Genomic DNA, 57,671 nt, shown 5'->3' with positions numbered 1-57,671 from the left:
CGCAGAATTGCAAAGCTGCCGACCATGGCGGCGCTACTTATCAAGGAGTCGGTGAATCAGACCGTCGATGCCATGGGCTTCACGACGGCACTCGACGGATGTTTCAAGATCCACCAGCTCAATCATGCGCACTGGGGGGAGGTCACCGGCGGCAAGCTGTCCTATGGAACGGTCGAGTACGGTCTTGACGACTGGCGTGCCACACCCGAGATTCCACCGGCCGTCAAGCAGCGGCCCTGACCAGGGTACAGAGTGGATGTCACCTACCCGCCCGATGCGGAAGCGTTCCGTGGCCGCATCCGTGCTTTCCTAGCAACACACCTACCGGCCGGTTGGTCCGGGCCTGGAGCCCTGACGCCTGACGAGCGGGAAACCTTCACCCGGAATTGGCGCCGGTCGCTGGTTGCCCACGGTTTGGTTGCCGTGTCCTGGCCGAAGCGATACGGCGGCGGTGGTCTGTCCGCGATCGAGCAAGTGGTACTCGCCGAGGAGTTTGCCCGCGCCGGGGCGCCCGAGCCCGCCGAAAACGACTTGCTCGGAATCGAACTGCTGGGCAACACCTTGATCAAGTTGGGATCCGCGGAGCAAAAAAGCCACTTTCTGCCGCGCATTTTGTCCGGCGAGGATCGCTGGTGCCAGGGATTCTCCGAGCCGGACGCCGGGTCGGATTTGGCCGCCGTCCGCACCAGGGCCGTGCTCGATGGCTCAGGCTCGAATGAATGGGTGATCAACGGGCAGAAGATCTGGACGTCAGCCGGGCAAACCGCAAACTGGATCTTCCTGCTTGCCAGAACAAACCCAAGCGCTCCGAAACATAGGGGCCTGTCGTTGCTGCTGGTGCCGATGGATCAGCCAGGGGTCACGGTACGACCGATCGTCAACGCGGCCGGACATTGTTCATTCAGTGAAGTGTTCTTCACCGATGCCCGTACCGCGTCGGTCAACGTTGTCGGCGGGGTCGGCAGCGGATGGTCGACCGCGATGACCCTGCTCGGCTTTGAACGCGGATCTCAAATCACCACAGCTGCTATCGGATTTGGTCGTGACCTGGAGCGCCTGTGCGAGTTGGCACGAGAACGCGGTTTGCACACCGACCCGCACATCCGGGCCGGGCTGGCGTGGTGCTATTCGCGCGTCCAGATCATGCGGTACCGCGGCTATCGAGGGCTCACCTTGTCGCTGAACGGGTCACAACCTGGGGCCGAAGCGGCGATCACCAAGGTCATCTGGAGCGAATATTTCCGACGTTGCACCGACCTGGCCGCCGACATTCTCGGGCTCGAGGCGCTTAGCCCGCACGGCCCGGGCAACGGCGGAGCGCGGGTGGTACCCGAGGCGGGCACGGCCAACTCCCCCGCGTGCTGGATGGACGAGCTGCTGTACTCCCGTGCCGCGACGATCTATGCCGGCAGCTCGCAAATCCAACGCAACGTGATCGGCGAGCGACTGCTCGGACTTCCCAAGGAACCACTCTCGACTACCGGGCAGGGCGGGCCTTGACATGGACTTCCGCTACAGCGCCGAACAGGAGGAATTCCGCGCATCGCTTCGGGGCTTTCTGCGTGATCGGGCCCCGTCGGCACGGGTCCGAGAAGTGGCCAGCGCCGACGGTCACGACCGCCGGCTTTGGCAGCGGCTATGTGCCGAACTCGAGTTGCCCGCTCTGCATACGCCGGCAGAGTACGGCGGTGTGGGTGCCACGCTCGTCGAGACCGCGATCGCATTCGGTGAACTCGGACGGGCGCTCACGCCAATTCCGTACGTGGCCACGACGTTTGCGATCGAAGCGATCCTTCGTATGGGCGATGAAGAGCAGCGCAAGAGCCTACTCACCGATCTGCTCTGTGGCGATCGGATCGGGGCACTCGCGGCCGGTCGCCCCGGCGACATCGACCCAACCACGGCAACCGTACGAGCGCAGTGTCATGGCGATGTCCCGATGCTCACCGGCGAGTGCGCCCCGGTGTTACACGGCCAGGTGGCGGACCTGTTCGTCGTCCCGGCCGCGGCCAATGGCGCCGTGGTCTGGCACGTGCTGGCCGCCGACGCACCAGGGGTCACCGTCGTGCGCCTGCCCTCGTTCGACATCACCCGCCCCGTCGCCAAGCTACAGCTCGATCAGGCCCCGGCCGAAGCCCTGACCGCCGGCCCCCCCGACGCCGGTCAACGCCTGCTGGACGTCGCCCGAGCACTGCTGGCCGCCGAGATGCTCGGCGGTGCCGAGGCCTGCCTGCAGCTGGCTGTCACATACGCCAAGAGCCGAAAGCAATTCGATCGGTCGATCGGCTCATTTCAGGCCATCAAGCACAGCTGCGCGGACATGATGATCGAAATCGATGCGACCCGGGCGGCGGTGATGTTCGCGGCGATGTGCGCGGCCAACGGACACGAGCTCGACGTCGCCGCGCCACTGGCGAAGGCGCAAGCCGCGGACACTTACGTGTTGTGCACCGGCGCGGCGATCCAGGTTCATGGCGGCATCGCCTTCACCTGGGAACACGATCTGCAGCTGTACTTTCGCCGGGCCAAGACCACCGAAGCCCTGTTCGGCAGCAGTGCCTATCACCGGGCGTTGCTTGCGCAGCGTGCCGGCCTGTAGGCGTTATGCCGCTCGCGCGGTCAGGCCTTTGCGGCGGCCAGCGCGGCGTCGTAGTCAGGCTCTTGGGCTATTTCCGGCACCAGTTCGGTGTAGGCGACGTTGCCGTCGGCGCCGACTACCACGATGGCGCGGGCCAATAAACCGGCCATTGGGCCGTCGGTGATGGTGACGCCATAGTCCTCGCCGAAGCTGTCCCGAAATGCTGAAGCCGTCGCGACGTTCTCGATCCCCTCCGCGCCACAGAATCGCTTGAGGGCAAACGGCAGGTCTTTCGAGACACACAGCACGCTGAGCCCGCTGGCGGCGGCTCGCTCGTTGAAAGTGCGCACACTGGCCGCACACACCGGCGTATCGACGGACGGAAAGATATTCAGCACGACGGTCTTGCCGCGGAACTGGTCGTTGCCGACCGGCCCGAGATCGTCACCCGTGAGGGCAAAGTTGGGGGCCGGAGATCCGACGGCGGGTAGCTCGCCGACGGTATTGATCGCATTTCCGCGCAAAGTTATCTGTGCCATGCGAACAGTCTGCCAAGACCGGCATGGGAGTCGAATTTCAGGGCCGCCCACACCGGGCGTGTCCAAATTTGTGGGTTACATGGCGTAGACGACATGCCGTTGCTCGACGACCATTGAATCCGTGGTTCGTACAGTGATCATCGTGGGCTTTCCCGGTGTTCAGCCGCTCGACGTGGTGGGCCCGTTCGAGGTCTTCGCCGGCGCATCGCTGCTAACCGGGGGCGGCTACGACGTGGCGCTGGCCTCCGTCGACGAGCAACCGGTGACCACCGGGACCGGTCTGGCCTTTCTGACGACCCGACTGCCCGACCCGAGCGCGGTGGACACGGTTGTTCTCCCCGGCGGCGGAGGCGTCGACGCCGCACGTGGCAACCACGAGTTGATGGACTGGATCAAAGCCGTTTCGGGCACGGCCCGCCGCATCGTCACCGTGTGTACCGGGGCGTTTCTCGCGGCCGAGGCGGGGTTGCTTGACGGTAGCCGAGTCACCACCCACTGGGCCTTCGCCGACCGGCTGGCGTGCGAGTTTCCCGCCGTCGACGTCGATGCCGACCCGATTTTCATCCGCAGTTCGGAGACGGTATGGACGGCCGCCGGGGTGACCGCGGGAATCGACCTCTCGCTGGCGCTGATCGAGGACGACCACGGCACCGAAATCGCCCAAACAGTCGCCCGCTGGCTGGTGCTGTATTTGCGGCGCCCGGGCGGGCAGACGCAGTTCGCAGCGCCGGTGTGGATGCCGCGAGCCAAGCGGGTGTCCATCCGCGATGTTCAGCAGGCCATCGAATCGCAACCGGGCGGCTCGCACAGCATTGACGACCTGGCCCGGCGGGTGGCGATGAGCCCACGTCATTTCACCCGGGTGTTCACCGACGAAGTGGGCGAGACCCCGGGCCAGTACGTGGACCGTATCCGCACCGAAGCCGCGCGCCGCCAATTGGAGGAGACCGACGACACCATCGTCGCAATCGCCGCCAGATGCGGGTTCGGCACCGCCGAAACGATGCGGCGCAACTTCATCCGCCGGATCGGGATCTCGCCGGACCAATACCGCAAGGCCTTCGCCTAACCAGTCTTTGAGCTAACCAGTAAGGAGAACACCGATGACGCAAATCGCATTCGTCGCCTATCCAGGATTTACGGCGCTGGACATGATCGGCCCGTACGAGGTGCTGCGCAACCTCCCGCACACCGAGGTGCGATTCGTCTGGCATGAATCCGGGCCCGTAACCGCCGACTCCGGCGTACTGGTGCTCGGCGCCACGCATTCGCTAGCCGAAACACCCTCGCCCGATGTGATTCTCGTGCCAGGAGGACCGTCGACGCCTGTGCATGCGCGTGACGAGGAGCTGCTCGGTTGGCTGCGTCGGGCTCACCAGACCGCCAGCTGGACGACATCGGTATGCTCGGGCTCGGTGATTCTGGCCGCCGCTGGCCTGCTGCAGGACCGGCGCGCTACATCGCATTGGTTGACTGTCCCCGCGCTCAAGGCCTTCGGTGCCATCCCCGTCGCCGACGAGCGAATCGTTTACCAGGACAACGTGGTTACCAGCGCCGGCGTATCAGCGGGCCTAGACCTCGCGCTGTGGCTGGCCGGGCAGCTGGGCGGGGAGAGCCGCGCCAAGGCGATCCAGCTCATGATCGAGTACGACCCGCAGCCGCCGTTCGATTCCGGTCATATCTCGAAGGCATCTGGCGCGACGAAGGCCGCGGCGACGGCGATGCTGTCCAAGGACAGCATCAAACCGGCCAACCTCAAGGCCACGACGATGCTCGCCTGGGAGCAGGCGCTGGGCGCGGCACGATCGCGGTGGCGTAAGCGCCAGCCGATCGACTCGTCGGTCTAGCCCCGGGCGAGCATCACGAGTACGAAACGGTCGCCTCGAATGCGTCCGCGACGTGAGCCGCGGTGACTTCGCGGGCGATGGTGTCGAAGTTGTCGTCCAAGAAGCCCGTCTTTTCAAGATGGGCTTCGATGCGGGGCAGCAGATATCTGTCGACCGGACAGTCTTTGAGGAGGTGGCTGTCGAAATGCCGCGCGATCGGGCTGGTGTCGCAGGCACCCAGGAAGGCGCACGAGGTACACACCGCTTCCTTCAGGCGTGCCTCCTCAGCGACGAGGCTGCGGTAGGTGGCGCCATCGACGATGTCCTCGATGGGTTTCTCGGTGAGGTTTCCGAGGTTCCCGTGCTCACGATAGGCGTCACAGGTCAGCGTGCCATCACGGTCGATGACGAGGACGTCGTTGCCCAACAGCGCGCGGTCTTGCCTCGGGCGCACCAAGCCCAGACGTTTCAGGATTATTGTGCGCACGTAATGGTCAAGAGGATCTACCCGCGGGGTCATGCCGGCCGAGATCCACAGGTCAAAAAACACCATCATCGCGTCGAGAATCGCCGACTTGTCGATTGTCACGCCATCCATCGGCCGCGCCGACGGGCCGCTGAACAGAGGCAGCAGCCGCGCCGGCTTCCCCAGCTGAGTGATCTCCTCGAACACCTGCCTGATCCGACTTACCGTATGTGCGGCCAGCACCGTAATGATGCTGAAGGGCAAGCCTCTTTCCTGTAGACGGCGCAGGTTCGCCCGCACCGCTACTTCGGTCGGACGGCCGCCCGCCGTCAATCGCACGCCCTGTGAGAAATCGACGGAGACACCGAGTTCAATTTCGTATTCTTCGAATACGTCCAGGTGCGCGTCCTTCACGGCGTAGAGATTCGTTTGCAGTACGTTTCTCACCCGGCGGCTTTCAATCCATTCGTTTGGAAAAATCTCCCGCTGAAGTGCGAAAACGCGCTCGAAATAGGGTCGCGGTAGCAGTGTCGGCTCGCCGCCGTGCCAAATGATATCGAGCGGAATGTCGTAGCCGCAGCGCTGACTCGTCAACTCGGCGTAGTCGCGGATGGTCACCAGAGCGTGTGTCCACACATCCTCCGACATCCTGGTCGGGTCGGACAGGTGGTCCCACTCGTAGCAATACTTGCATCGCAGATTGCAGAGCTTGGTGGTCTTGATTACCCATTGCATAACGGCACTCCGAGCGAAGCCTGAGGATTGACGACTCCGTACCCGACTACTGGGACCGCTCGCGATCTGCTGGCAGCAAGTAGAAGACGGCCCAGTCGGGGATTTGGCCGGAAGCGGCGGTGCCACCGACTAGACGGCCTTTCTCGATCTCCAGCGTCTTGCCGCACGTCAAAACGAAGGTGCCCGACGGTGCCGCATCGGCGGTTGCGTCCGCCGACACCAACTCCGCGGCCGACGAGGACGTGCCGGTGAGTGTGCTGACTCGAATTTCGCGGCCGTCCACGGTCTTGAGTGTGACGACGCTCGGGCGGAAGCCGCCGCTGGGAGTCGTGCCACGGTCTTCGACAAAAGCCGACAGGACAGACGCAGGGGTCGCCGACTCCAACGCCTCCGAGATCGCCCTGCTGACAACTGATTGCGCCGTCTCGATCAAAATAGTCAATTTCACTCCTGAGTTGATGGGCATCGATCCGGCCTATTGAGACCGTATTCGATATCGATGGGACCTCGAAGGGTAGCCATACATCGTCGAAAGGAGTGTACACCAATTCTCGGCAAAGCCACACCACGCATTTGGCGTCCGGCGAAATGCAACGAATTTTCGAAGGACATTCTATTTTCCCATTCTATTTTCACCTTCATGTCTTGGAAGCGTGGTCTCAAGAAAGTGTGTGAGTCAGGGCAAATACCGGTCGGGGGTCCGGTATCGGCGGAGTCCGGATTGAGCCGGGGGGCTAGGCCGATCGACTGCCCGCCCGGTTGTCGACGCCTCGGCAGGTTGCCCGACGAACTGTGCGGTTAGATCTCAGTTGCGGACGGGCACCGCAATCGACGCCAGCGGATTGGTGCGGCAAAAGGAGGTCGATGACGCCACGAGAGAGCCGAGAGGCCAAGCGACGCAGCTTGATGCGGAGCCTCACTACGCTGTGTGTCCGGTATGTCGAACGCTTCATGCCGGATCCGTACTTGTTTGCGGTCATCCTCACTCTCATCGTGATCGCCCTGGTTGCGCTGCTCGTCAAAGACGCAACGGTGGCCGGCATCCTCAACGCCTGGTACGACGGAGTCTGGGGATCGCAGAACATCTTCACGTTCGCGTTCCAAATGGTGCTGATCCTGGTCACTGGTTTCACGCTGGCCGAGGCTCCCCCATTGAAGCGGGCCATCATTTTTGTTGCAAGTAAGCCACAAAATCAGGTGCAGGGCGCTCTGCTCTGTTTCGGCATCAGCGCGGTGTTTTCCCTCGTGAATTGGGGCCTTGGTCTGGTATCGGGTGCTTTGGTCGCGCGTCAGGTGGCCAAACGATTTGCGGGCGTCCATTTCGGCTATCTCGTCGCTGCCGCATTTATGGGTTTTATTGTCTGGACCCAGGGGCTGTCGTCGTCGATCGCGCTTGCGAACACCGACACGAAGAGCCCAATCAACGTAATTCACAAGATGACTGGCATCGATGTGCCGTTGCAGTTCACAATCTTCCAGCCCTACAGTTGGGTGGCCGCAGGCGTCGTGCTTGCGCTGCTGGCCGCCGCAATCCGGCGCATGGAGCCTGTGCACCAACTCGAGCCCGATGCCGCGGTCTTCGAGGAACAGGACACCGTAGTCGATTCGCCCGCTGGCCCAAGGACGTTTGCTCACCGGTTGGAAAGGCTATGGATCCTCAATGTCCTTCTCTTCGTTGCGGGCATAACCTACTTCTGGCTCAGCGGGTTTGCGATCAACATCTCGTCAATGATCATGTTGTTCACCGTCACCAGCGCGTTGCTGCACCGCACACCGATTCGCTTCATTCGGGCGTTTTGCGGCGCGGCCAAGGTATCGGGTCCACTGCTGCTGCAATACCCGCTATACGGCGGCATCGTTGGTCTGCTGGGGTATCTACCGACGCAATCGCCGGGGGCGGCGGGCAAGCCGTTGCAGGCGGTGCTCGCCGAGGCGCTGGTGACTGGCGCGAACGAGTACACCCTCCCGTTTCTCACCTTCGTCGGCTCGATCGTCATTTCGCTGTTCGTGCCGTCCGGCGGTGGGCACTGGGCGGTGCAGGGGCCGGTCGCGGTCGACTCGGCACTCGCCATTGGTCAAGCTTCGCCGGCCTACCTGGGTCTGATATCCATGTCAGTTGCGGTCGGCGAGGCGGTCGCAAACATGATCCAGCCGTTTTGGCTGCTTCCATTGTTGGCGATCGCAAAGCTCAATGTCCGCCAGGTGATGGGCTTTACGGTGATCGCCTTCCTGATTGGTTCGGCGGTGGCCGGCGTCGCGGTCCTGATTGCTCCCCATGTGCTCTGATGTTGCGCACGCGGCTGCGCCTTTGGATATCAGCGCTGAGTTGGTGCGTCGCCTCATCGACTCGCAATTCCCCCAGTGGTCCTCGCTAGCCATCAAATCCGTTGCACCACAAGGCATAGATAACCGCACCTTCCGGCTCGGCACCCAGCTGTCGGTACGGTTGCCGGCGGGCGACCGGTATGCGGGTCAGGTTGCCAAGGAACAGCGCTGGCTTCCCCGACTGGCGCCACAACTGCCCCTGGCGATACCGCAACCAGTCGCCATGGGCACACCGGCCTATTGCTACCCCCATCATTGGTCGGTGTACCGCTGGCTCGAAGGCACCACCGCGGCCCAGACGATCACTGACTGGCGCCCAATCGCCCGGCGGCTTGCCGAGTTTCTGCGCGCACTGCGCGGCATCAATCCCAGCGGTGGTCCACGGCCCGGACCGCACAACTTCTTTCGTGGGGCATCGGTTTCGGTCTACTCGGACGAAGCTCAGGCCGCGATCGATGACCTCGGCGATGACATCGATGGCTCCGCTGTGCGGGCCGCATGGGCCGCCGCCGTCGACAGCAGGTGGACCGGCGAGCCGCGCTGGTTTCACGGTGACATTGCGGCGGACAACTTGCTGACCCACGATGGGTGCCTGACCGCAGTTATCGACTTCGGCCTTAGCGGCATCGGAGATCCCGCTTGCGACAGTGTCATCGCCTGGACCCACTTCGACGGCGCCAGCCGAAATGCATTTCGCCGAGCTCTTGGTGTCGATGCCGCTACCTGGCGCCGCGGCCGCGGATGGGCGCTGTGGAAGGCCCTGATCACCTTGCGTAGCAGTCTGGAAGCCGACCACCAACGCGCCGCTGCGGCTTGTCGGGCCATCATCGAGCGCATTCTCAGCGATCACGCGGCTGATCACTAGTCGTTGGCGAGGCCTCCGCACCGACGTCGCCGTCCCTCCTGACTGGTTAGGTCTCGGGTTGTGGGATCTCGTTGGTGGCTAGCTTGCCGCCGGCGTGCATCCAGGCAGCGATGACGCGGGGTGCATCACGGTTGGGGTTGTAGATGTCTTCCTCACTGGAAAACAGGCCGTCACCGGCGTAGACGAGTCGGGTCCAGTTGGGGAACCAGAACGGCTCACCGCTGGGATCGGTGGGGTGATCGAGCAGGTTCTTGATCATCAGCACGACGGCGTCGTTGTCTTCGTCGTAGGCAATCCACTCGTGGGGGAAGCGCATGTTCGGAAAAGGCGCCATGACCGCAACGATCCACTCGCGCACTGCCTCGCGCCCGTGAAATACCCCGTAGTGGTGTTCGGTATAGATGACGTCTTCGGTGAACAAATCTGCGAAGGGCCCCCAATTTCCAGAGGCAGAGCACTCCTCGGTGACTGCGGAGTAGTGCCTGACTGCTTGATCTATTTCGGATTTCGGGAAGTTGCCCATACCAGACACACTAGAACGTGTGTCGTTTGGCAGTAACCGTCCGAAGGGGATGACGAATGAGTGTGTTAGACCTGTTCGACTTGCGCGGCAAGCGGGCGCTCATCACCGGGGCCTCCACCGGCATCGGCAAGAAAGTGGCGCTGGCCTACAGCGAAGCCGGGGCCGAAGTCGCGATAGCCGCACGGCATTCCGACGCCCTTCAGACGTTGGCCGACGAGATCGCTGCGGCTGGCGGCAAAGCCATTCCTATCTGCTGTGATGTGACGCAGCAGGATCAGGTTGCCAGCATGGTGGACCAGACGATAGGTGAGCTGGGTGGCGTCGACATCGCCGTTTGCAATGCTGGAATAGTCGCTGTCACCCCGATGCTGGACATCACCCTGCAAGAGTTCCAGCGCATACAGAACACGAACGTGACCGGGGTCTTTCTCACTGCGCAGGCGGCTGCCAGGGCGATGGTCGCACACGGCCAGGGCGGAAGCATCATTACCACGGCGTCGATGTCTGGGCACATCATCAATGTCCCCCAACAGGTAAGCCACTACTGCACTTCCAAGGCAGCAGTCGTACACCTGACCAAGGCCATGGCCGTGGAGTTGGCTCCGCACAACATCCGGGTGAACAGCGTCAGTCCGGGATACATCCTCACCGAGCTCGTCGAGCCGCTGGCGGAATACCACGCGCTCTGGGAGCCAAAGATTCCGCTGGGCCGCATCGGCCGGCCGGAAGAACTTACGGGCCTATACCTGTACCTCGCCAGCGCGGCGTCCAGCTACATGACCGGCTCGGACATCGTCATCGACGGCGGTTACACCTGCCCGTGAAGCAACACCGGCACCTCAACGCCGCTTTCCCTGCGCGGTCTGCGGCCAAACCGCCGGGTGGGTCCGGCTGTTGAAATCGGCCGAACCGCTTGCCGATTCATTACTTAGCTGCCGTCGCACGTCCGCAACGCCAAGCCAGACTCATCGTGGAGACGTTCTTCGGTCTGGCCAACGGCCGGTGTCGGCCGACCGAATCGACTTGGTGGCCGAGGCGCTTGCCGAGCCGAACGCGTCGGCGCTGTATCGAATTGTGTACCCGAGGTGCCGTTCCACAGCCCGTGGCGGCGCTTCGAGGACGGACCGTTCAGCGGTATCGACGGCGATCGCCAACGGGAGCATTTCCATGTGCTGGCCTGCTGAAGCTCACTACACCATGCGCTCGACGATGCACGGGCGGCCGAAACGGGTTCGTACGCCGGGTGAAAACAGGGCACGCAAGAGCTCCCCCGCGGGCCGCGCGCCGCTCGCCGAGATCAGCTGCTCATCCAGCTCGACGATCTCCGCCGCATGCAACCGCCAGGGTCCGTGTTCGTTCGGCACCCACCACGTCCGTCCGGCCTTGCGAGTGTGTGCTCCCCAACGAGCGGTGAGCCAGATTTCCAAGGGAGTCGGTTCGACCTGCTCGCCTACGGTGATTGTCAGCCGGCTGCGTAGGCCACGCCGGGGCCAGCGTCGCACGCTGGCATAGGTGACGCGTGATCCAGCCCATCCCATCCGCATCCGCGCCCAAGTGTAAGGAACACCGAGGCCGATGCGGGTGACGGGCACAACGGCCAGGCGAGCCGTTTCCAGCGAACGGAACATGACGCCGTGGCGGCCGGCGTCGTCCACCGAGTAGAGGCGGACGTTTGTCTCGAGGAACCGGCCAAAATACGGGAGCGGCAGCGCCGTGCCGACCTTGGTGCTGGTCATGGAAAACGGAACCAGGCCGACGTACGTCAACCCATCAGCGAACACGTCGGGGCGTGTCCCCGGCGGATACATATCCGCGACGCTCGCCGGCAGCACGGGCCAATGGAGAAAGGTCAGGTCGCACCAGTGCTGTTCGAAGATAACCGGGCGGGCCAGGGGCGCCGGCGAGACAGGATAGCCAGCAAGGTACTGACTTGCCGCCGACTCTGAGTCCGACGGGTCGGGTAGGGCGCTCACCTCACCATCGTGACATGCGAGACGGCCACGGCGCCGGCTTTCGCCAAGGACCACTCGGCCACCGCACGGGTCACGGTGTCCGGCATTGGCTGGGCGACACCGATTAGATTGCCGCGCAATGGATTAAGATCCATCGCTACTGCACTGACGAGCTGTTCGATTCGTCCGCACGAAAAGCTAAGGAGCCAACGTCACCAGGCCCGGCCGTTTGCAGTCAGGTCTTCACCCTGGGCTTGGGAGTGATCCTCAGCGCGTAGGCCGGCCAGACGTCCAGTCTGTCGGGGAAGGTGACGTTGATGCGGTCGTCGGTGCAGTCGTGTTCGAGGGTGCCGCCGCCGAGTAGCCGCACCCTGGTATCCGCATTCCCCGTGAGCCCTAACAGTCCCACCCGGCGTTCGCCAGGAGCCTGTAGGAACGTCGCATACACTGCATCTTCGCCCTGTGTGAACCGCACTCCGGTGCCGTCGGTGGCGGTGGCCTCCGCGATAGTCCAAGGCCGGGTATCGAAGTAAGCTTCCCCCGTCACGTCGAGCCATGCGCCGAAGTTCGCGAGCAGTCTTTCTTGCGGCTCGGGAATCGTACCGTCCGGGTGCGGCCCGATACCCAGCAGCAGGTTGCCGTTCTTGCTTACCAGGTCGGCGAAGCCACGAGCCAGTTCGGTGAGGGACAGCATCTCGTCGGGACCCTCTTGGCGGTTGTTACCGAATGAGTTCCCCACGCCGCGAGTCGATTCCCATTTGAACGTCTTGATGTCGTCGTATTGGGCGTATTCCGGGGTGCGGAAATCATAGTGAAAGCCAGCGGGGAAGTCGAGGACCCGGAATCGGTTGGGCAGGAACCGCCATACCGCGTTGGCCAAACTGAGACCGCCCTTCACCAGTGGCTCCACACCGGGAACCCTGGGTACCGGAAATTGCGCCCAGCGGTCGTTGATGACTCCGTCCGGCACCTGGTTGTAGTAATGCGCAAATAGTTCGACGAGATTGGACTGGGGCGGATAGCCGATGTCGTTCCAGAGCACCGATGGCTGGTAGCGGTTGATGAGTTCTCGGATGTGGTTGTCCGCGTATTGGGCATACTCGGGGGTCTGCACGAGCGAACCAGCCATTCCCACAAGGTCTTTGATGACTAGCGGGTTGAACGTCCAGTCGTATCCGCCCGAGTAGTACAGCCCCATCTTCAGGCCGCGGTCGCGCACGGCGCTCGTCAGGTCTCCGACCACATCGCGGGTGGATTGCCAGGAGTCCTTGTAAGGGTTGGGATGCCGGCTGGGCCACAACGTGAAGCCGTCGTGGTGCTTGGTGGTGAGGACGATATAGCGAGCGTTTACCCGGGCGAAGAACTGGGCCCAGGAGTCGGGATCGAACTGCTTCAACGCCTTATTGAAGATCGGTTTGAAGTCGTCGTAAGTGAAGTCGGCGCCGTAAGTTTCAACGTGGTGCCGCCAGGACGGGCTGCCGGGGATACCGATAGTGTTTTGGTACCACTCGGCATACGGGTTGTGTTTGAGCCAATACGCCGGACCCTTGGTCGCGATGAGTTCCTGGGTGTCGGCCTCGAGCGGAGCCCATCCGGGCACTGAATACAGACCCCAGTGGATGAAGATGCCGAACTTCGCGTTTTCAAACCATTCGGGCATGGGATGTGCGGCAAGTGATTTCTTGGTCGGGAGGTATTCGGCCATCCCCGCACCTTACTAGGACTGATGCGCGATGGGTGGGCTTCGTCCGTATTGTCCTCGGTCGGTGGGCCATGTCGGTAATGGTCCACCCTCGGTCTCGCAAAGCCAAGGTGCACTGCGGATTTCGGGAAGCAAGGGCGTAGAGATGGAAACGATCCGTTCCGGGAGTGTACCTATTGGGGTATTGGGGGCAGGAGGCGGCGCACGCGAAGAATCATCACGATCACCACCGCGGACACCCCACTTCGGCGTGATCGAGTGCCGAGCATGCGCTGTTGCGGTACGGTTCAGGAGAACGAACCGAGGCACGCCAAGAGAATTGGCGCCGGTGCTGCCGAGTGCGTCGATGGTGTCATCACGGTATCCGCCGCAGCTCCCCGCCAGACATGCCGGGAGGTACCTGATGACGACCCCCATGGCCTAGGGTGTTTGGGAGATACTGACAACTAGCGCGCCACCAATCGACCCAAAGGGAGCGCATCTCGCTGAGGCGAGGGAGCCGTTGCCGTGGGCCGAGTTGTCGCTATGTCTGGCTCGCCGACACGCCGTGATGTCGCAGCGACGGAACCCGCACAACGGCAGTGGAATTCCTGCTGTCAGCCGGCACCAATCGCTAGACCTCGCCGTGGCGGCAAGGCATGATAAGTGTTCGCGCACACCTACCACCATCCGATCACCCGGCCACCTGCGCTGTGGCTCTGGGCTTGGGAGTTAGGAAGACATGCCAGTTATCGACGCGCGTCCGTTCCCCTATCAGTTCGACATCAACCACTCGGCGCTGGTCTGCATTGATATGCAGCGGGATTTCTGCATGCCCGGCGGATTCGCCGACTCCCTTGGCAACGATGTCAAGAATGTCGCACCCTGCATCCCGGTTATCCGAGAGCTGCAAGATGCCTTTCGTAGGATCGGTGTGCCGGTGATCCATACCAAAGAGTGCCACAAACCGGATCTGTCCGACCTGCCGACGGCCAAGCTCAATCGGGGCAATCCGAAATTGAAGATCGGCAGTGTCGGTCCGCTGGGACGAATCCTGATCGACGGCGAGGGAGGGTCGGATTTCATCGCCGAGAATGTTCCGCTGAAGGACGAGCTCGTTATTCCCAAACCCGGAAAAGATGCGTTCTATCGCACCGTCTTTCATGACTACCTCATGACCCGCAACATCAGCAACCTGGTGATCACTGGGATTACGACGGAGGTCTGCGTGCAGACCACGATGCGTTGTGCAAACGATCGTGGCTACGACTGCCTGCTGATCGAGGATGCGACCGACAGCTACTTTCCCGAATTCAAAGAAATGACGCTGCGGTCTCTGGTCGCGCAGGGCGGTATCGTCGGGTGGACCTGTACCTCGGACAAACTCTTGGATGCGTTGGCGTCGATATGAGACACGAACCCGATGACCAACGCCGTCGGATGGCGGAATTCGGTTGCGTGCACCGGTCCCTCGGCGCTTGCCGAGGGACACCTGGAGAAAGTCAGCAGGAGAGATAAGGATCCGCCCATGCCCAGCAACCGAGTTGTCTTTGCCAGCCTTCTTGAGCAGGCCAAGGAACTGCGCGGTGCGGATGACTGGCAGCCATTTCGGCCCGGCGTCGAAGCGCACTGGCTATACAAGGAAGGCGATGGTGGGCCGTCCGCGGTGCTGCTGCGCTATGAACGGGGAGCCCGCGTAGCCGAGCACGAACACGTGGGGTATGAGCACATATTCGTGTTGGAGGGTGAGCAATTCGACGAACATGGCACCTACCCCGCGGGCAGTTTTGTCGTGAATCCACCCGGTACCAGGCACTCACCCGGCAGCGTCGGAGGCTGCGTGGCACTACTGATCTACGAGAAGCCCGTCCGGTTCCTGTCCGAGTAGGTTTTTGTGTCCGAGGAGGTGGCGGCCGCACCGATCTCGGGTGTACCGGAAAGCGCGTGTGGCGAAGGACCAAACCTGTTTTCCGATTGATACGGTGCGCGCTGCGGCACGCACCGAGAGGGAGGGACTGATGCCAGGTAAAGCCATCTGTGCGCTGGCGGCCGCAGCGATGGCCAGCGGTCTCGTCGCATCGGCCTGCAGCAGTTCGCCGGGCTCGGGTACAGCGACGACGAGTGCGACTTCCCGCCCGAGCCAAGCTGGCAGCGCTGCGCAACTGCCGTCGCTTATACCTACTCCGGCGAACACTGAGCGGACCGACGGTCCGGATACTTTGGTGGACAACGGCACCCACCTGCATTTCTTAGTTAACGGAGCGCCAACGGAGGTCATGGATGCGTACAAAACGGCGCTCGAGGGCTACGGCTGGTCGGTGACCGCCGAGAGTTCAGGCGGCGGTGGCGGAGGCGGCGGCGCCACCTATACCGGTACCAACGGTGACGCCTACGGCGTGTTTACCGGTGGCGGTTTCGGCAGCTCAACCGACATCGATGCCTGCGCGTGGCGGTCGAAGCCGGCGGCTCCCAGTTGCGGTAACCGGGGCAGGCGTTAGCACTCGTTAGCCAAGATCGCCGGTGCGCAGCGTTGCGGTCAGTCGTTGGCGCGGCGGCGCAGCGTCGCGGCAGCCGTGCGGGCCTCCCTGGCGACGGCGGCGGTGTCGGCGGTGCGTAACTCTCCGTCGGCGACCACGGTTTTCCCGTTCACCAGGAGCAACCGCAGCGGCGCGGATGGACCGTAGACCAGTGCCCACACCGGGTCTACGACATCGGCGAGGCCGAGCCCATCGACCTGCCATAGCGCGATATCGGCCAGCTTGCCGGGCTCGAGAGACCCGAGTTCGCGTTCGCGGCCAAGGCATCTGGCGCCGCCGACGGTGGCCATCCGCAATGCCTGGCGGGCGCTGAGCGCCCCGGGCCCCAGCCGGAAGCGCGCGGCCAGCGTGGCTTCGCGCAGTTCGTTGGCCATTGCCCGGTGTTCGGTGCAGCCGCCGTCCACGCCCAGTCCGACGGCCACGTCCGCGGCCAGCAGCTCAGTGACAGGAGCGATGCCCGCCCCGAGCCGTCCATTGGAGGTTGGGCAGTGCGCAACGCCGGTTCCGGTGGCGGCGAACCTGTTGATGTCGCTGTCGGACAGGTGCACACAGTGCGCCAGCCACACGTCCTCACCTAGCCAACCCAGCGATTCGACGTAGTCCACCGGGCGCGCGCCGAATTGTGCGAGGCAGAACTCTTCCTCATCGCGCGTCTCGGCGAGGTGGGTGTGCAGGCGCACGCCCAGATCGCGTGCCAGCAGCGCCGACTGACGCATCAAATCCCCGGTAACCGAGAACGGTGAGCACGGCGCAAGCGCGATTTGTAGCATCGAGCCGAACCCGGGATCATGGTGCGTGTCAACGGCTTGCTGACACGCCGTCAGTATCGTGTCGATGTCTTCGACGGTGTGCTCGGGCGGCAGCCCGCCTGATGAGACGCCAAGATCCATCGACCCCCGGGTGGGGTGGAATCGGATCCCGATACGTTGCGCCGCAGCGATCCCGGCGCCCAGCAGGTCACCGCCGCTGCGGGGAAAGACGTAGTGGTGATCGGTCGTCGTGGTGCAGCCGGTGAGCGCCAGCCTGGCCAGCGCCGCGCTGGCCGCGGCGAATTGCAGCTCCGCATCCAACTGACCCCAGACCGGATACAAGACGGTCAGCCACTCAAACAGCGAGTTGTCTTGGGCGTAGCCCCTGGTGATCCACTGGTAGAGGTGATCGTGAGTGTTGACCAATCCGGGTGTCACCAGGCAGCCGCGGCCGTCGACGACGGTTGCCCCCGGCGCTTCTGGTGCCGGTCCATCTCCGACCGCAACGATCAGATCGTCTTCGACCACGACGTGCCCGGGTGAGAACTCAGCGGCCGCGGCATCGACGGTTGCGACCGCGGCGCCATCGATGACCAGAATGGGCATGAGCCATTCTGACATCACCGAGCTGAAGCGCTCAGCGGCCCGCCCGGTGTGCACAGCCTGGGGCCCAGGCCAACATATCGCCAGACTTTGGCCGCTTGCGTTCGCTGTCTTTTTCAGCCTTCCTGCGACCTGGCACGTTATTGTTGGTCCAACTTCGCGGTGCTGAACCGACATTGTGACGGGAACAAGCGATGACGGCTGACGAGTTCATGGTTATGGCGTGCAAACCAGCCACAGAACCGGTTCTCAGTGCTTGGCGGGGCGCTCCTCGAGTGCATATCGCCAGGCCACGCCCGGCGGAAACTCGTTGCGATGTGTCCAGTCATTGCCGGAATCGATACCTCTACTGATGGTGTGTGCGGCCGCCGCCGGCGGCGAGGACGAACGCGGGTCAGAGCGCCCGCCCGACATGCTCGGGCCTGGCGATGACGCGGTGAGTGTGATCATCGGCCAGGCTGTGCGGGCCGGGTTCGAGGACGACTACTTGACGTGGCAGAAAAGAGCGCATTCCGCTGCATCGCGCTACCCGGGCTACGTAGGCTGCGAGCTGCAAGCGCCCAGTGGCGGGCAGAAGGACTGGGTGGGTGTCTACCGTTTCGATTCGGTGGCGAACGCGCAGAACTGGATCAACAGTGAGACCCGTCAGGCGCTGCTCAACGAGGCGGCCGAGATGTTCGCCGGACCGGGCACACGGCAGGTGGTGGCGCGCAGTACCAAAGCCAACGACGCATTGGTCACGGTCGTTGTGACGCACCGCGTTCCTGAGGAGAAGGCGGAGGAGTTCCAGGCGTGGCAGCGGGAAATTACGGCGGCTGAAAGCAAATTCCCGGGCTTCCGCGGCGCCGAGGTGTTTCGCCCGGTTCGCGGGCTTCAGGACGAATGGACGATTTGCTATCGATTCGCCAACGCCGAAAGCCTGGACGCCTGGCTAACCTCCGATGCGCGCAAGCAGTTTCTTCGTCATCCCCATTTCCGCGACTTCAAGATGCGCAAGATCGATCATTCCTTCGGCAACTGGTTTGTGTTCGGCGAGCAGAGCGCGGCGCCGCCATCGGATTTCAAGACCGCGGTCGCGGTGTGGATGGGGCTCTATCCCACCGTGATGTTGCTGACCCTGCTCATCACGCCATTCCATATGCCACTTTGGGCGGCGATGCTGGTCGGAAACCTGTTGTCGAGCTTCGCGATGAGTTATGTGACCATGCCCTACTACGGCAACCCGATCTTGGGTTGGTGGCTCAAACCTAAGCCCGACGCGGCACAGCCGGGCACCAATGTCCGAGGCATCGCGTTGGTGTTGCTCGTGAACGCGGCGTGGGTAGGCGTGTTTTACCTGGTAACAATCCGGTTCTGGCACCTTCAGTGAAGGTCGATCGATGGGTTGATTATATTGCACGGCAATGTATTTGGTAATCAGCGATCGGTTCCAGGTCGGAGCGATTATGGCGGCTCACAAGGAGCGGAGACAGCGGAAAGGGCGGCGTGCTGGCTCAGCTGGCTCGTACTGATACTCGGACTACGGGGTGGACGGCGCGCGTCTCGACGGCACGGTGCGCACCGACTCGAGGTGTCTTGGGGACCGCTGGCCGCTCGCTGATCGTGGCCGCCGGCGGTGCTGGTCTACAGCATGCCGAGGCCGTGCAGGGCCTTGAAGCCGAACCAGATTCCGAACACCAGGCCCACGACGATCATGATTGGCCGGTTATTGTCCTGTAGCCAACCCAGGATTCGGTCCAACAGGGACCGCGACCGCTCGGGAAAGAGCGCAGCGAGACCGACGATGATCAGGTTCCCACTCGTGGCGAGTGCCACGAAGGCGACGTAAGCCAACATGTTGACCGCTCGCCCCGCACCGGCGTTGCCGATCACGCCGATGGCAGCCAGCGTGAAAACCCATGACTTCACCGACACCGTCATGAGACCCGCGCCGATGAGGAAGGCCTTGGTTGGTGTTGCCGACGTCAGGATTTCCATCCATTTCGGCGGTGGCGCCTCGGGGTCGTCGGCACTCAACAACTCTCGCGCCGCGGTGATCAGAAAGATCAGGGCCACCACCAGAAGTACGGTCGATACGATCCAATGCTGCGGGTGATTCGCAGTGGTGCGGCGGGCTCCCCAATGCAAGATGGTGCCGAAGATCAAGCCCTGCAGCAAACGGGTGACACCATGCCCAGCGATCCACGCGCTGGCCGCCCGAAGGTGCGACGGCGTGCCCAGCAGCATGATCGTTATCGCCATCTCAATCGGTTCCAGCGCGCTGCCAAAAATCAGTGGCAGCAGACCGCTCCACATCGTAAACATCGGCTGAGGATATCGACCCGGGCTACCGATGCCGCCGCGCTTGCCGTTGTGTTTTACTGCCGATGTTCACGCTGATCAAGCGACTTCCCTACTGGGAGCCCAGGGCCGCACGCAGCTCGGCATCGGCGATCGCGGCGGCCAAGTCGGTGGGCTGCGGGCGAACGGTGGCGTCGATCCGCTCGATCCGGCCGGTGAACCGGAAATCGTGCCCGTACGGTGCGACCGGCGAACCGGTATCGGTTCCGACATCCAAGGTTTCGCCACTTAGCGAGAATCGGAACGGGACCGTCCGCTCGAGGCGTCCACTGGCCACCTCGGCGTCGTCGACGAGCAGCGACACCGATGCGCCCTTACCGAGCCCCCCGCCGTCATAGTCGAACGAAAGGCCAAGGGCAACTGGCCCTTCCGGCAGCGGCTCGCGCGCCGACACAGTGGTGAGCTCATGGCCCAGGTAGCTATAGGCAAAGTGCGGGATGCCGGCACGCAGGTACAGGCTCCATCCGGCCATCGCACCGCCAAGGCTGATGACCACCCCCTGCGCCCCGGCCGGCGGGATCTGCAGGTGGGCCTTCAGCTCGAACGATGTACTGCTGTAGGACAGCGTCGAGGTTTCGGGAATGCGAACCTGACCGGGGTAATAGGTGACCGAGGTACGCTCGTCCAGCAGATCGGGTCGGTTGGCGGGTAGGGCGCGGGCCAGCGTCGCGTCGCTGATTGGGTAGACGTTGTATTTGCGTGCCTCGGCGTCGAAAACGGCTTGCAGCTCGGCGAGCTTGTCCGGGTGTTGCTGGGCCAGATCCACCCCTTGACTGAAGTCGTCGCCCAGATGGTAGAGCTCCCAACGCTCGGCCTCGCCGAACGGAGCGGTCTGCTGCGTCCGAATCCACGGCAGCCGACCATGGAAGCACGATGCGATCCAGCCCCGATGGTAGACGGCGCGATTACCGAATATCTCGAAGTATTGTGTGGTTCGGCGAGTTTCAGCATCGGCATCGTCGAACGAATAGCGCATACTGACACCTTCGATCGCCTTCTGCTCGACGCCATTGACGTGCATCGGCATCTCGATGCCGGTGACCTCCAGAATCGTGGGAACGACGTCGATCACGTGGTGAAACTGGCCGCGTTGCTCACCTGCCGCGGTGATCCCGCTGGGCCACGAAATCGCCATACCGTTGCGGGTTCCCCCGAAATGGGATGCCACCTGTTTCATCCACTGAAACGGTGAGTCGAGCGCCCAGGCCCAACCGACGTTGTAGTGGTTCTCGCAGCGTCCGGTACCGAAATCGGCTAGGTGTTCTAGCAGCCACTCGGGATCCTCGGGTAGCCCATTTTGAAACGCCGGACAGCTCCATGCCCCGTGTAGTGTCCCCTCCGCCGAGGCGCCGTTATCTCCGCACACGTAGATGAACAGCGTGTTGTCCCACTGCCCTAACTCGTCGATGGCATCGATGACCCGGTCGATCTGAGCGTCGGTATGGGCCAAAAACCCGGCGTAAACCTCCATCAGGCGTCGGGCCACCGGCCGGTAGCGGTCGTCGTAGTCGGCCCACCCCGGTATCTGCTCGGGTCGTGGGGTCAGTTGAGTGCCGGACGGAATGATGCCCATTTCGATTTGGCGGGCGTATATCCGCTCGCGCAACGCATCCCAGCCGTCGTCGAACCGGCCTGCGAAGCGGTCCGACCATTCCGGCCACACCTGATGAGGGCTGTGTGTTGCCCCGGGGGCGAAGTACAGAAAGAACGGCTTGTCCGGCGCGCAGGTCTGCTGTCGTCGGATCCAGTCGATCGCTTTGTCGGCCAGATCCTCGGTGAGATGGTAATCGTCGCGGCCGAGGTAGGGTTCGATGGGCGTGGTCTGGTCGTACAGCGCCGGTTCATACTGGGATGTATCGCCGCCCAGGAAACCGTAAAAGCGTTCGAATCCGAGCCCGGTGGGCCAGCGGTCGAACGGGCCGGCCGGACCGATCTCCCAGGTCGGAGTGAGGTGCGCCTTGCCGAATAGTGCGGTGTTGTAACCGTTCATCCGCAAGATCTGGGCGATGGTTGCCGTGCTTTGTGGTATCACGCTGTCGTAACCGGGAAATCCGTACGCGATTTCGCAGATGGTGCCCATGTGCGCGCTGTGGTGGTTGCGTCCGGTCAGCAGCGCGGCCCGTGTCGGTGAACACAGTGCCGTGGTGTGGAACTGGTTGTAGCGCAGGCCGGTACGGGCAACTCGGTCCAGCGCCGGCGTTGGGATCGGTCCCCCAAACGTCGACGGGGCACCGAATCCGACATCGTCAAGCAGTACGAGGACGACATTCGGGGCGCCCGCGGGCGGATAGGTGATGGACGGTTTGACCGGGATGGAATCGGCCACTGCCGGGTTGATGACCCCGGTGAATGGCTGGTCCTCGCGCGGCAAATCGACCATACGTGCCTCCTGCATGGCTGTGTGGTGAACTGTTGTCTGTCAGGGTCGTTCGACGGCCATCCGCCCGGGTTCGAGCCCTTCGGTCCTTCCTACCCCATGAACCGGGCGTTGGCGACGAGGTCCCAGCTTCCGAGCCAGTGGATATGAGAGTTGTTGAGGGGCGGTCTCACCGTGGCTTGCGAGGCTTCCGTGGCAGCATCAAAGGGCACCGGTTCCGATCGGCCCTTTGCCCGTGTCTGGCCGCGTTCGTCCTCGCCAACTTGTGGACCGCCCCCTGGGGCATATGCGTTCGCCATGCCAAAAATCGCGTCCGCCGCGCCCGACTTCGGGCATCGCACTCGCACCGGAACTGGCCCGAACCAAAGGGGTTAGATCACCGGGTCAATGCAGCGCTGCGCAAGAAATTTCTGGCCGCAACCGGGCCGTTTGCAGCTTAGAGTTATCGCGTAGGCAGATTCGAACGATTAGTGGAGGACCAATGAAGCTCACCACGATCATAAAGACAGCTGTAACAGTTGTGGCACTGGCGACGATCGCGACCATCAGTGCGTCGATCGCGTTTGGCGCCTATCCGGTCACCGGCAAATTTGGTAGCGAGTTGACTATGACCGACAGCGTTGGCCAAGTCGTTCTGGGCTGGAAGGTCAGCGATCTCAAATCCAGCACCGACGCTGTCCCCGGCTATCCGGTGGCCGGTCAGCTGTGGGAAGCCACCGCGACCGTCAATGCGATCCAGGGCACCGTCACACCGGCCGTCTCGCAATTCAACGCGCGCACCAGCGACGGCATCAACTACCGGGTGTTGTGGCAAGTGGCAGGTCCGAACACGATTAGCGGCGCCACCATCCCCCAGGGTGCGCAAGCCAGCGGCAAGATCTACTTCGATGTCACCGGTCCGGCGCCGACCATCGTTGCCATGAACAACGGCATGGAAGACCTCATGATCTGGGTACCCTAGATCGGGATAGCGCAGCGACGGATTGCGTGCCATCCGCCGCGGCCCGAACCGGCGTGCGGCGGAGCGGTTTGGTGGTGCCGCCGCACTGCCGCCTGAGCGTGGTGGGCGGTGGTCCACGATGAGGCGAACTCGGTTCGGGTGAGTTCGTTGCGGGCGGGGGGAAAGCCTCGCAGAGACGTGCCAATTCAGGCCGAAGCCCCGCGCCCAGACATCAGATAATCGCCTCAGTCAATCAGACAGGGCGGGCCGGCTAACACGCGGCCAGGATGTCGTCGAACATTTGTGAGTAAAAATGGATAGTCATCCGGCGACCTTGAATGATTGCGTCGAAGTCAGAATCGCGGACAAGGGTATTCACCGCGTTCTTCACGTCCTCGATGTGTTTGACATCGAATCCCGAGTGAGCCCTGAGGAAGGTGGTCTGTTCGGGCTTGTACCCGTATTGTTCGGCCAGCGCCTGCGCCACGGTTCCGGTGAGGGTCGCGCCCACAGCCTCAGTGACGCTGGCGACACCGAGTATCCCCGTGGGGTTGCCGTACGTGGCCAAATAGTAGCCCTGCGCGATGATCCCCCACGCCCCAGCCATCGGAGGCTCCGCTAGTACGCGCTCGGGATCCTCACCGTAGGCCCGCAAATCACTGATGCACATCAGATCGTGGTTGTTCTCTTCGTGCGATTCTTCAAAAAACCAGTCCCTGAGTTCCCGGTCTTCGTTTCCCAGCCGGGCGCCTGCAAGTGAATAAATTCGAGTCGTGTGGCAAACGACATGATATATTTCTCGAAGATAACGAATGTAATGTTCGCGTTTCATTCGACCCTCTAGCACTAGAGGCAATCCCGGATGATTGTTAATTCTGTCGTTGTACGCCTCAGTGGTTGCTTCAAGCAGTCGATCGAACCTGCCCATTGTCTGCTCCTCTCGGGAAGTTAGTCGAATCCCGGCATGGATCGTCCAAAATCCCGCCGATGAGTGGGGATTGCTTAGCGGACTTCCGTTACGGCGTCTGATTTAACCATGTCCTCTGATATAGAGACAAGGGGCTGTGTTGACCGACCAAGAATTCCCACGTAGCACGCTTGGTTGCCTGGCCGGAAAATACTCGGCACATCCGCGCATAGGTCAATTGTTGGCTCGGCGTGCCGACTGCCAGATTGCCTCAGGTAACGGCGAGGTCGACCAACGCCGGGCGCAGCCGCGGATGGGGGCCGTCGCCGCGAGTCCTGTCTCAGCCGCGTGGTCGCGGCGAGAGCGCGCTCGATTCGCGATCGCTCGATGCGTTGCCAGCATGTCGATGTAGTTGCCCGATAGTCGAGTTTAATGAGGTAATAGCGGCAACTCGGCGCAGGACGACATTTGCTGTTGTGTTCCGCTGTGGCCATTGCCGCCCGCGGCCAAGGGCAGTAGCGGCACAAGCAAGCTGGGACGGTTGGGGCAGCGCAGGCACGTCTAATCCGGTGGGTGCCGAGGGTGATGTTGCCTTCAAACGATCGCCATCGATCCCAGACAAGGGGAGCCATCAAAACCGGAAGGGCTCAGGAAGCTATCGCTGGCACTACCATTGACCCAGTCGAAATTCACCTAAATATGAATTTCGACTGGGCCAAGTCGGATGATGTGTCGGTGGGCCAATCTCGATTAATTTTGAAATTTTGAAGTAAAATGTTCCGCAGCTGCGGGCCAAAGGATATTGTGGTCATCGACGAACCTAGCGCCTCGGCGGCTGGCCGCGATAGTAGGTGCTGCCGATGGCCCGCGAATTGAGCGAGGAAGATTTGAGGGTGTCGCCGTACTTGGGTAGAGCCGACGGATATGTCGTGCGGCTCGTCGATGCGGTAGCTGACTGTTCGCATCCGGGACCTTCCGGGGTGCTGGCTACCATTCTTTTTCTGCACTCGCGACATGTCACGGTCGGCATGCAGCCCTCAATGCCGTACTTGATGCGAGCTCCCGTGTGCCCTGAATTCACGGTCGCGGCCAAGGCCAGTGCCGTCGCAAAGACGTTGGTCACCGCGGGCGTCTCACCAACCGACCGTGATGGCCCGATCGACGCTGCGGCCCGCGCGGGTTCGATCCCCGACGCCGGTTGGTTCGAGCGCTCAGTCGACCGGACCTGTGGCTCCTTTGTCCATTGCGCCCCCAACGCGCGGGCGAAAACTGAGGAGGGCGATGTCAATTGGAGTGGCTGGCCGACTACGAGATAATTAGGGATCAGTACCACGCGATCGGTGTACGGCATCGTGCCGCCCTAGCCGAACGTTGGGCACAGCGACAATTCCCGTACGACCTATGGTGCGATGTGGCCGACGCGGGTCTATTCGGTGCTGCGCTCGGCGGACAGATGAAGCGACAGGTGTTGACCTACGCCGCGGCAACACACGGCCTGACGAGCGGGTCCTGCCACCTCGGGTTCAATATTTCGACGGGGGTTCAGGCGATTCTGACCATTCCGATACTCGAGCAATACGCTGACCCCGAGGTGCGTGAAGCCTACTTGACGCCCGCGGTTTCGGGTAAGACCATCTTGGCGTTCGCGACAACCGAGCCGCACGGCGGCAGTGATGCCTTTCATCCCGAGACCCGGCTGCACCGAGGCCATGGCGGTATCCACCTCGACGGTGCCAAATGGCATATCACCAACGCGCCGATCGCCGACGTGATCCTCGTTTGGTGCGCTGACGACGCTATCGGCGGTATGTCGGCGGTGCTCGTGGAACCGTCATGGACCGGCGTCACCTGCTCGCCCCCGCTGGCGCCGGCCGGCATGCGCACCTCGCCGGTCGGCTCGATCACATTCGACAACGTGTGTATCCCCCAGACGCATGTGATCGGCGCCGGCCGTGGTCGCGAAATGCTCCGTGGCGTTATCGGCCCCGAACGGATGCTCAGCGGATTCGGCACGATCGGCATCTTGGACCAGGTACTCGACCAGATGCTCGCCTTCGCGATCAGTCGTCAGGTGCGTGGCAAGCCAATAGCCACCCACCAGCACATCCAGCGCCGGATTACCGATGTGGCGGTGAGCAGGCAGATGACAATCGCATTGGCTCATACGACGCTGGACCGCTACCTACGAGGCGAGGATATCGATCTCGAATCCTCCGCGCTCAAGCTGTATGCGATGCAGTCGGGCTTGGACGCATGTATTGAAGCGATGAAATTGTGTGGCAGCTACGGACTTCAGGAAGAAGCGCGCCTTTACCAGTGTGCCCTCGATTTTCTGTGCGGCTCGGTAGCCGGGGGTACCGACGAGGCGATGCGGCTCGTGATCGCACGTGAACTAGTCAAGCGATACCACGAGCAGCAATCGAAACCCACCGGAAGAACACCCCGGACGACCGCAGAACGGACGACAAATGAGTGAGATGGAGCGCTGGTGAGTACCAATCCGTTTGACGACGACGATGGGACGTTCCTGGTCTTGGTCAATGATGAGGAGCAGCACAGTTTGTGGCCAGTGTTCGCCGATGTGCCGGCCGGTTGGCGGGTGGTGCACGCCGAGAGCACGCGCGCCGAGTGTCTGGACTACATCGAGCGGAACTGGCCCGATATCCGACCGAAGAGTTTGCGCGACAGGCTAGCGTCGGATCAGTCCGAGTGATGGCTGGCGTGAGCAGGGATTCGAACGGTCCAACCGCCGCAACTGGAGCTGCATCCAGCTGCCCTGGCTGGCCGACGCCTTGCGCGGACATTCCAGCCCGGATGCCCATTCGGTAGACGCGGCCGCGAGATCACCGTGGATCATAGTTCAATTCAGAGCAATTCGGGACGCGCACTCGGGCCGGCAGAACGAGGGTTTGCGCTGACGCGGGGGCAGCTAGATATCTGGTTTTCACAGGAGATCGGCAGAGCACCGGATGAGTGGCACAATAGCGGGTTCGCGGTCATCGGCGGATCGGTGATCCCTGACCTGTTGAGTCGGGCAATTCGACAGGTGGTTGCTGAAGCTGAACCTCTAAGAGCCGCAATTATTGAGGTTGATGGGTACGTTGTGCAGCAGGCCGTGGACTACCCCGATCTCGAGGTTCCATTCCACGATCTGAGAAGATGCGCGGATCCGGTTCGGGAAGCCACTCGGCGGGGGTTGGTGCTGCATCGGGCGCCGATGCCGTGGGCCGGCCCGCTGTTCAAGTTTGCGCTTTTTCAAACGACTTCGGATGAGTTCTATCTGTTTGTGTGTATCCACCATGTGATCGTTGACGGGTTCGGGTACGCCCTCCTTGTCAATCGGATCGCCGCCGTGTATTCCGCATTGAGTACTGAAACTCCGGTTGCGCCCTCATTTTTCGGCTCGTTGGAGAGTCTTGTTGCCGGCGAATCGGCGTACGAACAATCCGATGACTATCGAGAAGACCTGACCTATTGGAACGAGAACCTCGACAGCGTAGTGGATTACAGCTTCGCCCGCGCACAAGGCTGCCATGCTTCCTCGGCGACTTCGGTTTCGGTCGAGCTGGATCGTTCGGTGGTGGACCGTGCCCAGCAGCTTGCCCAGATGGTCGGTGTTCGTCGCTCGTCAGTGATTACCGCGGCGTGTGCGCTGTTGGTGCATCAGAGACGTGGCGGTCCGCAGGTGATCCTCGATTTCCCGGTCAGCAGGCGGACAAACCCACAACTGATGACGATTCCTGGGATGCTGTCCGGCACTGTGCCGTTAGTGTTGACGGCGGTGCCAGACGCTGAGATTGGCGGTTTTTGTCAGCATGTGGAGTCACAGATAAGACAAGCCATACGGCATCAACGCTTCCCCATGCATGTGCTGAGAAATAGCAATTCCCGACAAGGTACCGATAACTCAGCCGGCACGGTCAGCGTCAACTTCATGCCGTCGGTCACCCTCGCGCCGTTCGGCGACGCTCCCAGCACAGTCACGATCCTAAGTTTTGCCCAGGGCGAGCACTTCGGCATGGTCTTCACCAAAGATGCTGGCCGGCTTTTCCTACATACCGTGGGAAGTGGTGGGCCGTTTGGTGATTCCGACGTCTCACATCTAGCCGCCCGGTTGCAGGCGTTGTTGAGGGTGATGGCTGCCGAGCCGGGGCGGCGGTTGGGATTAATCGATCTGCTTGATTCCAGAGAGCACGAGTGTCTTGATGTCTGGGGTAATCGGGGTGTGTTAGCGGAGCCGGTCTCGGTGGGGGGGTCGGTTCCGGTGTTGTTTGGTGCGCAGGTGGCGCGCACTCCGGAGGCGATCGCGGTAACTGATGGTGAGGTGTCGTTGACCTACGCGAAGTTGGACGCCGAAAGCAGTCAACTGGCGCGGGTTTTGGCCGGGGTGGGGGTGGGTCCGGGCGAGTTGGTGGCGCTGCTGTTGCCCCGGACGCATGGTGGGATCGTTGCGATCCTGGCGGTGTTGAAAACCGGTGCGGGCTATTTGCCGATTGATCCGATGCATCCCGATGCCCGGATCGCGTTTATGCTCAACGATTCTGCGCCAATTGCTGCGGTCACGACCGGTGCTCTGCGCGCTCGTCTGGACGACTACGACCTGACGGTCATCGATATCGACGAGCCTGGGATCGACACCGTGTCCGGTGTGGGCCTGCCCGGGCCGGCGGCTGGGGATCTTGCATACATCATCTACACCTCGGGTAGCACTGGCACGCCTAAAGGTGTAGGCATCACGCATCACAACGTCACCCAACTGCTGGGCGGTTTGGACGCTGAATCGGCAGCGATGCTGTTCTCCCCCGGCCGCGTGTGGACGCAATGGCATTCGTATTCCTTTGATGTCTCGGTGTGGGAGATCTGGGGTGCACTGCTGTCGGGTGGGCGGCTGGTCGTGGTACCCGAACACACCGCAAAATCCCCGGACGAGCTGTTGGGATTGCTGGTTGACGAGCGGGCCAACGTGCTCTGCCAGACGCCCTCGGCGTTCTACGCGCTACAGGCCGCGGCGGAGGCTGCTGATGAGTTGAGCCATCGGCTGCAACTTGATGCGGTGCTGTTCGCCGGTGAGGCACTGCAGGCGCACCGCTTGACGCCCTGGATGAGTCAGCATCCGCGGCATCCTCGTCTGTTCAATCTGTATGGCACCACCGAGACCACGGTGCACGCTTCGTGGCGCGAGATCATTGGGTCCGACACCGCCGCCGACGTCAGTCCGATTGGCACCCCACTGTCCAGTCTGGGGTTTTTTGTCCTTGATGGGTGGTTGCGGCCGGTGCCTGTTGGTGTGGTTGGGGAGTTGTATGTGGCGGGTGGGGGTGTTGGCCTTGGGTATTGGCGTCGGGCGGGTTTGACCGGGTCGCGGTTTGTGGCGTGTCCGTTCGGTGGGGCGTCGGGAACGCGGATGTATCGCACCGGGGATCTGGTGTGGTGGGGTGCGGATGGCCAGCTGCGGTATGTGGGTCGTGCGGATGGCCAGGTCAAGGTCCGTGGGTTCCGTATTGAGCCGGGTGAGGTGAGCGCGGCGTTGGGCCGGTTGGCGGGGGTGGACCAGGCCGTGGTGGTGGCCCGCCATGATCATCCGGGCGATCCGCGTCTGGTGGGTTATTTCACCGGTGGGGCCGACCCGGTCGAGTTGCGTGCGGCATTGGCCGCTCAGTTGCCCCCCTACATGGTGCCGGCGGCGTTGATCGCTATTGCGGAGTTGCCGTTGACGGTTAACGGCAAGCTGGATGTGCGGGCTTTGCCGGCCGTTCAGTACGGCGATGCCCAACGGTATCGGGCTCCGGTCAGTCCGGTCGAAGAAACCCTTGCCGGCATATTTGCCCAGGTGCTCGGCCTGGACCGGGTCGGGGTCGACGACTCGTTTTTCGATCTCGGTGGTGATTCGCTCTCGGCGATGCGAGTGGTCGCGGGCGCGCGTGCTGCGGGGTTGGCGTGCAGGACGCGGGACATTTTCCGCCACCAAGACGTAGCTGCGCTGGCCCGCGTTGTCGAGAATCTCGGTGCTGGTCTAGGCGGTCGCGATGACGACGGTGTGGGATCGGTCGTGCTCACACCGATCATGCGGTGGTTCGACAGCGTGGCTGGTTTGGTGGCGGGATTACATCAGACGGTGTTGGTGCAGGGGCCGGCCGGCGTCGACGAGGCTGATGTAGTCGTGTTGGTTCAGGCGTTGCTGGATCGGCACGCGATGTTGCGGCTGCAGGTGGGTAGAGACAGCGATGGAGGGTGGGCGCTGGAAGCCCGACCAGCCGGTTACGTGGACGCGCGTGAGTCGGTGCAGCAGGTGGCGGTCATGTCCGGGGACGTACTGGCTGGGGCGTTGTCTCGGTTGGATCCTGCGGCTGGCGTGATGGTCAGCGCGGTGTGGGCTTCATCGACGGCTCAGTTGGTGTTGGCCATCCATCATCTGGCGGTGGATGGGGTCTCGTGGCGGGTATTGATCGATGACCTCAACTCCGCGTGGGCCCAGCACCAGCGCCGCGGCGCGATTAGTCTGCCCGCCACCGGTAGCTCGTTTAGGCAGTGGGCGTCGATGTTGGTCGACTATGCCTATGACCCAGCGGTAACCGCCCAGTTAGCGGTTTGGCGTCAGATCGCGGCGGTCCCGGCTGTGGTCAGCGCACCCAATCAGCAGGTTGATCGCGCTGCCAGCGCCGGGCACCTGTCGGTGGTACTCGACGCCCCGACAACTCAGGCGTTGATAACCCGGGTGCCAGCCGCGTTCCACGTCGGCGTCCACGACATCTTGTTGATCGCTTTCGCGGTGGCGTGGCAGGAGTTATTGGCCGAGCCCAGTGCGGTGATCGGCGTGGACGTGGAGGGTCACGGGCGCCACGACGAGCTATCCCCTGGCCTGGATTTGTCGGCCGCGGTGGGCTGGTTCACCACGAAATACCCGGTGGCGTTGAAGGTAGGGCCGATAGCGTGGCCGCAGTGGTCGGCCGGCCACGACATCGTGGGGACGGTAGTCAAGAAACTCAAGGAGCAACTACGCGCGGTTCCTCCGGGCTTGACCTATGGTCTGCTGCGCTATCAAAACCATGAGGTTGACCTCGTCGCGGCCGACCCGCTGATCGCATTCAACTATCTTGGTCGCTTCGAGGGCTTCAGCCGATCTGCAAGAGCCGGGGGGTGGCATCTCACCGGTGCGGGTCTTACGTTGGCAGAGACCGCCCGGGTGCTGGCGGACATGCCGTTGACCCATACGGTGGCACTGAACGCAGTCACTATCGATACCGACGCCGGACCCCAACTGCATGCGGAATGGACCTGGGCGTCGTCGGTGTTCGACAGTAGTGCACTTGGCAGGTTGGCCGGATTGTGGTTTGAAGCCTTAACCGCAATCAGCGCTTATGTGGATGCTGGTGGGGGCGGATTGACGCCCTCGGACCTGCTGGGATTATCGCTGACGCAAAGCCAGATCGACCACCTTGAACGCAGCCACAAGGTCAAAGACCTGCTGCCGTTGACCCCATTGCAACAGGGACTGCTGTTTCACAGCGGTGCCTCCACTGCGGGTCAGGCCTATGTGGTCCAGGTTGAAATCGGGCTCGCCGGCCAGCTGGACCAACTGCGCCTACATGAAGCGGTGCAGACCGTCATCAAGCGCAGTCCCAATCTCGCGGTGCGAATCGCGTATGCGGGCTTCGAGGAGCCCGTCCAAATCATCATGGACGACCCGGTAGTGCCCTGGGATGTTATCGACCTTACCCACGGCGCCCAGCACGACATCGAGGAGATACGCGCTGCAGAACGCGAAGCCCTTCGCGATATCAGCAACAGCTCCCCGGTCCGGGCAGCTCTGGTCAAGACTGCACCCGACCAGTACCGGTTGATCTGGACGAATCATCATGTGGTCTGCGATGGCTGGTCGATGTCGATCATCTTGGGTGACGTCTTCAACGTGTACGGCAACGGGATACTTCCACCACCTGTTCCGTATCGCAATTACCTGGCCTGGCTCGCCGATCAAGACCGCGGCAAAGCCTTGATTGCCTGGCGTGAGATGTTTACTGATTTTCACAGCCCCACCCTGGTGGGCTCACTCGATCCAAACGTTTCCGCCGACCACGCAGTGCAATTTTGGACCTTGTCCAATGCGGCCACCAGCGCCCTCAATGACTTGGCCCGCTCTCATCACAGCACCCTCAACATCGTGGTGCAGGCCGCCTTTGCACAGCTGCTGGCCGGGCTGACCCGAAATCAGGACGTCGCATTTGGTGCCACCGTGTCGGGGCGGTCCGCCGAGCTAGCCGGGGCTCAGTCGATGGTGGGTCTGTTGATCAACACGGTGGCGGTGCGAGCACGGCTGACAGCCGCCGTCACCACCACAGAACTGATCGACCAACTCCAGCAGTTTCACACCGACACCCTGGAGTATCACTACCTGCCGCTCGGCGACATTCACCGCGCAAGCGGACACTCTCGGCTCTTTGACGCTCTGTTCGTCTACGAGAACTATCCCTTCAATGATCTGGCTGCCCTGTGCCCAGACCAGCTGGCCATTACCGACATCACTAGCTTCGAAACCACCCACTACCCCCTTACCGTGTTCGTCCTACCCGGGCCTCAACTCGGTTTTCGAGTCGAATACGACACCGCCGTATTCGACAAGACCGCCATTGACTCGTTGATCGCCCGGTTGCAGGCGTTGTTGAGGGTGATGGCTGCCGAGCCGGGGCGGCGGTTGGGATTAATCGATCTGCTTGATTCCAGAGAGCACGAGTGTCTTGATGTCTGGGGTAATCGGGGTGTGTTAGCGGAGCCGGTCTCGGTGGGGGGGTCGGTTCCGGTGTTGTTTGGTGCGCAGGTGGCGCGCACTCCGGAGGCGATCGCGGTAACTGATGGTGAGGTGTCGTTGACCTACGCGAAGTTGGACGCCGAAAGCAGTCAACTGGCGCGGGTTTTGGCCGGGGTGGGGGTGGGTCCGGGCGAGTTGGTGGCGCTGCTGTTGCCCCGGACGCATGGTGGGATCGTTGCGATCCTGGCGGTGTTGAAAACCGGTGCGGGCTATTTGCCGATTGATCCGATGCATCCCGATGCCCGGATCGCGTTTATGCTCAACGATTCTGCGCCAATTGCTGCGGTCACGACCGGTGCTCTGCGCGCTCGTCTGGACGACTACGACCTGACGGTCATCGATATCGACGAGCCTGGGATCGACACCGTGTCCGGTGTGGGCCTGCCCGGGCCGGCGGCTGGGGATCTTGCATACATCATCTACACCTCGGGTAGCACTGGCACGCCTAAAGGTGTAGGCATCACGCATCACAACGTCACCCAACTGCTGGGCGGTTTGGACGCTGAATCGGCAGCGATGCTGTTCTCCCCCGGCCGCGTGTGGACGCAATGGCATTCGTATTCCTTTGATGTCTCGGTGTGGGAGATCTGGGGTGCACTGCTGTCGGGTGGGCGGCTGGTCGTGGTACCCGAACACACCGCAAAATCCCCGGACGAGCTGCATGCCCTGCTGCTGGCCGAACATGTCGAGGTCTTTACCCTGACCCCGTCGGCGGCCGCAGCGGTGTCCCCGCAGGGCTTGGAGTCGGTCATGCTGGTGGTCGGTGGTGAGGTATGCCCGGAGGCGCTGGTGGACCAGTGGGCGCCCGGGCGGGTGATGATCAACGCCTACGGCCCCACCGAAGCCACGATCTATGCGGCGATGAGCCCACCGCTGACGCCGGGGTTGGGAATCACTCCGATCGGTTCGCCGGTGGCCGGCGCGGCACTGTTCGTCTTGGATGGGTGGTTGCGGCCGGTGCCTGTTGGTGTGGTTGGGGAGTTGTATGTGGCGGGTGGGGGTGTTGGCCTTGGGTATTGGCGTCGGGCGGGTTTGACCGGGTCGCGGTTTGTGGCGTGTCCGTTCGGTGGGGCGTCGGGAACGCGGATGTATCGCACCGGGGATCTGGTGTGGTGGGGTGCGGATGGCCAGCTGCGGTATGTGGGTCGTGCGGATGGCCAGGTCAAGGTCCGTGGGTTCCGTATTGAGCCGGGTGAGGTGAGCGCGGCGTTGGGCCGGTTGGCGGGGGTGGACCAGGCCGTGGTGGTGGCCCGCCATGATCATCCGGGCGATCCGCGTCTGGTGGGTTATTTCACCGGTGGGGCCGACCCGGTCGAGTTGCGTGCGGCATTGGCCGCTCAGTTGCCCCCCTACATGGTGCCGGCGGCGTTGATCGCTATTGCGGAGTTGCCGTTGACGGTTAACGGCAAGCTGGATGTGCGGGCTTTGCCGGCCGTTCAGTACGGCGATGCCCAACGGTATCGGGCTCCGGTCAGTCCGGTCGAAGAAACCCTTGCCGGCATATTTGCCCAGGTGCTCGGCCTGGACCGGGTCGGGGTCGACGACTCGTTTTTCGATCTCGGTGGCGATTCGCTCTCGGCGATGCGAGTGGTCGCGGCGATCAACGCTACACTGGATACCGACTTGGCCGCACGCGTCCTCTTCGAGGCACCCACCATCGATGGTTTAGCCGAAAAGCTAAACGCACCCGACCGATCCGTTGAGATCGTGCCCCTTGAGGTGCTCCAACCTGGTTCCGGGCTACCACTCTTCTGCCTGCCCCCCGGGGGCGGCATCAGTTGGGCCTACCGAAATCTCGGTCCTTACCTGGATTGCCCCGTCATCGGTCTTCAACAGATGCACAACGGCCAGGAAGCGCAGCCCGAGTCGGTTCGGGAACTTGCGAGAATCTACGCCAACGCCATTCAAACCTACGATCCCGAAGGTCCCTATCAGCTTCTCGGTTGGTCTTTTGGCGGGGTCACCGCCCACCAGCTTGCCGTTGAGCTGCAAGTTCGCGGCGCCACTGTGGCGCGCTTGATAGCTCTCGACCCGATCCTTATCCCGGATGCATCCACTACCGCTGTGGTGACCGAATCCGACGTCTTAGAGGCGATCCTGCAAGTCCTCGGCGTCGCCGCCGAACAATATTGCCGCCCACTGACCTACTCGCAAGCACAGACGCTAGTAGAGCAAGAATTAGACGCAGAATCCGCGCTGCCGTCACGCCAACTGGTGCAGGTGATGGTTACCAATGCCAACACTAACGTGCAACTGAACGCCCAACATCAACCCGATATCTTTGCAGGCCGCATGGTCGTCTTCTCGGCACGACCAGCCAGCAGCGACGCAGAACTTCAGCAATGCTGGCGAAAATATGTTGCCGGCGAAGTCAACGAATACCCGGTCAACTGCGCACACGAAGAAATGCTCAACCCCGCCGCCCTGAAGACATTCGGTGACCAAATCCGGGCAGCATTAGACTGACCGGCGAGGCTCCAGCCCCGCGCATGGTTCGGTGACGCCGAGTTGCGTGTTGGAATGGCGGCCCGCGGGCCAGCTCCCGCTACGGTCCCTGTCCGCCATGACGATGTTGGCTCCACTACTCACCAGTGCGGCGTCGAAAACTATGCGGGCCAGGATCATTCCCTGAAGCGACCGGCATTGCACCGCGATAGACCATGCTGTGCCGGCGGCGACTCGGCGGGACAAGTGCCGGTGACCCATCGCCGCGAGGGGTCGCGGCAACGGTAAACATGGTGCTATGAGATTGAACGGCACCGTGCCGCAATGGTCTGCGGCGATCCTGTTGACGGCGACCACCGCCGCATGCGGCCCTGGACCGGGTGTGCACACCGGCGAGCCCCCGGTACCAACTGGCGTGACCGCCACAACTTCATTGCTTCCCACCCCGACCAACAATTTGCACCTGGCCAATGCCGCTGACTACTTCGTGGAATCCGGCGCCCACGGCGGCTATTACTTCGCATCACCCAGCGGTCGATGGCGTTGCGCGATCGTGCCTCATACCCAAGCCGGTTGTCAGCCCACGCGTGGGTCAACCTTGAACATCCCGGGCGCGCCCGAGACCGTCCGCGGTGCAGATGGGACTGTGGCCGTGCCCAATACGATCGTTGTCGGCACTCTCGGTGAAGCGCACTTCGCGGTCCTGGAGAAAGGAGAATTTTCGCCGGGTTCGGGAGCGGCCAAGGCCCTACCGTTCGTTCAGGTTCTCGATGCTGCTGGCTTCAGGTGCAACTTTCAGAAGTCGGTCGGCGTGTCGTGTGTCAGCGAAACGACCGCCAAGGGCTTCACATTCTCCGTTGACGGATACACCCTGCATTACACCGACGTTCCGGAAGACCCCGAGCCCTGAAGCTGCAGAGCGGGCTAGTGCACTCCCAGGACGCCGCGGAGATACTGGTCCCGACAAGCCCGTCGAGCCAGCTTGCCACTGGTCGTGCGTGGAATCGCGCCGGCCGGTAGGAAACGTACGTCGGCGACCGGCAACCCATGGCGTTCTGCCACCGCGGCGCGGATGGCCTCGATTCCAGGCTGTGGGTCGGCGCGGCTGGTGCCCGCCGCACGTTCGGCGACGACGACCAGCTTCGGGCTGGTGCCCGCAGGATCTGCCTGGTCCGATCCCGACTGCGCGTTGGCCGGCGCCGCGAAAGCCGTTACATAGCCACGCCGGACCAGTGGCGATGACTCCGCGACGGTGGCCTCGATATCCTGCGGGTAGTGGTCTTTTCCGGCGATCCTGATCAGATCCGCTATCCGCCCGGTGACGTAGAGCTCGCCGTCGAGGTAGACGCCCAGATCTCCGGTCCGCAGCCAGGCACCCGCGGTATCGGAACCCTCGGCGCGGCTGCCCGCACTGCGTGGCGGCTGCAGCTTGGCGCCGAACGTCCGGCGGGTTTCTTCGGGCCGTCCCCAATAGCCGCGCCCGATATTGTTGCCCTGTAACCAGATTTCGCCCACTTCACCGTCCGGCAATTCGGTGCCGGTTTCCGGGTCGACGATCACGGCCCACAGGCTGCGGGCGACGTGTCCGCACGATACCTGCGCGACGGCGCCGGGTGCGTCCGCCGCGACGCGTACCGCGTGACCGGCACCCAATTGTTCCCGGTCGAAATAGGTAACCGTCGTCTCGGCGGTGTGGTCGATCGTCGCCACCAGCAGCGTCGCTTCGGCGATGCCGTAGGCGGGTTTGAAGGCAGTGCGCGGTAATCCGTAGGGCGCGAACGCCTTGTTGAACGTCGTGACCGCGTCGATGCTGACCGGTTCGGAACCGATGATCAGCACAACGTTGCTAAGGTCGATGTCGTCGCCTGACGCGGGCAGTCCACGCTGTGCGGTCCACTCGTAGGCGAAGTTTGGCGCTGCGGTGACGACGCGGCCGGTCCGTGAACCTGCCGCCAACGCATGAATCCAGCGCTGCGGGCGACGGACAAAGGCAGTCGGCGACATGAGGGTGGAGTGCCCGCCGTAGACCGCCGGAAACCCGATCATGGACAGACCCATGTCGTGGTAAAGCGGTAGCCAGCTAACTCCGTGGGTGTTCCGGTCCAGTAGGTCGATGGACAGAATCATCTGCACCAGGTTGGTACCGACCGCGCGGTGGGTGATCTCGATGCCAACCGGCGGTCGGGTGGAGCCTGAGGTGTACTGCAGGTGCGAAACCGCGTCGATATCCAGTTCGACCGGGGCGAACTCCTCCCCCGCTGTGTCGGGTATTTGGTCGATGACGAGGACCCGCGGCGTTGGCACGCTGGGCAGATGCGCCAGGAAGTCCTCGACAGCATCTTTCGCCGTGGCCGTGGTGAGCAGGAGCGTGGGCTCCGAATCGCGAAGCGCGGTATCGAGGCGTTCAGCGTGACCGGGCAATTCGGGGGCGAACAGGGGTACCGCCGTCGTGCCCGCTTTGATGGCTGCGTAGAACCCGGCGACGTAGTCGATGCCCTGTGGTGCCAGAATTGCGACGCGTTCACCTTCGGTTGCGAACCGCTGCACGTGGGCGCCGATCGCCTGCAACCGGACACCGAGCTGAGTCCAGGTCACCTCGACGGCCTGTCCTTCAGCCGAGCGGGTGTGGTCCAGGTAGCGATACGCCACCGCATCACCGACGTTTGCGATATTGCGCTCGATGAGAGAGATCAGCGTGGTGCCGGCCGGTAGCTCGATACTGCCGTCGGCCGCCAAGCAATCCTCGATCTTCAGCAGGCCTTTGGGAGCCGCGGAGGTCCGTGGGGAGCCGTCACTCATAACGGCAGTCTATGCACCGGCACCTCTCCGATCGGGCAGCCACCGTGTGGCATCGGCCACCGGTTTGGATGGGTCGTCGGATCCACAAATCGGCAACTGTCCACTAGAGTCCGAGCGGAATCCGCCTGGGTATCCCCCGGCGATCGGCGTGACTCAGGAGCATTCGTGGAATCAGCCGCCCACTCCGCCCCGGCCACAACTCGTGACGCTGCTCTTAGCAGAGTGCTCACGTACCGCGAGCGCGGCCGAGGCAGGCCCATGGCGGTGCGCGCATTTCTCGCCGTCACCGGCGCAGCGTTGTTGATCGCGTCCACCCCGCTGATCGTGCTGCTTCCCGAGTTGGGCATCCCGGCGCTGCTGGTTGCATTTCGCCTTCTCGCCGTGGAGGCCGATTGGGCCGCTCAAGCCTACGCGTGGACTGACTGGCGATTTTCGCAGTTGCGTGACTGGTTCCACCGGCGGTCGAGGCCGGCCCGGGCAGCGGTCCTGACCGGACTGCTGCTGGCAGCCGCTGTTCTGGTCTGGTTCATCATCTACGAGTTCTAGCATCAGACACGCGGTGTCAAGGTTGCTGCGCTGTGGGCGCCGCGCCAACCGGTTGTTCCCAAGCCCGCCATGTCAATCTCGATAACCGGGTACGTCGCTATGTGTGCTCGGCCCGGATCAGCGCCTGACCGTGGTGGCCCAACCCGTCGGGGTTGTTGCGGCGTGGGCTTCGGGTCGACCATTGATGGCTTCGGTGGGGGCCTGCGCCCCCCGCGAACACCACGAAGGTGAGCCATAATCAGATCTCCGCGAGCCAGACTTCATCTCGCCAAGGCAGGCACAATCGCCAGGGAACGCCGACGACGTGAAAAAGCTTGATCCGGCAACAACTCGTCGGACGCATAACGAACGCCACCCAGGAGTCACCAGCTTTTACCTGCCGTCGGGCACCGCCACCCTGATCGCCTGTGCCATCGCGTCATCAATCAGTCAGCAGCACGACGTGTTTCAGCTACCGGCCATCGCATTCGGCTGTCCCACGAGCACGCCGTCTATGCCCGCACCGTGAGCATCAGCGCAACCACGCTCGCCGTCGTCGTCGATATCATCGGATCAGTTGCCCGCCAAAACATCACCGCGTTGATCGTCGTCAACGGCCACGGCGGCAGCGCCGTACCGATCGACGTAATACAACAAGGCAACCACCCGCGGACCCCGACCAAAGTCGGCTATATCCCAGCAGCGAAGACTGGGCCGAGGTTCGCATCGCCGCAAGTGCCCACATCAGCGGCCACGATGACAACGCCGCCGCCCATCCGCCGCTCCGCGACACCGGGCCACCTAAGTCCGCCAGCGGCCACCTCTGACCTGGCGAACTTGCTGTACTGCCAGCAAGTCGATCTTCCGTCCGGACGGCCTACGGCTATGGGCTAGTCAGGTTATAGAGTTGCCACTTGTGGATCGCCCCACTTTCGCCGCCACCTAGCATTTGCCACATCCAGGTGCCGTAGAACGTGTAGAACATCGTAATAACGAAATATCGCGGGTCCCGGTTCAGCAAATTCATGTAGATTGCGCTCATCTCCTTACGGTGTTCTCGCCAAGCCGCAGAAAGCTGCTGCGCCCAGTCAACGGATGTTCGCGCGTAGTGTGAAGTCATATCCCACTCACGGATAAGGCCGAAGTTAGACTCTTGCGCGGCAAGCACATAATCGTCACCTGTCGGGTACCAGCCAGAATAGAATCTATTGAGTATACTCCAGTGAAATTCTTCGCTTTGCCATCCCAAATCTATGGGATGTTTCATTACTTGGCGTGCATCCTGACGGTTCCGGCAGTGAAGAGCAGTGATCATTAAGCGACCCTCTTCCTGTAATACGGCTGCGCAGGATGAAAACATTCTTCTCCATATATCGTGTTCGTAACCAAACAAGGCATCACGAGCCGTAGCGAAATGTTCAGTACTGCCATTCATGACAACCGCCCGAAACTCATTCGGCTGAAATATATTCATGATTTCGTCGAAACTTGCGAGCCGTACGTCCAAGCCACGCTTTTGACACTCAATAGCCTGGGAACGAGAGACGGTTACGCCACTAGCGTCAATGCCCAGCTCGCGACACCGCTCAATTAAGGAGCCACTACCGCATCCGACATCCAGCAGGCGGTCGCCCTTGCGAGCGCCCGTAGCTTGTATCAGCAAATTGATCTGGGCCGCTTGGGCGTTGTCATGTGTATCGGTGTCGCGAAGGTATACACCCTCTGTGTAATCCCGTATCTGTGCGACTTCCTTAAGGGGATCTATAATAAACTCGTACGATTTCCCGCCGGGTTTATAGGAAGACTCATCCAGTGGGCGTCTCAATAGGCGCGCATATGTTTCAGCCAGTGAAAAAAGCATACGTGCACGTCTGCGATTATGGCTCTGAAGAAACCTAAAGTCGAATGGCGGCATTTTTGGATGTATAGCCGCGGCATGGTCAATCGCATCGAGCTCTAGTGAATCTTGGTCTTTTACCCCTGTTTTGCTACCTGCGTCTGGATGTGGACTCATGCGGACGATGTTAGCAACGGTAGTTCTATGGCACCAGTACTCGTTTACTCACCCAAAGGTGAATTATCGCATTTATGAGGTCAGTACCAGCGTGAGGTGCGTGATCTGGTTGTTTGGCGTGGCAGCGAAGGTTGGCGGCGACGTTTTCCCCATCCGTAGATCCGTAGCATGCTGATCGCGCGGTCGCCGACAAATAGCCGCATTTGGTGACTCAAATGTGCGCAATGATCAGTTCGCTGATTAGCTCGACGAGCATGGTCCGATTGGTGATGCGCAATGGCTAGCACCAGCCCGGTGAGGCGCTGACCACCGCGGGCCCGGTCGAGGTCAAAGCGCTGCGGGTCAGCGCCCGCCGTATTGACCCCGATTCCATTGCATGCCAGCGGTTTTCCTAGATGATCCTGCCGGACTGGGCGAGCAAGGCGCCGCAGATGAGCACCCTCGGTGTGGTTCCCGGCCCGCCGGATCCCCGACAGATCGGAGCCACAATCGCAGGATTTCAGGTTGCCTTGGCGGCTGCCGCTGGCCGCTGACCAGGCGCGTAGTAGGGTGCGCCGAACTGCGGCACCTCGAGCGGGTCATCGTTGCGAGCGGCCAGGACAGCGTTGCTCAGCAGCGGGGCCAGCCCCGCGAATGAGCCGACGTCGAAGAGCAACAGCGTAAGCAGACGATTGTGGACGTAGCCGAACGCGCTGCCGGTTTCCGGATCGGCCCAGCCGATGGTTCCACCGAGGCCGATGTGGCCGTAACCGTCCAAAAGGCCCGGGACCGGCGAGGATTGATAGCCCCGGTGATAGGTCAACGGCAGGCCGAGGTTCAGATCGGGCCAAAGCTCCGAACTCCCGGTCAAACCGCTGACCGCCTCGGGCGACAGCAGCCGTGTCCCATCGATGACGCCGTCGTTGGCCAGCGCCGCATAGGTTCTGGCGAGGGCGCGTGCGGTTACGACGCCGTTGGCGGCCGGAATCTCCCCGTCCAGGAACGGCATATCGTCCTGCAACATCGACAGGATGCCGGGGAAATACACCGCGCCAAGCAGCCCAGAGAATGACAACCCCGCAAGTTTCGGTGCGATGAAGTCGAGCAGCGGCGTGGGCACCTTGGCCTGGGGTAGCAGCGTCTGCGCGGCCTTGGTTGGCGCATCGGCCGGGGGCCGGCCGAGGTGGAGTCCATCGGTATCGAGCGGGCGCGCCAGTTCTTCGCGGAACAGCGTCCGCATGCCTTTGCCGGTCACGGCCCGCGCGAGCCCGGACAGCAGCCACCCATAGGTCACCGCGTGATAGGCCATCTTTCCGTGTGTGCGGTCCAGCGGCGCTGCGGCCAGCTTCTCCTCCATCAGCAGGTGATCCAGAATGTCCTTCTTGCCGACGCCTTTGAGGTGCGACAGTCCGGATCGATGCCGCAACAGGTCGCTGACCGTGATCTCGGACTTGCCATTGGCCCCAAACTCCGGCCAGAAGTCGGCGACCGGGGCCTCGTAGGCCAGCAGCCCGCGGTCAACCAGCCGGTGAATCACCGTCGCCGCCAGTCCTTTGGTTGCCGAGAACACCATGGCGCCGGTGTCCGCCGTCCACGGCACTTCGCCGCGTCGATCAGACCACCCGGTCCATACGTCGACGACCTGTCGTCCGTCGATATAGACCGAAAGCGCCCCACCACCGAATTTTCGTCCGGGGTACAAACCGGCGAACGCCCGAATGACGGTCGAGAAGCGGGAGTCGCAGGCACCCTGAACGCCGGATGGTAGGCCGTCATCGGAAGTGAGAACAGATGGTTGCGCCATACCGTGAATGATGGCAGCTCGCGAAAACGCCGGTGCAGGGTATGACGTTTTGGTGGCGCCACGCCGGTCCCCACACAAGCGCGGATGCCGCTGTGAGGGCGGATCCGCTGGTTGCCACTACATCCACAGGCGCCCCAGTGCGTCAGCCATATTCTCCGGATCCTGCTTTTCGGTGTTGCAGCTGATGGCCACCGAGGTACGTCGGTCACTGCTGATGCGCAATTCGGTGACGAATCCGGCCCAGCTACCACTGTGGTCCAGCGTGCCGTCGGCACGCGAGAAGATCCCGGCGCCATAGCGGTCCCCTCCGCCGTGCTCGGTTGGCACCGCCCCGGCCAGTTGCTCGTCAAGCAGCCTTTGACCACCGACCTTGCCCGTTCGGTAGTTGTCGGCCCATCGCACGAGTTGGCTGGGTGTGGTCTGGATGGCACCGTCGCCGACCTGTTCCCACGGCGAGTCGATCACCCTAAACTGCACCGGGTTACCGCCGTCGCCGACGTCATAGGACACCGCCTTGTTGGGGATCACGGCGACCGGATCCATGACCATGGCCAAGCCCAGCGGCTGGAAGATCTCCGAGCTCAGAAACTCGGGTAGCGGTTTGCCGGACACTCGTCGGACGGTCTCGCCGAGCAGCAGGTAGTTGGAATTGGAATATTCGTATTGCGTGCCGGGTTTGAAGTCCAGTTCCGGCGTTGCTGCCAGCGCCGCCAGGGCTTGCGCCTCGGTGGTGCGGTCGCTCGGTTGGTACCCCTGAGTCGCAAGCAGGCCGATGTAGTCCGGGATGCCGCTGGTGTGGTGCATCATCTCCGCGAGTGTGACGGTGAGGGCCCAGTCCGGAAGGTCGGGAAGGTATTGGGCAAGCGGATCGTCGAGGGCCAGCCGTCCCGCGTTGTCCAGTAACAGGATCGCGGTGGCGGTGAACTGCTTGGACACCGAGCCGATATCGAACACGGTGTCCGCGGTGATCTTCGTGCCGGTCGCCAGGTCCGCGATACCGCGAACCCCCGTCCATGCCACTTCCCCCTCAATGCCCACCGCAGCAGAGCAACCGGGCTCATCGGCACCGATGACGCCGTCCAACACCTGCTGGCTACGCGCTTTGATTGCGGGGCTGCGCGTGGTGGTCGAGGGGGTGATCGCAGCGTGTTGGCTGGCACAGGCGCCGAGCAATACCGCGACGGCGAGCAGTGGCGCCCACTTCCCCCGCCTGGCTGCGGGCCACGGGGTGACCTTCGCCCAAGAATCGGCGGCACCAGTAGTCGTACGAGACATCGACATCTCAGGGCGAACTCTCGTCGTGCAAGACCACCATCGGCTTATCGCTCTCGCTATTCAACGGTTCACTCATGTGCGACGCATCCATTGCTGGCCCGAGTCCGGCGTCCGGGCCGGCTGGCACCCGTTGTCGCGAACACGTCGTTCGTCGACCAACCGGCCGAGCCGGGCTGGTGGCGGCGAACGGTGCGGGCAAGACTACGCCGTTCACGCTGCTGGCCGGGCATATTCGGCCCGCGCGAGACCGCGTGTCGATCCACCCAATCCTCGGTCAACAGCTCGAGGGCCGCCGTGCAGCTTAAAGCGTGCCTCGGCGGCTGGACATGCGGCCGGTCCGGTGCCCAAGCAGCAGCGCCACCGGCTGCGCTGCGTTTGAGCGCGGCGCCCATCGGATCGCTCAACGTGATTCGTCAGTCATCCGAACGCAAGAGGCGCCGGATCACCGAGCGATTCGGGTCGGCTTCGCGCTCGGCAAGCATCAATTCAATCCCTTGCTCTATCGCCGACGCGGTGCGCTCGCGCACCTTGCGAGCGGCGCTGTCGTCGGCTTCTTGTCCGCGGAATTCCGTGGTGTCGATGGGCTCACCGAACCAGTAATACTGCCGTTCTGGGCGCGGCACCGGAGTTAGGCCGACACCACGGACCAGCGGCGGCCCATCGGCGGTCCCCAGCAGTTTCTCGGTGAGGAACTGGGTCGGTGCCAGCAACGGCGAATCGGTGTCGAGCACGATATCGATGCCGTGCTCGGCGCCGACCGAAGCGAACGGCACGATCAAATACCCATGTTGAATTGCCATGCGCGCAAACCCAAGTCGGTTCTTCCATACCAGTTTGTAGCGTTCATTCTTGCGCTTGTTGACCTCCCGGCCGCCGCCCGGGAACACCATCACCAGTTCCCCACGCCGCATCAATTCCGAGGTGATCTCTCTGGTGCCTTCGACGACGCCGAATCGCATCAGTGCCTCGCGCCAGCCTGGAACCTTGAAGTGCGCATGGTCGCCAAGGGAGCGCACCATTTTGCCTCGCTCCCAAAGTTCGGCGGCGATCAACGGCGCGTCGACCATGCCGAGCGTGTTGTGGTTGCCGACCAGCAATGCGCGCTCGGCCGGCACGTTGTCGATGCCATAAACCTTGGGTTTGATCAGTTTTCGCAACGGCGCCATGATCCTCAGCGCCGTATCAACGTCGGCTTTGGAGGGGGCGGGAGGAACTGAAATGGTGTCGCCGGCCACATCGTGAGTATGCCCCGGCGGGGTGACCCGGGGGACTGATTTCGGCCGGCCGCCAGGAGCCCAGACCGATCGGCCTGCGACGTGGCGGTAGGGTACGCGGCAGCAGCGTTTCGGAGAATCGTGATAGTGGGAGTCGGCATGTCGGGTCGAAAGTATTTCTTCGAAGTCACCAAAACCAGTAGCGCGCCGGCCGCGACGTTGTTCCGGCTCGCGACAGACGGGGCCAACTGGGCGCACTGGGCCAAGCCGATCGTCATGCAGTCGAGTTGGGCGCGGCAAGGTGATCCGGCACCGGGCGGCGTCGGGGCGATCCGCAAGGTCGGAATGTGGCCCATGCTCGTTCAAGAAGAAACCGTCGAGTATGAGCAGGATCGCCGCCACGTCTACAAGCTGGTTGGCCCCTCCACTCCGGCAAAGGACTACGTCGGCGAGGTGGTTTTGACCCCGAACGCCACCGGTGGTACCGACATACGTTGGAGCGGCTCGTTTACCGAAGGCGTTCGAGGGACAGGTCCGGTGATGCGGGCGGCGTTGGGAGGGGCGGTCAAGTATTTCGCGGGTAGACTGGTCAAGGCGGCCGAACGCGAGTCCGGTGTTCCGCGCTAGTTTTCGACTCTGGTGCAGCGGCATTAGTGCGCTGTCACTATTTCGAGCCGAGCTCGTCCTGATACTTCTTGGTCATGTGCTCGATGGCCTGTAGCTGAGTTTGCGCCAGGCCGTCCCGGACTTCGCCGGCACGCGCGGCGGCATCGATGGTGGGTTGCGTGTGCCCTTGAAAATGTGGCATGACTTCGGCGGCGAATAGTTCGGCGGACCGTTTGGTGGCGGCGGGATTGGCCCACTCATGACCCATTTGCAGCATGCAGCCGAAGCCACCGGATTGATCCCACACTCGTTGCGCCTGGGCCCGGGCCCGCTCCGGGGTACCGATCACGCCAGTGCCGTTCTCGTTGATGATGTCGATCATCTCGTCGAGTTGTTCTCCCGGCATGGTCATCTGTGGGAAGGCGGCGACCTTCTGGAAATAACGGAACCAGTGCTCAATGCCGAACTTGACATCCGCCCGGGCCTGCTCGTCGGTCTCGGCGATGTGGAATGGCGCGACTAGGGTCCAGTCCTTGCGGTCGACCTGGACACCGAAAGCGGCGGCGCGCTCCTCGACGATGCCCCAGTGATAGGCAAGCGCATCGAAGCCTTCGATCGTCAGTGTCGCGCCGATGGATAGGAGGCCGATGCCGTGCTTGCCGGCTAGCCGCGCACCGGTTGGCGAGGCCACCGCGGCGACCGCCAACGGAATCCCCGCCTCCGAGTACGGGGCCAGTTGTAGCTTGGCGTCGAACAGCTGGTGGGTGGCGGTTTTGGCGGTCACGGTCTGACCGGCCAGCAGGCGCACGACAATGTCAAGGTTCGTTTCCAGAAGCTCGCGAGTGTCGGTGGGCGTAAGTCCGATCATCGAGGAGTCGGTCGGTAGCGACCCCGGTCCTACCCCACCGATCACTCGACCGCGGGTGAGGTGATCCAAGAGCATCAGCCGGTCAGCGACCCACAGCGGGTTGTGGTAAGCCAGCGAGATGACCCCGGTGCCAAGCCGGATCCGCTTGGTTCGTTCTGCGGCGGCGGCAATGAATATCTCTGGTGAGCTGATGATTTCGCTGCCGGCCGAGTGATGCTCGCCAATCCACGCTTCGTCGAAACCGAGCGCATCGAGATGTTCGACGAACTCTAGGTCGCGTTGGAGGGCAAGGGTCGGATTGGTACCGGCGCGGTGGAAGGGGGCGATGAAATATCCGAACCTGAGCTTGGCCATGCTGGGGCTCCCTTGCGATCGGCTTTGACCGAACCTTAACCCCGACCGGCCGTCCCGACCTACGCCGCTACGCCGCTACGAAGGAGTCGGATGTGGGGCCAGCGCATGGTCCCAGTCCCACATCAGCCGCAAAGCTCGGTGGGTGCGATCACGGGTAGCCGCCACAGACGTTGCCGATGCATCCGCCGCCGCCGCCGGGTCCCCCGCCGCCGCCGCCCACGCCGGGGATGGTGCCGCCGCCACCGCCTGGTCCACCACCGCCGGTGGGGCCACCGGGAATGCTGCCGCCTCCACCGCCCGGGCCGCCGCTGCCGGTGGGGCCGCCGGGGACGCCGCCGCCACCCGGGCCGCCGGTGCCGGAGGGATTACCCGGTGCGGGTGAGGTTTCCGACGGGGCCGTGCTGGAAGTCGTGGTGGTGGTCGTGGTGGAAGGCGTGGTGGTGCTGCTCGGACCCTTATTGCCGCCACCGCCGCAGCCGACGGCCAACACAAGCATGGCCGCACCGCCGAATAGTGCCGCCGCCGTCCTAGCTTCAGCTCTCATCGAATTCTCCCGGGTAGTCGTTGCATGCGTGGTAGTCGTTGCATGCGTGCGCCGGATACCCGCACGGTCGCGCGGGCAAACACTGGTGTGGTGGCCGGTTCGGACAGGACGTGCGGATTTGCTGGCCTTCGCTTGCCGCCGGTATCTCGACCAAGGCGCGACAGGTCCTTCGGCTACTACCAACACCAGGCGAAGATGGCTTTGTACTGTCGCGCTTGTGTGGGCACCCGCATGGAGCTCTCTCGACGGGACCACGACGTGGTGGTGTGTATTCGGTGCCCGCGGTCGTTATGCAGGCTGGGTGTTCGTGCGTGCGTGTCGCTGCCCTCTACCCGTCGCCGTGGAGGGGTATCGCATGTCCGGTTGATCGGCGAAAAGCCTGCGAGACAGTGGAATCTCCTCGCACGTCGTGTGACTCGTCCCCGACCAATCGATGCCGTGCCCGCTCACCGGGCGACGGGAACGGAATCTGCGTGCCGTAGTGGCACGTGTCGACCATCGCATCGCACGCCGGCGACGAACTTCGCGATCGCCGTCGACGCGTCGTATCGACAAGTTTCGGGCCGGGATCCGCCAAACTCGAATAACCGCCGGCCGGATCCCGGTTTGCGGAATGGCAGGTTCGGCGGCCGCTGCACTATTCGTTGTGGCCGCTGCGCGCGGAATTGCACCCTTAACTCAATAGCTTGCGCGGTTGGACGTCGGAGTTAGCCAGGCGCGAGGGGGCACATCTCTTTTCCTAGCCTGGCGAAATATTCCCCCAATACTACAGTTTCGCGGGCCCGCTACTGACACCAATTCCTTTGGCCTCGGGCAACTTCAGAGCTATCGACCGTCTCGATCGGGTTGACAGCGGGCGCTGAATATTTGTTTAGAGCGCCTCGTGTAAAGAAACTTGGCAATTGTGCCGACAAGTATCACGATCAGATAACAGTTAGATCTCGGTTCAATAAATCTGGCAAAGTGTTGCACAGATTGCCGCGTAGTTTGTCCGCTACGAGGTCAGCTATTGATAACTGACTGGCACTCAGGCCGATTGCCGTTGACCCTGGCGTGAAGCGCCAGCGAAAGGTTGAAACGATGAACTTTTCCATGTTTCCGCCGGAGGTCAACTCGGCGCTCATCCTCTCCGGCGCCGGCTCGGAGCCGATGCTGACGGCCGCCGCCGCCTGGGGCGGTTTGGCTGACGAATTATCTACCGCGGCTGCATCTTTCGGATCCATTACGTCCGGTTTGCTGGGCGCGGCATGGCAAGGGGCGGCATCTGCGGCGATGGCGTCGGCCGCAGCGCCCTATGCAGGGTGGCTCGCTGCGGCGGCCGGCCACGCAACGTTGGCGGCGACGCAGGCGACAGCCATGGCGGCCGAGTTCGAGGCGGTTCGGGCCGCAATCGTGCCGCCGGCTCTGGTGGCCGCCAACCGTTCTGACTTGATATCACTGGTGATATCCAACCTTTTCGGGCAAAACGCACCAGCGATCGCAGCCGTAGAGGCGGCGTATGAGGAGATCTGGGCTCTCGATGTATCCGTGATGTCCGCCTACCATGCCGGGGCGTCGGCGATCGCCGGGGCGCTGATTCCACTGCAAAGTCTCACCGATTTGCAGACCCGGTTGTCCGGCGCACTGGTCGGTGGCGCGCCAGGGGCCGCGGCCACTCCGATCGTTCCGGCCCGGGTCACAACGCTCAACGTTGGCCTGGCGAACATTGGCGGGGGCAACGTCGGCAACGCGAACAATGGGTTTGGCAACTTCGGCAACGGCAATCTTGGTAGTAATAATCTTGGGTCAGGGAACTTCGGTAGCTTTAATATTGGGTCCGCGAATTTGGGCAGCAGCAATATTGGATTGGGAAATCTTGGTTCCGGCAATACCGGAATTGGAAACACCGGTATCGGAAACCTTGGGTTCGGCAATAATGGTAATAACAATGTCGGCATTGGGCTCAGTGGAGATAATCAGTTCGGCATCGGGGGATTGAATTCTGGTGGCGGCAACGTCGGACTCTTCAATTCAGGAAATGGAAATATCGGCTTCTTCAACTCGGGCAACGGGACCTTCGGTGTCGGAAACTCTGGTAATTTCAGCACGGGCATATTTAACTCGGGTGTTGGTAGTACGGGGTTGTCCAACGCCGGTGCCTTCAATACTGGTGTTCTCAATGTCGGGGATGCAAATACTGGTGGCGTCAATATCGGCAACTACAACATGGGCAGCTTCAACCCGGGATCATCTAACACGGGTGCGTTCAACATGGGGGCCGTAAATACCGGCTGGTTTAATGCCGGTAACCTCAACACCGGAGCCTTTAACATAGGTGACATGAATAATGGCGTGTTCAACACTGGAGACTTGAACAATGGCGTCTTTTTCCGGGGGATCGGCCAGGGTAGCCTGCACTTCGTCATCGGGTCACCGGACTTGACCCTGCCGCCTCTTGAAGTTCCCGGAATCGCTGTGCCCGGCTTCAGCCTGCCCGCGATCACGCTACCTGCGCTGTCGCTACCGGCGATAACGACGCCGGCGAATATTACGGTGGGTGCGTTTGATCTGCCGGCGTTGACGTTGCCGTCGTTGACGATTCCGGCGGCGACGACGCCGGCGAATATTACGGTGGGTGCGTTTGATCTGCCGGCGTTGACGTTGCCGTCGTTGACGATTCCGGCGGCGACGACGCCGGCGAATATTACGGTGGGTGCGTTTGATCTGCCGGCGTTGACGTTGCCGTCGTTGACGATTCCGGCGGCGACGACGCCGGCGAATATTACGGTGGGTGCGTTTGATCTGCCGGCGTTGACGTTGCCGTCGTTGACGATTCCGGCGGCGACGACGCCGGCGAATATTACGGTGGGTGCGTTTGATCTGCCGGCGTTGACGTTGCCGTCGTTGACGATTCCGGCGGCGACGACGCCGGCGAATATTACGGTGGGTGCGTTTAATTTGCCGGCGTTGACGTTGCCGTCGTTGACGATTCCGGCGGCGACGACGCCGGCGAATATTACGGTGGGTGCGTTTAATTTGCCGGCGTTGAGCATTCCCTCGCTGACGATTCCGCCGATCACGATACCCGCCGGCACCACCGTTGGGGCATTTAGCCTTCCGGCGTTGAGCATTCCCTCGCTGACGATTCCGCCGATCACGATACCCGCCGGCACCACCGTTGGGGCTTTTGACCTACCCGGGATCACGACTCCGTCAATATTTGTGAACAACATAACCACCGGATCGTTTACCACACCAACGATAACTACGCCCAACATAACCGGGCCCACGTTGACCATACCCGGATTCCATCTAGACTTTAAAGCATTCCTGCCCAACAACATCATCGCGCTGCAAACCGGTGTTTCGGGCCAATATCCTGCGATCGGTGATTTTTACGGGATGCCGGGCGCCTATCTCGAGACCGCAACGCTGACGCTGGGACCCATCGGTCTTAGCGGGTTCACCATCAGTCCGATCTCGATCTCTGGGTTCAGCCTGCCCAACTTCACCATCCCGGGCCTCAATGTGGCTCCGATACATCTTGCTGGCTTTACCCTGCCCGGGCTCACCACACCCCAGTTCGCGACTCCGGCGTTGACCATCAACCCGATTGGTCTCACTGGCTTTAGCCTGCCTGGGATCACCACACCCCAGTTCGCGACTCCGGTATTGACGATCGATCCGATCGCGTTGGGTGGGTTCACGTTGCCGCAGATCAGTACTCCGCAGATCACGACGGCGCCGTTGACGATCGATCCGATCGCGTTGGGTGGGTTCACGTTGCCGCAGATCAGTACTCCGCAGATCACGACGGCGCCGTTGACGATCGATCCGATCGCGTTGGGTGGGTTCACGTTGCCGCAGATCAGTACTCCGCAGATCACGACGGCGCCGTTGACGATCGATCCGATCGCGTTGGGTGGGTTCACGTTGCCGCAGATCAGTACTCCGCAGATCACGACGGCGCCGTTGACGATCGATCCGATCGCGTTGGGTGGGTTCACGTTGCCGCAGATCAGTACTCCGCAGATCACGACGGCGCCGCTGACCATCGATCCGATCGCAGTTGGCGGATTCACCCTGCCGCAGATCAACATCCCGGCGACCACCAGCGCGGAGTTCACCATCCCGCCGATCGGCTTGGCGGGATTCACTACTCCCCCGCTCTCCATCCCGAGCATTCATCTGCCCAGCACCATCGTGGGGGAATTCAACCTCCCCGCGGGTTCGGGCTTCCTGAACTCGAGCACTGCGCCGTCGTCGGGCTTCTTCAATGCCGGCGGGGGCGGCAATTCCGGGTTCGGCAACAATGGATCAGGGCTGTCGGGTTGGTTCAACACGAACGTCTCGACGTTGGTCGGCGGCTCCGGATACCAAAACTACGGGGGCTTGTCTTCGGGCTTCTCGAACCTGGGCAGCGGCGTTTCGGGCTTCGCCAACACCGGTACCTTGCCGTTGTCGGTGACCAGCGTCGTCTCGGGCTTGGCCAACATCGGCAACAACCTGTCGGGCTTGTTCTTCCAGAGCGTGACGCCGTAGCCAGCAGCGCCGGCGCTGCCGACGACGATCCGCCCGGCCGGCAGTCGCCGATGCCACTGCCGGTGGCCAAGAGTCGCTTCGGGTGCGGTGATGCGGTCAATGCCGGCCGCGTCACCTGTGGGGGGCCCGGAGGCCGCCGCTACTCGCCCTTGGTGATCAATTTCCGCAGCGCCACCCGATCGGGCGTCAGCAACTCTTCGATCCGGGGACGGTTCACTTCGGCCACAATGATCTCGCCGACGTCCTGATTGACCTCGCAGAAGATCCCGTGGGATTTCATCTTTGAGGTCTGATATTGGTTGTCTTCGGTCGGCGTGACGTAGTACACGGCGTCGGCTTTGAACCGATGGACCAGCCAGAGGTGGATCAAGGTCATCAACCGCTTCTGGCGTAGCTTCTGAGCGAACGTGTTCTGATCACGCACGGTGAGAATGCTGCGGCCGTGGCGGTCCTTGATGGGATCGAACACGACGTTGGCCAGCTGCTCGTCATCGTTGCCGTAGATGCCCAGCTCCAGCACATCCGACCCGGCACGACGGGGGCGCAGTTGCACGCGGAGCTTCTCGCCGAGCTGGTAGTGGTCGGTCCACAGGGCCAGCCACTCCTCCAGTAGCTTTTTGGGCACCTCGGTCTGCACCAGATGCTGGTGCTGAGTGGAGCCCTTGCCCATCGCCTTGGTGGTCGCCGTCCGACCGGAGGAGGCCTGCAGCGCGGCGTCGCTGCGCGGTCCGCCGACCAAGGTCTGCGGCGTGCGGTAGGGGGACTCGACCAGGCGCATCTTGCGCTGTAAACGAGCCAGCGCCAGCATCCCATCCTGCCGCAGCGCGGTGGCAAACTCCTCGGCGGCGACACCATCGATCTGGTGCCCGCCGTAGGTGATGAAGTTGAAGACGAATCCCATCTTGCCCAGCTCTTCGGGGAAACGCTTCATTTCCTCGTCGGTCATACCGGTGGTGTCCCAGTTGAACGATGGCGACAGGTTATAGGCCAGCATCTGCTCCGGGAATTCGGCGTGGATCGCTTCGGCGAACTGCCGGGCATCGGCCAGATCCGCGGTCTTTGTTTCCATCCACAGGATGTCGGCAAAAGGAGCCGCCGCCAGTGACTTGGCGATCGCATACGGTATGCCGCCGCGGATCTGGTAGTAGCCTTCGGGCGTTTTCGCCAGTTCGCAGTCCCAACCGGGGTCGACACCCAGTTCCTTTGCCTTTCGCCGGGCGTCGTAGAGCGATGCTCGGGCGGCGAACGACCGCCACTCCTCGGGGCTCATGGCGACCGGGTCGCCTTCGCTTTGATCGAACGCAAGCACCTCGGCCACGGCTTCGCCGTAGGTCATCAGGCCGGCGTCGTCCTCCCAGGCGGCCACGAACTGCGATTCGACTTGGTCGAAAAGATCGTCTATCCCCTGCATCCCGTTCTCCCGCCAGGTATTAACGGCGTCGGAGATCAAGCCCATGATGCCGGCGCGCCCAAGCCAGGTGCTGGCGGCGTTGTGCTCGCCATCGCTGAGCGCGTACAGCAGGTGCCCATTGAGTTCCTTGACACCTAATTCATAGAAGCGCTGCAACATCGTCAGGAAGCAGGACTTGTAGGAAGGAATATCCAGTTTGGTGGCGCCGAGCAGGAAAGGCTGATCTCGTTCGTCGCCGCGGCTGTCGATGAGGTTGGCCGCCTCGGCATCGGTGCGGGCGACGATGATGCCGGGCACCCGCATGACATCGAGCTGGAAGCGGGCCGCGTTGAGTCGCTTGATCTGCTCGTCGGATGGCACCAAAACCTTGCCACCCTGGTGGCCGCACTTCTTGGTGCCAGGGCGCTGATCTTCGATGTGGTACCCGGGTACACCGACTTCAACGAAGCGCCGGATCAGGTTGCGCACGTGCGGATCACCGCCGTGACCGGTGTCGGCGTCGGCGATTATGAACGGGCGGAAGTCGTAACTCGGTGCGGCGGCCCGCTGCTGATCACTCATGTGCAGGCGTAGGTACTCCTGATTTCGGTCCGCGGTCAGCAGCGCGCGCACCAGCACCGCGGCATCGTCAGGCACCTGGCTCAGGGGGTAGCTGGCGAGGTCGGGCCCGGGGTCCTCGGTCGTTGAACCTTTGGCCGAGGTCGCCCATCCGCCCAGGTAGATCGCCTCGATACCCATCCGCTTCATACTCACGGCCTGGCCCGGCGAGTAGGGGCCGAAGGTGGTGATGCTCTTACGTTCGGCGAACAGTTCGCGCAGGCGCGGATAGAACGCCGCCGCTGCGTCACGAGCCACGGTGTATTCGTTGGGGATGGTGCCCCGCTGCTCTACGACCTGTCGAGCGGTGTAGAGCCGGGTGATCCCGGCAAAGCGAGAGCTGTCGAAGTATCGCTGGGTTTCGGCGACATCCTGCTCGAACGGTGTGCGGACCTCAGTGTCCGTTTCGGCGATAGCCATGGGCTTTGGCTCCTTTGTGCACCCGGTTCACCTAACGGACCGAGTGTAGCCCTGGTCCGGACAGGTGAATCACCGGCAGATGGAGCTGCCGGGGCCCAGGTCAACGGAGTAGCCCTCGTGTCCGGGTGAAAGCCGCCAACGAGGTGCCCGGCATATCGCGCTCCCGGGGGACGCCAAGCGGGTAGCGTGGGCGCGTGCGGACAGAATTGCGCTTCGACCGTTGGTTTTTGCCGCTGGCGGTGCCGATGGGCCTTGGCCCCAAGAATAGTGCTGTCCGGGTGGCCGCAGGTAGGCTGCACGTCAAGATGGGTTGGGCCGTTACCGTCGATATCCCACTGACATCGATCAAAAATGTTGAGTAGACCAATGCCAGGGTGTATGCGGCGGGCGTGCATTATTCGTTCGGCCGCTGGTTGGTCAATGGATCCCGTCAGGGCCTGGTGGCGTTGACGGTCGACCCGCCGGCCAAGGCGAAGGTGTGGTTCAAGTCGGTGAAAGTGAGCACCTTGTGGGTCAGTGTTACCGACCCGGATGCTCTGGTCGTCGCGTGCACCGGGGACTAGCCCGAGGTCAGTGGGACGGGCGGTGGGCCCGTTCGGTCAACCAATCTCGCTGTCGACGGATGAACTCTGCGTCGACGACCCGTCCGTGGCCGGGAACGTAGACGGCATCGGGGCCGCCGATTGCCAGAAGGTGATCAAGCGTTGCAGGCCAGACCGAAACATCGGAATCGGCGTCGATGTAGGGGTCGGCGGACTCCTCTACCAGATCGCCCGTGAATACCACCACCGGCACGTTTTCCTTGGCCACATCCGGCGCCACGACGACGAGATCGGAATTGGTGTGGCCGCGGCCGGGGTGGGTGATCCGCACGGTGCGGTCGCCAAGATCGACTACGGTTTCGTAGCTTCCGCGTCCGGGTGGCTTCAATGCCGCGATTGCGCGGTCGACCTCGCGGGCCTCTGCGCCGTAACCGATCGCGTGATCGCGAATCTGGTCAGTGCCGAACGACAGGTGTTGGACGACCTCGGGCGCACAAATTAGCTCCGCTTCGCCGAATGCCGAGGAACCAAGGACGTGGTCGAAGTGCTTGTGCGTCAACACGACATGAGTTACTCGGCACCCGGCTATCCGCCGGGCATCGGCGTCGATTGCGGCCGCCTCGATGAGTGTGGTGCCGGTATCGACGAGCAGCGCCTTACCGCGGCCTACCACCAGGCCAATGGTGACATCGCAAAAAGGCAGCCGGCAGCGATGCACGGTCGCAGTCAACCGCTCCCACTCGTAGTGCACAGCAAGCACGGTAGTCCGATCGGCGAGCGAATGGCCCTGCCTACAGCGACCAGATCGTCGCTGCCCGCCGCGCACGCCCCACACATGTCGGAAATGGTTGACATGTCGGGAACTTCCGACATATATTGCCCGAGGTGAGCACGTCCGATCGGCTTTGCGACCGCATCTTCGTTGCGTTGGCAAACCCGGTGCGGCGCAAACTGCTTGAGATCCTTACCCGGAAACCGCTGTCGGCCGGAGAGCTGAGTGACCGGTTCGAACTCAGTCGACCCGCCGTCGCCGAGCACCTCAAGGTGCTGCGGGACGCGGGGCTGGTGGCCGATGAGCCGCAAGGTCGCCGGCGTATTTACCGGTTGACCGCCGAACCGCTGGCCGAGCTGGGTGAGTGGCTGCATCCGTTCGAAAAGTTCTGGTGTGCGCGGCTTGCCGCACTGGCCGACGCAGCAGAGGAGCTGGAATGACCGACGATCTGGAGACGATCCATCTGGATCAGTTCGTGGCCACGACGCTGGCGAGAGTGTGGCGGCTGCTGACCGAGCCGGAGCTGATACGTCTTTGGTGGGCCGAGGGCGAGGTCGCCCCGGTGGTTGGCCACCAATTCAGCCTCGACATGCCGGGCTTTGGAAAGCAACCCTGCAAGGTGCTCGAGGTCGATCCGCCAAACCGGTTCGTCTACACTTTCACCCCCGCGTGGACGCTCGCCTGGCGTCTCGAGGCCGAAGGCACGGGTACTCGGGTGTTCTTGGAGCACAGCGGCTTTGATCTGAACGACAAGCGAATGGCCGACGCCTTTGATCGGATGGGGCCCGGCTGGCGTGAGGTCGTCCTCCCTCGCCTGTCAAGAGTCAGTAGTAGGTAGATCCGAGAACACGCCCCGAACCCGTACAGAACAGGAAGGCCATTAATGCGTGCAGTCGTCATCACCAAGCATGGTGATCCATCCGTCCTTCAGGTACAGCAGCTACCTGACCCGCAGCCACCCGGTCCGGGCCAACTGCGGATCGCAGTTCGCGCGGCTGGGGTGAACTTTGCGGATCACCTTGCCCGCGTCGGCTTGTATCCGGATGCACCGAAACTTCCGGCAGTGGTTGGCTACGAAGTCGCCGGCACCGTGGAGGCTGTCGGAGACGGCGTCGACGCAAACCGCATTGGCGAACGGGTACTGGCGGGAACACGATTCGGTGGTTACGCCGAGGTCGTCAACGTTGCGGCCGGCGATTCGGTGGTGCTTCCCGAAGGGCTGAGCTTTGAACAGGGCGCTGCCGTTCCGGTGAACTACGCCACGGCTTGGGCGGGCCTGCACGGCTACGGGTCGCTGCGTCCTGGCGAGCGCGTGCTGGTGCATGCTGCGGCCGGCGGAGTCGGTACGGCGGCCATTCAATTCGCGAAAGCCGCGGGTGCAGAAGTGCACGGCACCGCCTCCCCCGGCAAACACGAGAAACTCGCCGCGTTGGGCGTGGACCGCGCCATCGACTACCGCCGCGACGGCTGGTGGAAAGGTTTGGGTCAGTACGACATTGTGCTCGATGCGCTCGGAGGCACCTCGTTGTGGCGGTCCTACGATCTGCTGAGACCGGGTGGCCGGCTCGTGGGGTACGGCATTTCGAACATGCAGCAAGGGGAGAAGCGCTCGTTGCGCAGGGTCGCTCCGCACGCGTTGGCGATGTTGCGTGGATTCAACTTGATGAAGCAGCTCGAGGAGTCGAAGACCGTCATTGGTCTCAACATGCTGAGATTGTGGGACGACCGGGGAACTCTGGAGTCCTGGATCACGCCGCTGAGCAAGGCTCTCGATGATGGCACGATCTCACCGATCGTTCACGCGGCTGTCCCATTCGCCGAAGCTCCCGAAGCCCACCGGATCCTGGCGTCGCGGGAGAACTTCGGCAAGGTTGTGCTGGTTCCGTGAGTAGCACGGCCGGCCTGGTATCGGCTGGGTTCTCGGCATGGCCGTAACCGAGTCGCGCGAAGTCGTTATTGAGGCGACGGTGGACGCAATCCTAGGGGTGCTACTTGACCTCGAAGCGTTACCGCAGTGGTCGTCGGTTCATCGAAAGGTCGAAGTCCTCGAACGCGACGCTCAAGGCCGGCCGAGTAAGTCGCGGCAACAGGTCAAAGTCGTGGGCGTCAGCGACGAACAAATCTTGGCGTACTCGATCCACGGCGACGGCGTGAGTTGGACCCTGGTTAGCGCGAAACAGCAACGCGCGCAACAGGGCCGCTACACGCTGATCCCGCATGGCGATGCCACCC

44 protein-coding genes and 1 pseudogene (2 of these 45 running past the window's edge) are annotated in these 57,671 nt (G+C 62.5%); 26 read left to right on the top strand and 19 right to left on the bottom strand.

Annotated features, from left to right (window positions below):
* The 3 genes in view from MB901379_RS12755 to MB901379_RS12745 are tightly spaced (at most 12 nt apart) and all read left to right on the top strand, a layout consistent with a single transcriptional unit that may run on beyond the window.
* Window positions 1-240, top strand: the 3' portion of a protein-coding gene (locus tag MB901379_RS12755; RefSeq protein ID WP_158017030.1) for an enoyl-CoA hydratase. The gene continues 723 nt to the left of window position 1, outside the view; only the last 240 of its 963 coding nucleotides appear in the window; its start codon lies off the left edge, out of view; it ends in the stop codon at window positions 238-240.
* 12 nt (window positions 241-252) lie between these two features.
* Window positions 253-1,500: an acyl-CoA dehydrogenase gene (locus MB901379_RS12750; protein ID WP_158017029.1), complete on the top strand. Its 1,248-nt coding sequence runs from the start codon at window positions 253-255 to the stop codon at window positions 1,498-1,500.
* A gap of 1 nt (window position 1,501) precedes the next feature.
* A complete protein-coding gene (locus tag MB901379_RS12745; RefSeq protein WP_158017028.1) occupies window positions 1,502-2,599 on the top strand; it encodes an acyl-CoA dehydrogenase family protein in 1,098 nt (365 codons plus the stop codon).
* Window positions 2,600-2,619: 20 nt separating this feature from the next.
* On the opposite strand, the gene tpx is transcribed toward MB901379_RS12745, so the two are convergent.
* Window positions 2,620-3,117, bottom strand: coding sequence for a thiol peroxidase (gene tpx, locus MB901379_RS12740; RefSeq protein WP_158017027.1), 498 nt, complete (start codon window positions 3,115-3,117; stop codon window positions 2,620-2,622).
* A gap of 121 nt (window positions 3,118-3,238) precedes the next feature.
* Between tpx and MB901379_RS12735 the strand changes: the two genes are divergently transcribed.
* Both MB901379_RS12735 and MB901379_RS12730 read left to right on the top strand, forming a co-directional pair.
* A complete protein-coding gene (locus MB901379_RS12735) occupies window positions 3,239-4,186 on the top strand; it encodes a GlxA family transcriptional regulator (protein WP_158017026.1) in 948 nt (315 codons plus the stop codon).
* A gap of 34 nt (window positions 4,187-4,220) precedes the next feature.
* A complete protein-coding gene (locus MB901379_RS12730) occupies window positions 4,221-4,964 on the top strand; it encodes a DJ-1/PfpI family protein (RefSeq protein ID WP_158017025.1) in 744 nt (247 codons plus the stop codon).
* A 13-nt stretch (window positions 4,965-4,977) separates the two neighbouring features.
* On the opposite strand, the gene MB901379_RS12725 is transcribed toward MB901379_RS12730, so the two are convergent.
* On the bottom strand, window positions 4,978-6,144 hold the full coding sequence (locus MB901379_RS12725) for a radical SAM protein (protein ID WP_158019135.1): 1,167 nt from the start codon (window positions 6,142-6,144) through the stop codon (window positions 4,978-4,980).
* A 46-nt stretch (window positions 6,145-6,190) separates the two neighbouring features.
* Window positions 6,191-6,592 (bottom strand): hypothetical protein, encoded by a 402-nt coding sequence (locus MB901379_RS12720; protein ID WP_232021829.1) that lies wholly within the window; start codon window positions 6,590-6,592, stop codon window positions 6,191-6,193.
* A 416-nt stretch (window positions 6,593-7,008) separates the two neighbouring features.
* Here MB901379_RS12720 and MB901379_RS12715 point away from each other — a divergent pair, with 416 nt between their 5' ends.
* Window positions 7,009-8,430, top strand: coding sequence for a TIGR00366 family protein (locus MB901379_RS12715; RefSeq protein WP_158017023.1), 1,422 nt, complete (start codon window positions 7,009-7,011; stop codon window positions 8,428-8,430).
* A gap of 43 nt (window positions 8,431-8,473) precedes the next feature.
* Window positions 8,474-9,334 carry an aminoglycoside phosphotransferase family protein gene (locus MB901379_RS12710; RefSeq protein WP_232021828.1) on the top strand — a complete coding sequence of 287 codons (861 nt, stop codon included), beginning with the start codon at window positions 8,474-8,476 and terminating at the stop codon, window positions 9,332-9,334.
* A gap of 46 nt (window positions 9,335-9,380) precedes the next feature.
* Here the strand turns inward: MB901379_RS12710 and MB901379_RS12705 are convergent, their stop codons facing one another.
* Entirely contained in the window at window positions 9,381-9,857 is a 477-nt protein-coding gene (locus MB901379_RS12705; protein ID WP_158017021.1) for a nuclear transport factor 2 family protein, read from the bottom strand.
* Window positions 9,858-9,913: 56 nt separating this feature from the next.
* Here MB901379_RS12705 and MB901379_RS12700 point away from each other — a divergent pair, with 56 nt between their 5' ends.
* A complete protein-coding gene (locus MB901379_RS12700; protein WP_158017020.1) occupies window positions 9,914-10,681 on the top strand; it encodes an SDR family oxidoreductase in 768 nt (255 codons plus the stop codon).
* A 366-nt stretch (window positions 10,682-11,047) separates the two neighbouring features.
* Here the strand turns inward: MB901379_RS12700 and MB901379_RS12695 are convergent, their stop codons facing one another.
* Together MB901379_RS12695 and MB901379_RS12690 are read right to left on the bottom strand one after the other, a co-directional pair.
* Complete coding sequence (locus MB901379_RS12695; RefSeq protein ID WP_158017019.1) at window positions 11,048-11,830, bottom strand: YqjF family protein; 783 nt, start codon at window positions 11,828-11,830, stop codon at window positions 11,048-11,050.
* Window positions 11,831-12,044: 214 nt separating this feature from the next.
* Window positions 12,045-13,514, bottom strand: coding sequence for an alpha-L-fucosidase (locus MB901379_RS12690; protein WP_158017018.1), 1,470 nt, complete (start codon window positions 13,512-13,514; stop codon window positions 12,045-12,047).
* Window positions 13,515-14,232: 718 nt separating this feature from the next.
* On the opposite strand from MB901379_RS12690, the gene MB901379_RS12685 reads away from it, so the two are divergent.
* The 3 genes from MB901379_RS12685 to MB901379_RS24600 all read left to right on the top strand — a co-directional run bounded on the left by MB901379_RS12685 (window position 14,233) and on the right by MB901379_RS24600 (window position 15,988).
* The gene (locus tag MB901379_RS12685; RefSeq protein WP_158017017.1) at window positions 14,233-14,901 is read left to right on the top strand and encodes a cysteine hydrolase family protein; all 669 of its coding nucleotides are present in this window, start codon (window positions 14,233-14,235) and stop codon (window positions 14,899-14,901) included.
* 117 nt (window positions 14,902-15,018) lie between these two features.
* Complete coding sequence (locus MB901379_RS12680; protein ID WP_232021827.1) at window positions 15,019-15,378, top strand: cupin domain-containing protein; 360 nt, start codon at window positions 15,019-15,021, stop codon at window positions 15,376-15,378.
* A 388-nt stretch (window positions 15,379-15,766) separates the two neighbouring features.
* The gene (locus tag MB901379_RS24600) at window positions 15,767-15,988 is read left to right on the top strand and encodes a hypothetical protein (RefSeq protein WP_232021826.1); all 222 of its coding nucleotides are present in this window, start codon (window positions 15,767-15,769) and stop codon (window positions 15,986-15,988) included.
* A 38-nt stretch (window positions 15,989-16,026) separates the two neighbouring features.
* Here the strand turns inward: MB901379_RS24600 and MB901379_RS12670 are convergent, their stop codons facing one another.
* Window positions 16,027-17,382 (bottom strand): 8-oxoguanine deaminase, encoded by a 1,356-nt coding sequence (locus MB901379_RS12670; RefSeq protein WP_158017015.1) that lies wholly within the window; start codon window positions 17,380-17,382, stop codon window positions 16,027-16,029.
* A gap of 409 nt (window positions 17,383-17,791) precedes the next feature.
* Between MB901379_RS12670 and MB901379_RS12665 the strand changes: the two genes are divergently transcribed.
* A complete protein-coding gene (locus MB901379_RS12665) occupies window positions 17,792-18,748 on the top strand; it encodes an antibiotic biosynthesis monooxygenase (protein WP_158019133.1) in 957 nt (318 codons plus the stop codon).
* Between the two features lie 254 nt (window positions 18,749-19,002).
* Here MB901379_RS12665 and MB901379_RS12660 read toward each other — a convergent pair whose 3' ends face one another.
* Complete coding sequence (locus MB901379_RS12660; RefSeq protein ID WP_158017014.1) at window positions 19,003-19,683, bottom strand: GAP family protein; 681 nt, start codon at window positions 19,681-19,683, stop codon at window positions 19,003-19,005.
* Between the two features lie 88 nt (window positions 19,684-19,771).
* Window positions 19,772-22,099 carry an arylsulfatase gene (locus MB901379_RS12655; protein WP_158017013.1) on the bottom strand — a complete coding sequence of 776 codons (2,328 nt, stop codon included), beginning with the start codon at window positions 22,097-22,099 and terminating at the stop codon, window positions 19,772-19,774.
* Between the two features lie 478 nt (window positions 22,100-22,577).
* On the opposite strand from MB901379_RS12655, the gene MB901379_RS12650 reads away from it, so the two are divergent.
* The gene (locus MB901379_RS12650) at window positions 22,578-23,057 is read left to right on the top strand and encodes an MPT63 family protein (RefSeq protein ID WP_158017012.1); all 480 of its coding nucleotides are present in this window, start codon (window positions 22,578-22,580) and stop codon (window positions 23,055-23,057) included.
* A gap of 250 nt (window positions 23,058-23,307) precedes the next feature.
* Here MB901379_RS12650 and MB901379_RS12645 read toward each other — a convergent pair whose 3' ends face one another.
* A complete protein-coding gene (locus MB901379_RS12645) occupies window positions 23,308-23,964 on the bottom strand; it encodes a TenA family transcriptional regulator (protein WP_158017011.1) in 657 nt (218 codons plus the stop codon).
* Window positions 23,965-25,231: 1,267 nt separating this feature from the next.
* Between MB901379_RS12645 and MB901379_RS12640 the strand changes: the two genes are divergently transcribed.
* The 4 genes from MB901379_RS12640 (at window position 25,232) to MB901379_RS12625 (ending at window position 36,104) form a co-directional block, all read left to right on the top strand.
* A complete protein-coding gene (locus MB901379_RS12640; protein WP_158017010.1) occupies window positions 25,232-26,419 on the top strand; it encodes an acyl-CoA dehydrogenase family protein in 1,188 nt (395 codons plus the stop codon).
* A 12-nt stretch (window positions 26,420-26,431) separates the two neighbouring features.
* A complete protein-coding gene (locus tag MB901379_RS12635) occupies window positions 26,432-26,656 on the top strand; it encodes an MbtH family protein (RefSeq protein ID WP_158017009.1) in 225 nt (74 codons plus the stop codon).
* Between the two features lie 135 nt (window positions 26,657-26,791).
* Entirely contained in the window at window positions 26,792-35,215 is an 8,424-nt protein-coding gene (locus MB901379_RS12630; protein ID WP_162334356.1) for a non-ribosomal peptide synthetase, read from the top strand.
* A gap of 277 nt (window positions 35,216-35,492) precedes the next feature.
* Entirely contained in the window at window positions 35,493-36,104 is a 612-nt protein-coding gene (locus MB901379_RS12625) for a hypothetical protein (protein WP_158017007.1), read from the top strand.
* A 14-nt stretch (window positions 36,105-36,118) separates the two neighbouring features.
* Here the strand turns inward: MB901379_RS12625 and MB901379_RS12620 are convergent, their stop codons facing one another.
* The gene (locus MB901379_RS12620; protein ID WP_158017006.1) at window positions 36,119-37,993 is read right to left on the bottom strand and encodes a fatty acyl-AMP ligase; all 1,875 of its coding nucleotides are present in this window, start codon (window positions 37,991-37,993) and stop codon (window positions 36,119-36,121) included.
* Window positions 37,994-38,251: 258 nt separating this feature from the next.
* Between MB901379_RS12620 and MB901379_RS12615 the strand changes: the two genes are divergently transcribed.
* Window positions 38,252-38,539, top strand: a complete 288-nt coding sequence (locus MB901379_RS12615; protein ID WP_232021825.1) for a hypothetical protein — start codon at window positions 38,252-38,254, stop codon at window positions 38,537-38,539.
* A 504-nt stretch (window positions 38,540-39,043) separates the two neighbouring features.
* The gene (locus MB901379_RS24595; protein ID WP_232021824.1) at window positions 39,044-39,412 is read left to right on the top strand and encodes a creatininase family protein; all 369 of its coding nucleotides are present in this window, start codon (window positions 39,044-39,046) and stop codon (window positions 39,410-39,412) included.
* Here MB901379_RS24595 and MB901379_RS12605 read toward each other — a convergent pair.
* The 4 genes from MB901379_RS12605 to MB901379_RS12590 form a co-directional block, all read right to left on the bottom strand.
* Complete coding sequence (locus tag MB901379_RS12605) at window positions 39,402-40,532, bottom strand: class I SAM-dependent methyltransferase (protein ID WP_158017004.1); 1,131 nt, start codon at window positions 40,530-40,532, stop codon at window positions 39,402-39,404. The two genes, MB901379_RS24595 and MB901379_RS12605, sit on opposite strands and share 11 nt — an antisense overlap.
* A gap of 499 nt (window positions 40,533-41,031) precedes the next feature.
* Entirely contained in the window at window positions 41,032-42,315 is a 1,284-nt protein-coding gene (gene lipD, locus MB901379_RS12600) for a lipase LipD (RefSeq protein ID WP_158017003.1), read from the bottom strand.
* A 117-nt stretch (window positions 42,316-42,432) separates the two neighbouring features.
* The gene (locus MB901379_RS12595) at window positions 42,433-43,590 is read right to left on the bottom strand and encodes a serine hydrolase domain-containing protein (RefSeq protein WP_174237015.1); all 1,158 of its coding nucleotides are present in this window, start codon (window positions 43,588-43,590) and stop codon (window positions 42,433-42,435) included.
* 413 nt (window positions 43,591-44,003) lie between these two features.
* Complete coding sequence (locus MB901379_RS12590) at window positions 44,004-44,756, bottom strand: lysophospholipid acyltransferase family protein (protein ID WP_232022120.1); 753 nt, start codon at window positions 44,754-44,756, stop codon at window positions 44,004-44,006.
* Window positions 44,757-44,963: 207 nt separating this feature from the next.
* Between MB901379_RS12590 and MB901379_RS12585 the strand changes: the two genes are divergently transcribed.
* Entirely contained in the window at window positions 44,964-45,431 is a 468-nt protein-coding gene (locus MB901379_RS12585) for an SRPBCC family protein (RefSeq protein ID WP_158017000.1), read from the top strand.
* Window positions 45,432-45,468: 37 nt separating this feature from the next.
* On the opposite strand, the gene MB901379_RS12580 is transcribed toward MB901379_RS12585, so the two are convergent.
* Both MB901379_RS12580 and MB901379_RS12575 read right to left on the bottom strand, forming a co-directional pair.
* Window positions 45,469-46,632, bottom strand: coding sequence for an LLM class flavin-dependent oxidoreductase (locus tag MB901379_RS12580; RefSeq protein WP_158016999.1), 1,164 nt, complete (start codon window positions 46,630-46,632; stop codon window positions 45,469-45,471).
* A gap of 148 nt (window positions 46,633-46,780) precedes the next feature.
* On the bottom strand, window positions 46,781-47,176 hold the full coding sequence (locus MB901379_RS12575) for a hypothetical protein (protein ID WP_158016998.1): 396 nt from the start codon (window positions 47,174-47,176) through the stop codon (window positions 46,781-46,783).
* 1,080 nt (window positions 47,177-48,256) lie between these two features.
* Between MB901379_RS12575 and MB901379_RS12570 the strand changes: the two genes are divergently transcribed.
* Window positions 48,257-51,697, top strand: coding sequence for a PPE family protein (locus tag MB901379_RS12570; RefSeq protein WP_158016997.1), 3,441 nt, complete (start codon window positions 48,257-48,259; stop codon window positions 51,695-51,697).
* Window positions 51,698-51,836: 139 nt separating this feature from the next.
* Here the strand turns inward: MB901379_RS12570 and aceA are convergent, their stop codons facing one another.
* Window positions 51,837-54,125 (bottom strand): isocitrate lyase ICL2, encoded by a 2,289-nt coding sequence (aceA, locus tag MB901379_RS12565; RefSeq protein WP_158016996.1) that lies wholly within the window; start codon window positions 54,123-54,125, stop codon window positions 51,837-51,839.
* A gap of 245 nt (window positions 54,126-54,370) precedes the next feature.
* Between aceA and MB901379_RS12560 the strand changes: the two are divergent.
* A pseudogene (locus MB901379_RS12560) lies at window positions 54,371-54,688 on the top strand (hypothetical protein).
* Between the two features lie 7 nt (window positions 54,689-54,695).
* Here the strand turns inward: MB901379_RS12560 and MB901379_RS12555 are convergent.
* Window positions 54,696-55,418, bottom strand: a complete 723-nt coding sequence (locus tag MB901379_RS12555) for an MBL fold metallo-hydrolase (protein WP_158016995.1) — start codon at window positions 55,416-55,418, stop codon at window positions 54,696-54,698.
* Window positions 55,419-55,552: 134 nt separating this feature from the next.
* On the opposite strand from MB901379_RS12555, the gene MB901379_RS12550 reads away from it, so the two are divergent.
* The 4 genes in view from MB901379_RS12550 to MB901379_RS12535 are tightly spaced (at most 45 nt apart) and all read left to right on the top strand, a layout consistent with a single transcriptional unit that may run on beyond the window.
* Window positions 55,553-55,879 carry an ArsR/SmtB family transcription factor gene (locus MB901379_RS12550; protein WP_158016994.1) on the top strand — a complete coding sequence of 109 codons (327 nt, stop codon included), beginning with the start codon at window positions 55,553-55,555 and terminating at the stop codon, window positions 55,877-55,879.
* On the top strand, window positions 55,876-56,277 hold the full coding sequence (locus MB901379_RS12545; protein WP_158016993.1) for an SRPBCC family protein: 402 nt from the start codon (window positions 55,876-55,878) through the stop codon (window positions 56,275-56,277). The genes MB901379_RS12550 and MB901379_RS12545 overlap by 4 nt, the downstream gene beginning before the upstream one ends.
* Before the next feature lie 45 nt (window positions 56,278-56,322).
* Window positions 56,323-57,327, top strand: a complete 1,005-nt coding sequence (locus MB901379_RS12540) for a zinc-binding dehydrogenase (RefSeq protein WP_158016992.1) — start codon at window positions 56,323-56,325, stop codon at window positions 57,325-57,327.
* 37 nt (window positions 57,328-57,364) lie between these two features.
* Window positions 57,365-57,671: the 5' portion of an SRPBCC family protein gene (locus MB901379_RS12535; protein WP_158016991.1), read on the top strand. It continues 137 nt past the right edge of the window; 307 of the gene's 444 nt are visible here — the first part of the coding sequence; the start codon lies at window positions 57,365-57,367; its stop codon lies off the right edge, out of view.

Source organism: Mycobacterium basiliense (assembly GCF_900292015.1).
GTDB classification, from domain to species: domain Bacteria; phylum Actinomycetota; class Actinomycetes; order Mycobacteriales; family Mycobacteriaceae; genus Mycobacterium; species Mycobacterium basiliense.
This window is presented reverse-complemented; position numbering and strand designations above follow the sequence as displayed.

Bases quoted from the DNA above. Each gene is read 5' to 3' on its own strand.
- MB901379_RS12620 (WP_158017006.1), bottom strand. From the start codon at position 37,993: ATGAGTGACGGCTCCCCACGGACCTCCGCGGCTCCCAAAGGCCTGCTG.
- MB901379_RS12580 (WP_158016999.1), bottom strand. From the start codon at position 46,632: ATGGCCAAGCTCAGGTTCGGATATTTCATCGCCCCCTTCCACCGCGCC.
- MB901379_RS12615 (WP_232021825.1), top strand. From the start codon at position 38,252: ATGGCGGTGCGCGCATTTCTCGCCGTCACCGGCGCAGCGTTGTTGATC.
- MB901379_RS12595 (WP_174237015.1), bottom strand. From the start codon at position 43,590: ATGTCTCGTACGACTACTGGTGCCGCCGATTCTTGGGCGAAGGTCACC.
- MB901379_RS12690 (WP_158017018.1), bottom strand. From the start codon at position 13,514: ATGGCCGAATACCTCCCGACCAAGAAATCACTTGCCGCACATCCCATG.
- MB901379_RS12625 (WP_158017007.1), top strand. From the start codon at position 35,493: ATGAGATTGAACGGCACCGTGCCGCAATGGTCTGCGGCGATCCTGTTG.
- MB901379_RS12645 (WP_158017011.1), bottom strand. From the start codon at position 23,964: ATGGGCAGGTTCGATCGACTGCTTGAAGCAACCACTGAGGCGTACAAC.
- MB901379_RS12545 (WP_158016993.1), top strand. From the start codon at position 55,876: ATGACCGACGATCTGGAGACGATCCATCTGGATCAGTTCGTGGCCACG.
- MB901379_RS12650 (WP_158017012.1), top strand. From the start codon at position 22,578: ATGAAGCTCACCACGATCATAAAGACAGCTGTAACAGTTGTGGCACTG.
- aceA (WP_158016996.1), bottom strand. From the start codon at position 54,125: ATGGCTATCGCCGAAACGGACACTGAGGTCCGCACACCGTTCGAGCAG.
- lipD (WP_158017003.1), bottom strand. From the start codon at position 42,315: ATGGCGCAACCATCTGTTCTCACTTCCGATGACGGCCTACCATCCGGC.
- MB901379_RS12680 (WP_232021827.1), top strand. From the start codon at position 15,019: ATGCCCAGCAACCGAGTTGTCTTTGCCAGCCTTCTTGAGCAGGCCAAG.
- MB901379_RS12605 (WP_158017004.1), bottom strand. From the start codon at position 40,532: ATGAGTCCACATCCAGACGCAGGTAGCAAAACAGGGGTAAAAGACCAA.
- MB901379_RS12655 (WP_158017013.1), bottom strand. From the start codon at position 22,099: ATGGTCGATTTGCCGCGCGAGGACCAGCCATTCACCGGGGTCATCAAC.
- MB901379_RS12670 (WP_158017015.1), bottom strand. From the start codon at position 17,382: ATGCCCATTCTGGTCATCGATGGCGCCGCGGTCGCAACCGTCGATGCC.
- MB901379_RS24600 (WP_232021826.1), top strand. From the start codon at position 15,767: ATGGATGCGTACAAAACGGCGCTCGAGGGCTACGGCTGGTCGGTGACC.
- MB901379_RS12700 (WP_158017020.1), top strand. From the start codon at position 9,914: ATGAGTGTGTTAGACCTGTTCGACTTGCGCGGCAAGCGGGCGCTCATC.
- MB901379_RS12570 (WP_158016997.1), top strand. From the start codon at position 48,257: ATGAACTTTTCCATGTTTCCGCCGGAGGTCAACTCGGCGCTCATCCTC.
- MB901379_RS12715 (WP_158017023.1), top strand. From the start codon at position 7,009: ATGACGCCACGAGAGAGCCGAGAGGCCAAGCGACGCAGCTTGATGCGG.
- MB901379_RS12745 (WP_158017028.1), top strand. From the start codon at position 1,502: ATGGACTTCCGCTACAGCGCCGAACAGGAGGAATTCCGCGCATCGCTT.
- MB901379_RS12725 (WP_158019135.1), bottom strand. From the start codon at position 6,144: ATGCAATGGGTAATCAAGACCACCAAGCTCTGCAATCTGCGATGCAAG.
- MB901379_RS12685 (WP_158017017.1), top strand. From the start codon at position 14,233: ATGCCAGTTATCGACGCGCGTCCGTTCCCCTATCAGTTCGACATCAAC.
- MB901379_RS12590 (WP_232022120.1), bottom strand. From the start codon at position 44,756: ATGGCGCCGTTGCGAAAACTGATCAAACCCAAGGTTTATGGCATCGAC.
- tpx (WP_158017027.1), bottom strand. From the start codon at position 3,117: ATGGCACAGATAACTTTGCGCGGAAATGCGATCAATACCGTCGGCGAG.
- MB901379_RS12540 (WP_158016992.1), top strand. From the start codon at position 56,323: ATGCGTGCAGTCGTCATCACCAAGCATGGTGATCCATCCGTCCTTCAG.
- MB901379_RS12575 (WP_158016998.1), bottom strand. From the start codon at position 47,176: ATGAGAGCTGAAGCTAGGACGGCGGCGGCACTATTCGGCGGTGCGGCC.
- MB901379_RS12660 (WP_158017014.1), bottom strand. From the start codon at position 19,683: ATGTTTACGATGTGGAGCGGTCTGCTGCCACTGATTTTTGGCAGCGCG.
- MB901379_RS12585 (WP_158017000.1), top strand. From the start codon at position 44,964: ATGTCGGGTCGAAAGTATTTCTTCGAAGTCACCAAAACCAGTAGCGCG.
- MB901379_RS12730 (WP_158017025.1), top strand. From the start codon at position 4,221: ATGACGCAAATCGCATTCGTCGCCTATCCAGGATTTACGGCGCTGGAC.
- MB901379_RS12665 (WP_158019133.1), top strand. From the start codon at position 17,792: ATGCTCGGGCCTGGCGATGACGCGGTGAGTGTGATCATCGGCCAGGCT.
- MB901379_RS12705 (WP_158017021.1), bottom strand. From the start codon at position 9,857: ATGGGCAACTTCCCGAAATCCGAAATAGATCAAGCAGTCAGGCACTAC.